Origin of the sequence: Flavobacterium sp. LM4 (assembly GCF_002017935.1) — a bacterium.
Taxonomy (GTDB): domain Bacteria; phylum Bacteroidota; class Bacteroidia; order Flavobacteriales; family Flavobacteriaceae; genus Flavobacterium; species Flavobacterium chungangense.
The window spans coordinates 115,343-173,013 of sequence record NZ_MUFW01000006.1 but is presented as its reverse complement, the minus strand read 5'-3'; the positions used below and the strand labels follow the sequence as shown (position 1 = coordinate 173,013).

Here is a 57,671-nt window from a genome sequence, read left to right as displayed (position 1 = left end):
TTTTAGATTCCCTGCTGTTAGCTCAACTTTGTAAAGCAACGAAGAAGTATAATAAGGTCTTCTGACAGGCTAAAAATTTATAAGGAATGATGCTGAAAGAAAATGAAATTTCCCAAAGAAATGTTCCGGATGCGATAAAATGGGAATCCCAATTAATTCACTAAAAACTATTACTATGAAAAACACAAATACAATAGCGGCCTTTTATGACACTCATCTTAAAGCTGAAAAGGCTGTTAAAAAACTCGAAAAAAGCGGTTATGATATGACCAGACTATCAATTATAGGAACAGATTACCATAGTGAGCAAACCGTAACAGGCTACTACACTGTTGGAGACCGCATGAAAAAATGGGGAAGTTTCGGCGCATTTTGGGGAGGTTTCTGGGGATTACTGTTTGGATCCGCTTTCTTTTTTATTCCCGGTCTTGGTCCCTTACTTGTTGCCGGGCCTCTTGTTTCGGCCATTGTAGGGGCACTTGAAGGTGCAGCCTTACTGGGTGGCAGCAGTGTTATTGCGGCCGCATTAATTAGTCTGGGCATATCAAATCATGACGTTTTAAAATACGAAACAGAGATAAAAGCAGGCAAATTCATGCTCCTGGTGCATGGCAGCAATATCCAAACTGAAAATGCCCGAAAAGTGCTTGGAATCCATATTGCAAAAGAAAACGGTGTGAAAGACCAAGAATCTATTTCTGCTGAAGAAATTGAAGCCGCTGCAATGCAATAAGAAAAGGAAAAATAGTAAAACTTATACCTTAAAAAAATGAAAACTATACATCAATTAGGCATTTACCTAGATCATGCCTCGGCAAATTTAATCGATTTTACCGATAATGATAAAGAAACTGAGACTGTAATCTCTGAATTTGATATTCAGGACAAACATGAAACCCTGCAAAGAAGCGAGAGTGAAATGCACCATAAAGAGCGGGATAAACAAAGAGCATATTTTAAGAAAATTGCAACTCTAGCCATTGGCTATAATGAACTGGTCTTATTTGGTCCCACTAAGGCAAAAACTGAATTACTGCACTTTTTGCAAAAAGATAACAGTTTTGGCAAAATCAAAATAGAAACTGAAGATACCGCTAAAATGAACCTTCAGCAACAAAAGGTCTTTGTTCACGGGCATTTTGAAAAGTTTGCCTTTAAAAATAGTTGAGATGCAAAATATACTTTTTAAAATAAACTGCTATACCTCGCAAAATGGAATTGTCATCAAAGCCATCGCCCTTTATCAAAGTGTTCAGTACTATCTGGGAATTGTATTTACAATCTGATCAATAGGCCTTAGCATTTCCCAATGATTTTTTTTCAATAGGCATTGACTAAATGAATTATAAATTTTTAAATACATACATTATGAAAACCAACGAAGAATTACAAAAAGACGTTCAAAATGCCATCAAATGGGAACCTCTTTTACATGCCGCAGAAATTGGAGTAACCGTAAAAGATGGTGTAGTAACCCTAACGGGCATTGTCGACGGATATTATAAAAAAAAGGAAGCTGAAACCGCAGCCAAAAATGTATCGGGAGTGAAAGCCGTTGTTGAGGAAATAGAAATCAAATACTCCAATACCTTTACCAAAACAGACAATGATATCGCCAATGAAGTCTTAAAAGCCTTAAAGGACAATTGGGCTGTGGCAGAAGATCATGTTAAGGTAAAAGTAGAAGATGGCTGGGTTACACTTGAGGGTGAACTGACCTGGAATTTTCAGAGACAAGATGCCAAAACTGCCATCAGCTTCCTGCCGGGAGTAAAAGGGGTGACCAATGAGATCAAAATCAAATCGGACATCAAAGATGCTATCGAAAAAAAGGATGTCGAAAAAGCACTGGCAAGAAGCTGGTCACTGAACGCTAAAAATATCACGGTGACTGTAAATGGTACCAATGTAAAATTAACAGGTTTTGTTGATTCGATTTATCAAAAAGATCAAGCCGAAAAAATCGTCTGGAAAACTCCAGGGATATGGTCCATTGACAATGATCTTGTTGTGGAATATGATTATGCCATTTTATAAATGCAGAACAAAACAGAGGGCAATGTCCTCTGTTTTTATTTACAAACCTCGGCTCATTGATCTCTAAATTAAAAGTATTACAAGATTGCCAAAACACTTAAAATAAGCTTATGATATCGATAAAAAGAGAAGGGATTATACTGGAGAAAACCGAACTTGTATTTGAAGACGAAGGGGTAATGAATCCGGCTGTTATCAAAAAAGGAGATGCTGTTCATCTTTTTTACCGGGCCGTACGCCATGGTAATTATTCAACTATAGGCTATTGTAAACTAAAGGGACCATTGAATATTGTTCAACGAAACACTGTGCCTCTTATTATTGCTGAATTTGACTACGAAAGTCACGGAATAGAAGACCCCAGAATAGTAAAAATTGAAGGCGTTTATTACCTGACCTATACCGCATTTGATGGTGTAAATGCTTTAGGATGTCTGGCAGTTTCGACAGATTTAATTCATTTTGAAAAAAAAGGGATAATAGTACCCACTATTACTTATAGCCAGTTTAATGAATTGACAAATGCTGAAAATTTAAACAACAGCAAATATTTCAGATACAACCAGCACAACGGAATGGTCGAACAAGATGGCAAAAAAATACTCCTATGGGATAAAAACGTTATTTTCTTTCCCCGAAAAATAAAAGGTAAATTCTGTTTTATGCACCGCATTAAACCCGAAATCCAGATCATTGTTGCTGTTAGTTCACTTACAGATCTAACAAATGCATTCTACGAGGATTACTTCATGAATTTTAATGACCATATTTTACTCTCACCAAAATACGATCATGAATGCAGTTATGTTGGTGGAGGATGTCCGCCGATAGAAACGCCCAAGGGATGGCTTATTATTTATCATGGGGTCAAGGACAGCATTGATGGATATGTATATTCGGCCTGCGCTGCTTTATTGGATCTTGATCATCCGCAGATTGAAATAGCACGCCTGCCCTATCCTCTTTTCAGTCCAAAAAGGGATTGGGAACTGGAAGGAGAGGTCAATAATGTGTGTTTCCCCACAGGAACAGTTGTCTTTGAGGATACTTTATATATCTATTATGGTGCCGCAGATGAACAAATAGCCTGCGTATCGGTTAGCTTATCAGGTTTAATTAATGAATTAATACTTAATACTAAAAAAAATGACAATTAAGACTCCGCTTCTAAACAGTATCAGCCTATGGGCATCAAAAAAAAACACAGCTATTTCAGAGGATAAAAAAGAACATAAAATACCTGAAATTTTATTTATCACCTCATTTCCTGCCCGCGAATGCGGTATTGCAACCTATTCTGAGGACTTAATTGCTGCTTTAAATAATAAGTTTGAGAGTTCTTTTAATATAAAGGTCGCTGCTCTGGAATCCATAAATGACAGCTATAGTTATGGTGATGCTGTGGATCAAATTCTTAAAACGGATTCTGCTGATTCCTACCTGAAGCTCTCTGAATACTGCAATAGCGATGAGGGAACTAAGCTACTTTTAATACAACATGAGTTCGGACTCTTTAAAAATAATGAGACCGATTTGATTAAATTCTTAAGCGCTTCGATAAAACCTGTTTTAATTGTCCTTCATACTGTTTTGCCTCTGCCCAATCAGGAGATGAAACGAAATATTATCGAAATGGATACCTTTATCGACGGTTTTATTGTCATGACTCAAAGATCCGCTGCATTGCTGCAGAACGTTTATGGCATTGACAGGGGAAAAATTTCGGTTATTGCCCATGGAACCCATTTGGTAAAACATGGGGATAAAGAAATATTAAAAGAAAAATACGGACTTGCTGGTAAAAAAGTAATCTCCACTTTCGGACTCTTAAGTTCTGGTAAATCAATTGAAACCACTTTAGATGCATTACCGGTTATCGCGAGCCAAAACCCTTCTATTTTATTTTTGATCATTGGGAAAACTCACCCGTCAGTAGTTAAAGAGGAAGGAGAAAAATATCGGGATTTTCTAAAAAAAAGAGTCGAAATCTTAGGACTGCAAGAGAACGTAAAATTTATTAATGTCTATTTACCATTAGAGGAATTACTCGAATATTTGCAGCTTACAGATATCTATCTTTTTACCTCCAATGACCCGCATCAGGCTGTAAGCGGCACTTTTTCCTATGCGATAAGCTGTGGCTGTCCCATTATATCTACCCCAATTCCACATGCACTTGAAGTACTTCAGGATGGAACCGGAGTTATCATTGAGTTTGGAGATACGATACAATTGGCTGAAGAAGTTCTAAGGCTTTTAAAAAATTTACAGTTTCGTAAAGCTATTTCGGCCAACGGCATCCACAAAATGGCTCCTACGGCATGGGAGAATTCCGCAATTGCACATGCCGGATTATTTAAAAAAATCATAGCCGAAAAAATAGATTTGCATTATAAAATTCCGGAAATAAATCTGAGCCATTTCAAAAATTTAACCACTTCATTTGCCATGATCCAATTTTCAGTAATCAACCATCCTGATATCAATACGGGCTATACTTTAGATGACAACGCACGTGCATTGGTGGCTATCTGCCAGCACTATGAATTGAAAAGGGAGCCTGAGGATTTAGAACTCATTGAAAAATATTATAGTTTTATCAAATTTTGTCTGCAGGAAAATAGGAGTTTTTTGAACTATGTCAACATAGATGAAGAATTTACCAAACAAAACAGTGAAAATCTGGAGGATTCCAACGGAAGAGCAATCTGGTCTCTGGGTTTTATGCTTTCCCTTTCCAGTATTTTTCCTGTCGGATTTACATCAGATGCCGCAAAGACCATGAAGAGAGCTTTACGAAAAGTACATACAATTTATTCCACAAGAGCAATGGCATTTGTCATTAAAGGAGTTTATTATCGTAACAAAAATGCGGTAGATTTTGAAAATATTGCACTTATAAAACTGCTTTCGAATCGATTGGTAAAAATGTACAGACATGAATGCAAATCTAACTGGAAATGGTTTGAAAGCTACCTGACTTATGGCAACAGTATACTGCCCGAAGCGCTTCTTTGTGGCTACTTAGCCACAGGTGAATATCAATATAAGGAAATTGCCAAAGAATCTTTTGATTTTCTTTTATCTCATATTTTTACAGACAATAAGATCAAAGTAATATCCAATAAGGGATGGCTTGACTCAAACAGGCATAAAAAAGAAACCGTAGGCGGAGAACAGCCCATTGATGTTGCCTATACGATTCTTGCCCTTGAGCGATTCAATGGTGTTTTTAAAAATTCATCCTATCTGGAAAAAATGGAAACTGCCTTTAGCTGGTTTTTGGGCAACAATCATTTGGAGAAGATAATCTATAATCCATGCACTGGAGGGTGTTATGATGGTTTGGAAGAAAATTACATTAATCTGAATCAGGGTGCAGAATCCACAGTAAGCTATTTAATGGCCCGTTTAACGATGGAAAAATATGCTGCTAAAAAAGAGGTCCTTCATGAAAATACAAACAAAATCAAGCTTTCAAAGACTATTGCCGTAAACATATAAATCATTATCCAAAAATAGTGGCAGGAAAACAAATCTGATCACTCCGATGATTTAAAGATACTTCACTCCCGAGAGCTCTAATTTTGTATTAAATTCATATACTCGGGGCTTGCCTGTGGGGATATTTACCTTTACAATGTCAAGCGGGTTGATGTTTTCAAGGTACATCATCAGGGATCTTAAACTGTTGCCATGGGCTACGATTAAAACATTTTGACCCATTTTTAATTTTGGTTCTATTTGTGTTTTATAATAAGGAACTACACGGTTGTAAGTATCCAGCAGGCTTTCTCCTCCGGGAGGACATATATCATAACTTCTTCTCCAGATATCCACCTGGGCCAAACCATACTTTAGCGCTGTTTCATCTTTGTTTAGTCCTTGCAAAGTGCCGTACATCCGTTCATTAAAAGCTTTATTTTTCACAATAGGAATCGTCACGTGCATTTCACGCAGGATAATCTGCAGGCTCTCCTGTGCCCTTACAAGCATGGAAGTATAGGCGATATCAAAAACATAACCAATCAGTTTTTGCCCTGCCTGTTTTGCTTGTTCTCTTCCAAGGTCAGTGAGCGGAATATCGAGGATTCCTGTAAAACGGTTCTCTAAATTATAAAGAGATTGTCCATGTCTGACAAAGATTAATAGCGCCATTTTTTTTCTTTAAAACCAGTATCAAAGCTAACGGATAAATAGCCTAAAAAAGTGTTCCAGATCACTTATTACAATGTTGATGATCATTTCTATATTGGCTGCTATAGGTCAAATTTGCTGAACAGATTTAAAAACTAAATCCTCTAAATCCAATCTCTAAAAATTATAATTATGAAAACATTATTTGCACTTATCGCACTGGCTGCTTTAACAGCCACTATTCTTATGGATACTGTAGGGAGAAGAGTCACACCAACTAAAACCAAGTCATAAACCTAACCTATTATTTTATGTGTTTTTCTGCTACAGCAAGTTTTAGTGCCGCAATTGTACTTACAGTTATTGGAGCTGGCGCCATAAAGAAAGTACAGCATCGCTCACAAACTATGTTTGCCTTAATCCCTTTCATATTTGCTATACAGCAATTCTCTGAAGGATTACTATGGTTGTCTATTCCCAATGAAAAGTGGTCTTACCTGCAAACCAGCATCACCTATTTTTATCTGATTATCGCACAAATTATCTGGCCCGTCTGGGTTCCTGTTGCCATACTGCTGTTGGAAAAAGAGCAAACAAGGAAAAACACACAAAGAATACTTGTGGCAATTGGTATGCTTGTTTCGATGTACCTTACTTACTGTTTGTTCCATTTTAATATTAGATCCGAAATTGATTGCTACCATATCGCCTATATCCAGACTTATCCAGAGGAATTTCGGGTAATGGGTGGATTGCTTTATATCATTGCAACAATACTCCCGCCTTTCTTTTCACATATCAGACGCATGTGGTGGTTAGGGGTAATGGTTTTGATATCCTATGTCGTAACAACTGTTTTTTATGAAAGCTATCTGGTATCGGTATGGTGCTTTTTTGCTTCTGTGATCAGTTTATCTGTATACCTGATCATGTCAGAAATAAGAACAAGTCATCGCGAAGAAACATACCACAGAAAAACCATGAAACAGATTTTAAAGAAATCATATGAAAGTAGCCGTATTTAGTACCAAATATTACGAAAGGGAGTTTCTCAACAACTATAATAAAGATAATAAACACCAGCTGACGTTTTTCGAAATGGCGCTAAACACTCAAACCGTGCATCTTGCTACTGATTTTGATGCTGTTTCTATACAACTTAATGATAAAGTAGATGCGGCTGTTATTGCACAATTGTCTAAGTCTAAAATAAGACTTATAGATCTTCGAAGCGCGGGATACGACAATGTTGATGTCAAAGCCGCTTTAAAGAATAAAATTACCATAATGCGGGTTCCTGCTTATTCTCCAGAGGCTATAGCCGAGCATGCCGTAGCCCTTATTTTAACGCTGGACCGTAAAACACACAAGGCCTACAACAGGGTAAGGGAAAATAATTTCTCTTTACAAAATTTAATGGGTTTTAACCTTAATGGAAAAACTATAGGTGTGGTGGGTACTGGGAAAATTGGGGCCGTATTTTGCAATATTATGCTGGGTTTTGGATGTAAAATAGTAGCCTTTGATTTAATCGAATCAAAAGTCCTGATCCGCAAAGGGGTACGTTATATGGCATTTGACAAACTACTTGAAACCTCTGATATCATTTCCATACATTGCCCTCTTACTCCAAAAACAAGGCATCTTTTAGATAAAAAAGCATTCGCAAAAATGAAACCAGGTGTAATGCTCATTAACACCAGCCGTGGTGCATTAATTAAGACTTCAGATGCCATTACCGCTCTTAAAAAAGGCATTCTTGGCTATATGGGAATTGATGTCTATGAGGGCGAGCAAAAAATATTCTTTAAGGACTTATCGGCTGCTGTTATTAAGGATGATTTAATTGAAAGGCTTATGTCATTTAACAATGTGATCATTACACCCCATCAGGCTTTTTTCACGCAGGAAGCCCTGAATGAAATTGCGCGCATAACAATTGGAAATTTCACGGATTTTGAAAATGGCGTTCACTCAGAGAATGAGGTCAAATAATACATTTTGTATTAATAAGTAACTACAATCAGTTTTTAGAATGTCGAAGGTCATTTCTAAAAACGTTGCTTCTGCCCACCTTTACTCCCATAAATCTATTCACAAATGAAAACCAACGATGAACTACAAAGAAAAGTTATAGAAGCCATTAATTGGGAACCCCTTTTATCAGCTGCAGAGATTGGAGTTGAAGCTTTTGACGGAATTGTTACACTGACGGGATCGGTAAACAGCTACGCAAAAAAAGAAGAAGCCGAAGCAGCAGCTAAAAATGTATCGGGCGTAAAAGTCGTAGTAGAAAAAATTGAAGTTGTGCTAAACGAAAAAAATCAAAAATCAGATTTTGAAATTGCTGCCGAAATTATAAACGCTTTCAAATGGCATTGGGATATTCCACATGACAGAGTCCAGGTAAAAGTCGAAAACGGCTGGGTTACACTTACAGGTTCTCTGGAATGGCATTACCAGAAAGAAGAGGCTAAAAAAGCAGTAAGCGTGCTCATTGGCGTCAAGGGGATTATCAATAACATTATGATTATCTCTTTATCCAAAGACCGCATCAACAAAAAAGATATCGAGGATGCTATCGAGCGAAACAAAATTATAGGAAATATAGCTATTACAGTTGAGGTTTTAGACAATTCTGTTACCTTAAAAGGGAATGTAGAATCCTGGTTCCAAAAAAACGAAGCAAGCCGTCTGGCCTGGAAAGCACGTGGTGTACTGGAGGTTAAAAACAACTTACATGTAGAACATGAACAACAGCCCTGAAACATTCCCTTCAAAAAAATTATAAATTATGGAAAAAGTAAATATGGATAGTCTGGTCACCGTACTGGCTGAAATAGAAAATTTGGGATTTACATCTCAATTTGAGGTTAATGGGAAAAGTCTGGTTTCACTCAAAACAGATAAGCATTATTTGCCCGATCAAATACAAATAGCCCACTTCTATCGTTTTGAGGGAGAATCAAATCCTGAGGACAGTTCGATCATGTATGCTATTGAGACCTGTGATGAAGAAAAAGGAACCCTTGTTGACGGTTACGGAACTGCCTCAGATCCTGCAACAGCAGATTTTATTCGTAAAGTAAGTAACATTCATAAATAATAAACCCTACACTAAAGATGAAAAAACTGAACCCATCCATTACGGTCATTTTTGTAATCTCGGTAATTATAATTCTACTGAACCGATACACCCAGTTTCATATTAATGATTATAGGGCACATTTTTTCTTTCTCTTCTTTGCGGTATCCTCAATGGTAATTCTGATTGGACAGTTTTTCAAAAAAATGCAAAGCAATTGGTCTATTATTTCTGTTTTCCTAATCATTGGAATCCTATGCGGGCTCAAAGCATTTTTTACATGGGGCGGAGACTGGAAAACACAAACCATACTTTACAGAAATATCCAAAACAAAGGCAAAACGATCAATTATCAATTACGTGGAGACCGATTTGCATTTGGGTACAAAAAACGAATCGTAGGGATTTATCACCTGGCGCCTTTTATGGAGTGGACAACAGATGTAGACACGCTTTATCTGGATAAAACAAAATGGGAAGAGATAAATCTGCAGGTCAATGAAATGAAACTCAAATAGAAAAATAGTAACCTAAAACTGCTGTAATGGAATTTATAGATTATTATAAAGTTCTCGAGATATCCAAAACGGCAAGCAAAGCCGATATTAAGAAGGCCTACCGAAAACTGGCCAGGAAATACCATCCAGACCTGAATCCGAATGACAAGCAGGCTGAAAAGAAATTTAAAGAAATCAACGAGGCCAATGAGGTGCTGGGTAACGAGGAAAACCGTAAAAAATATGATAACTACGGGAAAGACTGGAAGCAGGCCGAAGAGTTTGAAAAATCAGGTTATAATCCAAATGATCGGCAAAGTTCTGCAAGACAATATCAGGAGGATAATTCCGAAGGAGATTTTTCACAGTTCTTTCAATCGATGTACGGCAATGGCAATTCGCAGCGAAGAAACACGTCTAAATTTAGGGGAGAAGATCTAAATGCAGAAATGCAGCTAACCTTAAAAGAGGCTTATTCTACCCATAAACAGACCATCACTGTCAACCATAAAAATATACGAATTACCATTCCTGCCGGAGTTGAGAATGGACAGACCATAAGAATTCCAGGACATGGAAGCACGGGTTTTAATGCAGGCCCAAATGGTGATTTATTTATTACTTTTTCCATAAATGATAATGCTGATTTTAAGCGGGAAGGCAATAATTTGTATACCAATACCGAATTAGATCTTTTTACCGCTGTTCTGGGAGGTGAAATTACTATCAATACCTTCGATACAAAAGTAAAACTCAAAGTACCCGCGGGAACACAAACCGGGACAAGGATAAAATTAAAAGGGAAAGGTTTTCCTATGTATAAAAATGAAAATCATTTTGGAGATTTATACATCACTTATATTCTCAAAATACCTGTAAACCTTACAGAGAAACAAAAAGAACTCTTTCTTGAACTTTCTAAATTAAGTACCTTTGAATGAGCCAAAATAAATATTGTAGTTTTAAAAATAAATTACCATGAAAAAATTACTCGTTACCACAGACTTCTCCAATATATCAAGAGCAGGGATAAGATTTGCCATCCAATTTGCTTCTCAGACTCCCTGTGAACTCCTATTCTATAGCGTAAATACAAAACAGCTTGAAGATAATATTGACAATTATTATAAAAAAACTACGCAAACATATAAACTAAAAAAATTCATACTATCCATTTACAAAACAACCAAAAAAGAAGTTGGAAAGGCAGAATTTGTAACCGAGAACCATAACCACGTGGAAAAGGCCATTATAGCTTATGCACAAAAATGGAATGCTGATTATATTTGCATCAATACATCAGGTCCCGGGATATTTAATCAATTGATAGGCACTACCGCTTCAAAATTGATTACCACTTCCCCTACTCCAATTATTGTGGTACCCTACACGTATCGCATGAAACCCATCAATCTTTTATTGTATGCCTCAGATCTTGCTAAACTAGGTGTTGAACTGCCCTTTGTTAAAAAATTCGCAGCTCTGTTTGCTGCAGCTATTGCAGTGTATCATTACGATGAGTTATTAGATCAGGGTGATTTCAAGGAAGATTTTAATAAAATAGCCCAAAACTACAAGTCGGATAAAGTCTCTTTTAATTTTAAAAAATTAAATATTGAATATTCCTTACTCAACCATTTGGAAATAGATATCAGAACAATAAGACCCTCAATCGTTGTCATGTTTACCAAACAAAACCGTGACTGGTTTGAACGTCACTTTCTTTCGAGTAAAACCAAGGAATTTGGTTTTGACACTCATACTCCTATACTTGTTTTTAGAAAGTAAAAAAACACTTTAATAATGAATACAAACAAATTCAATACAGCTGGATTAACCACTGCACAAGTACTTACGGCTAGGAAAAAACATGGACAGAACATATCTTCCTATAAAAAAAAGAACCGTTATACCGCTGCGATGATCCGAATGATCAAGGAACCGATGATGATTCTTTTGTTCGTTGCATCAAGTATTTATTTTATTAGCGGAAAAACGGCTGATGGTTTCTTTTTAACCTCAGCAATAGTTTTGATTGCAGCAATTTCGTCTTACCAGAATGCCCGAAGCCGAAATGCTTTGGAACTTTTAAAAAACTTTACCAAACCCAAATGCAAAGTCATAAGAAATGGCGATGCTGTAGAAATAAAAACAGAGGAAATTGTTATTGGTGACAGTCTTTTGGTAGAAGAGGGCGTTTTAATTGCTGCCGATGGAATCATTTTAAAGTCTAATGATTTTTCTGTAAATGAATCGATCCTTACCGGAGAATCCATGGCTGTCAATAAAGACAAAGAAGCGAAAGAAAATGTTATTTATCAAGGAACGACTGTTGTAGGCGGCCTCGCCATTGCAACGGTCACTGCCATTGGCAGCGAAACCAAACTGGGTAAAATAGGCAAAAGCCTTGAGGGAATAAAAGAAGAGAAAACACCTCTGGAGGTTCAGATTGGTAATTTTGTAAAAAAAATGGCTATTGCCGGAGCCATCGTTTTTTTGATTGTATGGGGAATCAACTATTTTCATTCCTTCAAGATATTCGACAGTTTACTAAAAGCCCTTACCCTGGCTATGAGCATCCTGCCGGAAGAAATCCCGATCGCTTTTACCACCTTTATGGCCATTGGCGCCTGGCGGATGATGAAAGAAGGGATCATTGTCAAACAAATGAAAACCGTCGAAACATTAGGGAGTGCCACTGTGATTTGTATTGACAAGACAGGCACTATTACCGAAAACAAAATGAACCTGGCTAAGATTTTTTCTTTAAAATCAGAGAAAATTACCGATTTGGAGGGCACTTTATCTGAGGATGAAAAAAAGTTAATTACCCTATCCATGTGGGCAAGCGAACCCATTGCGTTTGACCCGATGGAAATTGCCCTTCATGAAACGTATACAAAAATTACTGAAAAAGATCAGAGACCTGATTTCAAACTGGTACATGAGTATCCTTTGTCAGGAAAACCGCCCATGATGACGCACGTTTTTGAAAATAAATCAGGTAAAAAAATCATTGCCGCTAAGGGAGGCGCAGAAGCATTAATGGAAATATCTGCACTTACTGCCGATCAGAAAAAAATAATTATAAAAGCAATTCAGGAACTATCACACGAAGGTTACCGTGTTCTGGCAGTGGGTGAAACACATGAGACTTCTGAGCATTATCCTAAAACGCAACAGGAATTTAAATTCGAATTTATTGGACTATTAGCCTTTTATGATCCTCCAAAAAAGAATATCAAACTCGTTTTACAGCATTTTTATAAAGCAGGAATAGACGTAAAGATTATTACCGGTGACAATACCCTGACTACTTCATCCATCGCAAAGCAGATCGGTTTTAAGGGATATGATAAAAGCATTTCCGGAGATGAACTTATGAAACTTACCAAGAAAGAACTCAAAAAATGCGTAAGGGATACTACTTTATTTACCCGAATGTTTCCTGAGGCTAAACTCAAAATAATAGATGCCCTGAAATCAAATAAGGAAATTGTGGCCATGACCGGTGATGGCGTAAATGACGGGCCGGCCCTAAAAGCCGCTCATATCGGAATTGCAATGGGCAAAAAAGGAACTGAAATTGCCAAGCAGGCAGCTTCACTTATCCTCATCAATGATGATCTCTCAAAAATGGTGCACGCCATAGCGATGGGAAGAAAGATTTATGCCAACATCAAAAAATCAATTCAGTTTATTATTTCGATTCATATACCGATCATATTTACGGTTTTTATACCACTGGCACTGGGCTGGCGATATCCAAATATATTTTCTCCTATTCATATTATTTTTTTAGAATTGGTGATGGGGCCCACCTGCTCGATTGTGTATGAAAATGAGCCAATGGAAAAAAATACCATGGCACAGCAGCCACGACCTTTCACTTCAACATTTTTCAATTGGAGGGAACTCTCCACCAGCATTATTCAGGGATTGGTAATCACTATTGGTACATTATTTACTTATCAATACTCTATCTATAACGGTTATGACGAACAGCATACGCGTACTATGGTTTTTATTGTACTGGTAACGGCTAATATCTTTTTAACATTAATGAACCGCTCTTTTTATTATTCCATTTTTACCACTTTGCGCTACAAAAATAATTTGGTTCCATTAATTATAAGTATTACTATTTTCATCACCGGAATGCTTCTTTACATTAAACCTTTTGCAGCATTCTTTTCATTTGAACGTCTTGATCTACTTTCACTGTGCATGGCGATTGGAGTAGGTTTTCTGTCTGTTATCTGGTATGAATTAGTAAAAGTATGGAAACGAAATTTTAAAGAATTTAAACCATGACCCTGTCACTCAATTCAATTATAAAAAAGCTGCTTGTACTATTTTTAATTTTTACAGGACTCTATTTTGCTAAAGATCTGCTGATGCCTCTTTGCATCGGTGGTATTTTAGCTACCTTATTTCTGCCTTTGTGCAAATGGTTGGAAAGCAAAAAAATGACCAGAAGTATTGCCATATTCCTTTGTCTTCTAACCTTCATATCGGTAATTTTTATTCTGATTGCTGTTTTAGGCTTAAAAATTTCGGAACTTTTAGCAGATTTAGCTATTATTAAGCAACAGGCCATTGAATCGGGAACTCATCTGCAGAAATACATTTTCAATCATTTAAACATTTCAATTGACGAGCAATTTGAAATCCTAAAAAATGAACAACCCTCCTACTCTAATATCCTGCAGGCTATTTTCGGGTCTTTCGCTTATTGTTTCACGACCTTTATTCTGGTGATGGCCTATTTTGTTTTTTTACTGCTTTACAGAGATCATATCAAAAGTTTTCTATTGAAAATTACACCCGAAGCGCAAAAGTCAGAAATGAAAAATATACTCTACAGCGCTGCACATATTTCCTATCAATATTTAATAGGCCTCTCCAAGATGATTGGTCTTCTTTGGATTATGTATGGCATTGCCTTTAGCATCATAGGAATTGAAAATGCGATTTTCTTTGCGGTATTATGTGGTTTGCTTGAAATCATTCCCTATATAGGCAATATTACAGGAACTGCTCTGACCGTTATTTTTGCTGCCATAAGTGGTGTACACCCTCTAATGCTTGCCGGAATTGTATTGAGTTATGGGATCATACAACTTGTTCAAACCTGGTTCTTTGAACCTTTGATTATGGGACCGCAAGTAAAAATAAATCCTCTTTTTACTATTATTACATTGGTGCTTGGAGAATTGCTCTGGGGAATACCTGGACTTGTTTTGGCAATTCCACTTACGGCACTGCTCAAGATTATCTGTGATCATATACCCACCTTAAAACCATACGGATTTTTAATTGGTACCATAAAGCCTGTAGTTCCATGATAAAATTATTTGCTTTTAAATTTTATCAGGTGCCTGTACTTCCTTTCGAGTAAAACAGCATTAAAGCGAATGCTATCATACAAAAGTCCTAAAAGCAAAGCAAAAACCCCTATGAGTAAAACATGCAATCCCATATTGGAATAAAAAATGCCGCCAATAATGCCGCCAAAAAAGAAAAAACTAATAATGGTCATTCGCAATTTTATCGATACATACAGTTTTTTTCGAAAGAGTTCTTCGGGATAAAAAAACAATTGCGATAACTCGATTCCAAGATCTGTAAAAAGCCCTGTTAAGTGTGTTGTTCGCACTGTGGCGCTGGAAATTTTTGTTACCAGAGAATTTTGCAGCCCCATGGCAAAGAGTAATGTATAGGCTATAAAATCAGGGTTATGTATAATTAAATTGCCTCCAAAAACTGCGATACCAAATAAAATAGCACTTTCAATTGCTGTTGGAATTACATAACTGTATTTTTCATTTCTTCGCAAAAGAAACTCTACAAGCAGACTGGAGAAGAAAGAGCCCAGGAAAAAGAAAAAAATATATAAAAAGTATATAAAGCCCTGTCTAAAATTAAGTTTGAAAATCTCATCTACAAAAAAAGCAAAATGTCCTGTAACATTGGTCGTGAGTTTTTGAACCGCCAGAAAACCAGCGACATTTACAAGTCCGGCCACAAACGATAGTAAAGAAGCTATTTTAAGATTATGCCTTATGTTTCTTTTATTTCCCTGATGTTTGAACATTGTTATTGGTATTCTGTAATTATTGATCTATAATATTCTTTTAGGAATGTTTTGGTTGTATTGTATTGCTGTGACTTTAAACTTTGCATAACTGAAATCTCCTGTTTTCAATTTCCAGACTGCTTCTGCTGAAAAAGGAATTTTCACACCATTTATCTCTTTATAATTGGCCATTCTGCAAAGCCATGGTTCTCTCTTTTGATCGGTCATGAACCGAAGGGTTTCAATGGAAAGAATTTCACCCAAAACATTGAATGTAACGATAAAATCAAATGAGATTTCTTTGTATCGGAATGATAATTTCGCAGAATTTTCATCTATTTCGGTCCATGTTATATTCTCTGAAGGAAGTAAATTTGTTGGAAACCAAACGCTTTCGGCTATCCAGCGCTGCATTTCGCCTTCATTAATTTCGCTGCCTTTGCCGTCAACCACTGTAAAAAGATTGAATAATGAAACTTTTAAATTTCCTTTGCCGTCGATGAAACTATCCCTTGCTGTAAAGATCAGCGTTGAGCCCTTCCATATAAATTGCGGTTTTTGAACAGAAAAATATTGCTTGCCCGTGATATTGATGAACCCACTTTTAAAGTTGGTTTTGAATAAACCCTTATGCCTTAATCTAACTGAACTTATATACGGCATTCCGTCTTTTAATACATATTTAAAATAACGCTGTACTGGTATGGACAAGCCATCTAACTGACTCGAGGTATAAATTTTATCAGATACATTCAATGCATTTGCATATAATGCTTTCACCTGTTTTTTAAATTTTAAATACATTGTTATTTTTCCCAGAAGTATCACCAGCAGTAATACACCAATAATGATTAGTAAAAGTATCATTGTTTGCAATTTTTGTTAGGTTGGCAGGTGAAGGTTTTTGCGTAATTATTTCTTGTATGCGGCAATAACGCAACAATAAGCATCACAATGGCATAGAGCATATAAAACATCTGCAGCCAACCAACACCCTGTACAAAAAAGGTTTCCACCTGTATCCAAATAATGAGCGCAAAAGCGATATAAATACTATAAGTCCAGGCCCAGTACATGTCTTTAAAAAGATTGAAATGTTCTGCAAACGCGATAAAAGGTCTCTTAATTAAAGCCACTGCAATGAGAAGTGGTAAAAAACCTAAAACGACAAACAGAATAATACCGGGAATCAGAAAATCAGGGAATGGTGAGTTTTCTAAAATAGATAACGGCAATCCTCCAAGTAGTTTTCCCGATGGTGAAATAATTAATGCACCACCTCCAATCATAGCGGTAATTCCCAAAAATGAGAGAAGTGCATGATGTATTTTTTGACCTTCTTTTTTCATCACGCTATTGGGTTTAACGGTTTATTATAATTACTGCTATTATGAGCCAAACAGAGCTAAATTGGCAATATGATATGAAATTCCGCGCCAATATTTTCTTGGGCTTTAGAAAAAATAATTCCCTTATGATTTTCTACAATTTTTTTTCCTATCGACAGCCCAATCCCTGTGCCAATATATACTTCATTATTGTGAAGCCTTTGAAAAATAGTAAAAATCTTATTTTCATATTGCTGATTAAAGCCTATGCCGTTATCTTTAATAATGATTTCGCAATAAGCTAAACCTGCATCCAGATCGCTATAAGTTTTAACTTGTTTTAAAGTCAGATTTTTGGAACTTATCTCTATTTTAGAAATTGAATCGTCTTTTTTGTAAAACTTAACAGCGTTACTGATTAAATTATAAAAAAGCTGATTCATTTGCAGCGGAATAGCTTTGATAACGGGCAAATGACCGACTTTTATTTTAAAATTGCGTTCCTGAATCAGCAGCTCAAAATCAATTAAAATATTGTCGATAACTACATTCAAATCAGTTGCTGTAAATTGCGTGTCTGGATTAGCCAGATAGGAATACGCCAGCAAATCTTTAATAAGTGTATTCATCCTAATGGATGATTGGCTTATTTTTTCCAGCAGTAAAAGAGCCGGATCAGAAATTTTTTCCTCCATTCCTAAGAGCCTGCTGATAAACATTAATATTTTACGAAGCGGTTCCTGCAGGTCATGACTGGCCACATAAGCATATTCCTGTAATTGATCATTGGCAGTATGAAGATTTTTAACAAATTCCTGCAGTTCTTTATTGGCTGTGAGCAGATCTACCGTTCGCTCCTGAACTTTAACCTCTAAGCCCTCAGTTAATATCTTCAAGCTCTTTTCAATGTTCCTGCGTTCTGTAATATCTTCAATAGCGAGCAGGATTAATTGTTTTTTACTGTCTTCGTAAGTGACTTGTCTGGCATTTAGAAGCAGGATACTTTCCCCGTATGGCAAAAGATTGGCTAACATCTCGTAATCATCAAGCTGCGTTTTTTGCTGAAGTACTTTTTCCAGCATGGAGCGCATTTGAATATCATCGAAAAGATGATTTTGGATTTCATATATAGGCCTGCCTGACGCTTCTTCTTTAGTGATATTATATTTTTTAGAAAATGCCCTGTTGATGTTTTTTATAATAAGTCTGTTATCCAGAACCACGATCGGCTCCCTTAGTGTGGCTACAATAGCTTCGGTATAATTTTTTGCTGTACTAATTTCCTGTTGTTTACGTAAAAGCTCCTGATTGATCTGCGATAGTTCCTCATTGCTGGACTGCAGTTCTTCTTTGGAAGTTTCCAGTTCTTCATTCAGGCTTTGCAGTTCCTCGCTTCCGCTCAGTAATTCTTCATTGGCGCTCTGCAGTTCTTCGTTGGATGCTTCCTGTTCTTCACTGATGGCATTTACATCATTATGTATTTTTTCCAATTCTTTTTCAAGCTGTGCAATCCTTTTTAAATTGATATCATTTCGGATTTCTTCAGCCGTCATATTGTTTGGGAATATTTCTGACTGGATCGTGTTGCTTTTATAAAACACTATTAGAAAGTGGGGCTCTGAAGTATCAGGCAGTGGCTGTACCTCAATTGTAACTTCGTTTATAATTTCTTTATTTTTAACCTGTATACCTTCTTTTTTTACAAGAGATCCAGTTTCTTTAGATTTGTGCAGGGTATTCCGTAGTTCAAAAGCCAATCCTTCGCGAACCATTTTGAGTAAACTAAAGGTGGGTTTGCCCTGAGAAAATTTGATAAATTCAGTAATATCTCCAATAATATGTAAAATATCCACCTGTTCATTTACGATGACACTAGCTGGTCTGTAATTGGAAAGCAAAATTGATTCTGCGCTTTTTATAAAATCCTCTTTTACGATTTCTTTTTTTGGAAGTTGTGATTTAAAACTTTTCAATTTGTCGGCGCCTCCAGTTCCCCAGCGAGAATACGCTGATCTTGCTGAAACCTCTTTTCTTGTATAAATTTTTCCCCCTTTATCAAAGGACTGAAAAAGTTCATCGGCGGGAATGGCAGTTTCTGATTTTCCTAAAAGTAAAAAACCATTTTCTTTTAAGGCATAATGAAAAGTACTCAAAGATTTTTTCTGTAAAAATGCATCCATATAAATAAAAACATTGCGGCAGGTAATTAAATCCATTCTGGCAAAAGGAGGATCTGTTAGAAAATTATGAACGGCAAAAACACATAAATCCCTAATTTGTCTCTTAATAGTATAACCGTTGGTATTGGATGTAAAATATTTGGAAAGCATAGCATCAGAAACATTACGCATTTGAGATTTTCTGTAAAAACCAGCCCTTGCCTTTGCAATAGCAACTTCTGAAATATCCGAGGCAAAAATCTGGATTTCTTTTCCCTGGAGATTTTCTCCCAAAAATTCATGAAGTGCAATCCCCAGAGTGTACGCTTCTTCACCGGTAGAACATCCTGCAATCCAAATACGTACTGCATTACCTTCCGGCACCCTGCCTACTATTAAAGGAAAAACTTTTTCCTTCATGATCTGAAAAATTTTAACATCCCTGAAAAACTCCGTTACCGGTATAAGCAGATCATTAAATAAATCTTCAGAGGCCAGTTTATCACCTCTCAAAACTTTAAGGTAATCCCTAAGATTAATGATTTTCTTTAATGCCATCCTTCTGGCAATACGTCGGCGTATGGTCGTTTGTTTGTAATAGGCAAAATCTACCCCGCTGTGATGATGCAGAATTTTAATAATTTCATGAAATATTGCTTCATCATTAAGCCCATTATCTTCGCCATTAATCGCTTTTGCTTTACAAAGCTCAATTAATTTCTCAACAATTTTTACTGGTGATAAAACATAATCGACAACTCCGGCATTAATTGCATTTTGCGGCATTTCATTGTAAGACGCATCAATATCCTGGGCAAAAGTCAGTCCTCCATGTTCTTTGATCGATCTCAGGCCAATAGTCCCGTCAGATCCATTTCCAGAGAGCAGTACACCGCAGGCCAGATTAAGATGAACCTCGGCCAATGAATTAAAAAATATATCTATTGCCTGATTTTTTGTGTCCTTAACTCGCGGACTCAGTTTTAGTACTCCATCAAAAGAGGTAAGTATTTTGTTTTGCGGAATAACATAAATAGTATTGGGAGCCAAATGTATATCATCAGTAATTTCAATAATCGGTATTCTGGCTACACGGGAAAGCAGCTCAGTAAGTATACTGTCATGCGATGGGTGTAAGTGCTGTACAATGACATAGGCCATCTGAGAGTCATCTGGAATAGCATCTATAAACTGGGTAAAAGCCTCAAGCCCTCCTGCCGAAGCTCCAATGCCGACAATGGGAAAGTCCTGGCGTGTAGCCTTGGGCAGAATATTTTTTTTATGATGCATGACTTGTAATTTAATTTTGTTGTAAAGATTTTGCCCTCAAAGAATAGGCATTTAAGTACAGAATTATTTCAATCCTAAAGCGCAATAATAAAGGATTCAAATTTCGAATGTTTCAACCTTTCTTTCCAATCCATTTGAATTACCTTTTTTACTAATTTCTTCAAATCATTAAAATCAGTTGGTTTAACGACATAGGCATTGGCACCCAGTCCAAAGGTCTTTTTAACCCCGTCTTCAGAGATACTGAAGTGGAATATATGGCGATTACCGGAATATGCTTAAATAAAATATCATCCCTAATTTGCTGCAAGGTTTCGAAACCTGACATTACGGGCATATTTAGATCTAAAAAAATGATATCAGGGATAAAAGAGTGCTGTCATAAAGACGCTTTAAAAGCTCCAAACCATTTTTACAAAATTCAACCGGAAAATTAAGATCAATATCCTGAACTGCATCAGCAAAAAATCCCTGTCATCCTGATCGTCATCAGTGAGTAAAACACGTGTATTAGCTTTTTGATCCATTAATTCTATAAATGTACGCTTTAATAAACGTTAAGTGCTTTATTATTATTTAAACATTAAAAATCAGTCTAGTTCTACAAAAAGTTCATTATTGACTTGCCATACTCCCTTTGTATCCCAGGCAATCCTTTCTGCTTCTTCCTTCTGAAAAATAGAACTGACAATGCCACTGAGAAATATCGTTTTGCCATCAACCCTGACTTTAATATTACCGATATCAAGTATCCAGCTGCGCTTAAGGGCATTCTCTATAATCTCTTTCTCTATCTCATTGTCTATTTCAGCTTGAATCTTAATCTTATCAATCACTCCCCTTACACCATCGAGATAACGAATGGCTTTATCTGCAGTCTGCCTCTGGAAATTCCAATGCAAAACACCCTCAAGGGTAACCCATCCCTCTTTGACTGTCACTTTTAATGTGTGATTAGGTATAACCCATTTTTCGCTTAGTGCTTTTATAACTGAACTGGTTAGATCTTTGTCATTTCTAATTGCCGAATCAGAAAGATCTACTACTACATCATCTACAACTGTCTTAATCCCTGATATGTTCTTAATAGCGTGTTCAGCTTCTTTTTTTTGATTATAATTATCTACAGTTCCTGCCAGAGTTACAATCCCATCCTGCACACTAACCTGTATCTTACTAGATTGTAAAATAGGTTCCCATTTTATAGCTTCCATGACTTCTTTGCATAAAACATCATTACTTTTTTTCATTAGATTTTTCATTAGTGTTTTTCAAGATTAAGCATCTGTATACTAATTTTTAAAAGTATACTAATGACTATATCAATAAGCAAAATTGAGACAAACAGGACCATAAAAAAATGATTCCTGTCAATACAAAAAGTGACAAGAAACATTTAATATATTGAAGTGATATCCAAATTATACTATTATGATCAATAAGTTTAAATTGGAATTTATGATTAAATATTATTGCAATTATGAACTGAAATCATTACTTAGTTGTATTTATAACTTGTACCTTGGTAGGTGCTTTTTCCATAGAAATAAATGAATTTATTAAAAGAAGAATAATAGCGATAAGAATGGCAAAAGTTGTTAAGCCCACGCCCTGCATGTACCTTTTACTAGCTTTTAACGTCGCCCGATTATTTTTGATGTAAGAGACCTTGTTTGCTTCAATCTCATAAAGCAGGATCTCCTCATATGACTTCTTTAGTAACGCCTCATACTTTGTTACAGATAAAGCCTGATCCAATGTTTTGCTTCTGAAAATACTAAGCATTAAAAGTATAGAACTGATAAAACAGACAATTGGGATAATCGTAATTAACTGGATACTTTCATTGGCTCCTTCTAAACTATTTAAAAAAAAAGGAATAAACAATACTGTAAAACCAATAATGGTACCTGCATATGAATGCTGCTGACGATACGAATCGACTTGTTTTTCAATAACTTCTTTAGAATTTAGGGCAAGAAATTCTAAATATCTGAGGTCTTTTTCCATTATAAAGTAATCTAAAGTTTTTAAAGTCTGCAAAAAATCCTGTTCGAAAGTTATTTTTCTAACAGGATTTTAATCTGGTGCTTAATGTTTGTTCCAGTATCTCTTTCTTTTCATTAAATTCCTTTATATCAATCTTTCCGCTGGCATAACTTTTTTTCAAAATATCAAGTAGTGTATCTTTTAAATTTCTCTGTCCAGGTATATTATAAGGAACAGCAAATATCCAAAACAAAAGTACTAACTATATAATCTAGCATATAAAATTCATTCCCCAAGAATAGTTTTCGTAGTGCATAATGTATTTGTTTTATAAATTATAGATTAATTACATTTTTTTTATAGAATCTCTTTTCTTTGAGTAATTCATACGTTACTATTTTTTAGTTTTACACATCCAAATTTCAACATGGTCCTTAGTAAGATAAAGTTTCAGACTTATTACAAATAATTTAAATTATTACACAAATCTCATTGATAAGTATGGCTTTAGAAATGACTGCTGTCACTGCTTAAAATGATTCTTATCACTATTCATTTATCTGCGCCTTATAGATGCTGACCCGGTTCTGAAAAAAAGTATACCTTTCGTGTTTTATTCTACCGCAGCAACGCAAAATACAATTGAAGAAGCTTACACGACACTTAGTATTCAAGGTTTTTTCAGAAAAGAAGATGGTTATCATAAAACAAAATCAATGATTAATACTATACTTGAGTACTGGAAAAGCTGCGTTCACCCAAGTACCTAAATATTAATTTATTTTCAGTTCTTTCACTTGTTTATAAATTTCAATTTTCCCTATTACATCAAAATCCAAATTATAGTCAATAATAAATTCATAATTTTCATCCATTAGCGTAATGTTCATCGCTTGATAAATTTGATTATTGAGTTCTTTATTTTTTGATAAAATAAGATAGGACGGCAAGGAGTTTTGAGAAAAATCATTTGTGCCAAGGAGATCAAACCCTTCTTTTTTAGTTTCCTCAACAAAATAATAACCCGGAAAATTAAGCCTTTTTTGATTAATAAACTCTTTAAATTCCTCAAGATCAGATATATTAAAAGAAAGTCCTGCAAATTTAAATTAGTGAATTTGTGAAGTTTGAACCATTTAATATTTACAATTAATTTCTTAGAATCAAGGTCGTATTTAAAATAAGTCAGCTGCGTATTTATCGTATACATGATTTGACTTTATAAAATAAAATTATTTATCATTTTCAATACTTAAATTATTTGACCTGATTTCACTGTGTCTGATTTCTCCACCAGTCACACCTGTCTGCGCTGCAAAATATAAAACTACCAAACTCAAGATAATTGCAAGATATAAAGTAAATGGCGCATATGTTTTTTTCTTCCAATTACTCCACAAAGCCAATATAGAAACGACACCTAAAACATAAGATAATATTGCAAAAACTTCTGCCTTTTCTTCATGTTCATGTATCAAACTTTTGGAGATACCCTCAATATGTTCCATTACTTTTTCAGCACCTTCACCAGTAGACAGGGCAGGAATTGTAAAAAGTGCTCCTAATATGAAAATACAGTAAGCAGCTCTTTTTAAAATTTCAGATTTGAGAATAAATCCTCCGATTATAATCAATAAACCAATAAATGGAACAATAATCGGAAAGTGATTGAGCAGTAAGTGATAGTGTGCCTGATTCATAATAGATGTTTATTTAAAAATTTTACATTAATAGTGATAACTTACTTTAATTTAATACTTAAAAAAATCTTCAACGACATTTAGAATCATGCTATTAACTATCCTTTGAAAACTTAAAGTATTTTAAAGTAATTTTCTTTGGAATTATAAACTATCAAAATGAATGTTATTGATTAAAGAGATGCTGTCGGATACTCTTAAAAACATAGATAAAAAAAATGACCGGTTAAACAATCAAAAAATTAAAACCCAGAGTTCAAAATAAATATAGTAGATAGTAACCGTAATCATCAACTGTTGCTTTTAACTTCATTACATCTTTATATATTATCAGATTTTTTTTAATGCATCTTCTAACTTATATTTCTCCTGAAAATAATCTTCTTTTAATGAGTCAATTGTATGCTGTAGAGCTGGATCATATTTTTCAATATGAATTGCAAACCCTCTAATATATTTTACTTTTTTCTTCAATTCATCAAGATGCTGTTGAGCTTCACCAATACATGAATTAATGTACTCGCGCTCATCTGGTGGATGAGATTCCACTTCCGTTCTCTTCTGCTGAATAGTCTGTTGTGCCAAAGCCATTATACTGTCTGATTCCCTATTCATTAAAAACCACTTTCTAACCATCCTGTCACTGATACCAGAGATTTCAGATGAATCTGTCTCGATACCATTTTCATTTGAACCTGTCCAATCCTTTTGCTGGCAAGAGTATAAAAGTATAGCCGTGACAACAAGCATACTTAACTTTTTTTTCATTTGTTTATTTGTTTAGTTATTTCTGTAAACATAGTGTTGAAATGCTATTTATAGCCGAAGATTTTAGGTTCATCATAAAATTAATTATAAGGCCCAAACCTTGCAAAGACTTGAAAACATACAGGATTATTTCCTAAATAAAATTAGATTAAAAAGACGTCTACGAAAATGATATTTATCAAATTAATATGTGATATACAACATATAATCCCCAACAGGAAATCCAAACCAAATTTACAAAGCCAATGAAAGACAGATACTAGATATAGTACGCCAATCTTTTCAAATCCTCCATAAAATTTATAGAAATTTGTCCTGGTCCTGTCACTATAAAAAGTAAAATCCTGAAAAATTTAGATTTTTCAGGATTTTTTTTGCTCAAATTCATTTACAGATAACATATCGCTTTGTATTAAATGCTTTTTGATGATCTACTAGAGTGATATAAGTATTCCTGCTGGCTGTTATCCCTCTATTTATTTCGATTATGATTATACTTCAATACTTCTGATTCGATTTCCTGTATTGTTTTCTTTTTCCCTTTAGAAATCCAGTCTAAAAGTTCTTCTTCAAAAAAATACAGCTTTTTACCATATTTATAGCACGGAATTTTTCTCTGCCTTACAAGAGCGTAAATTGTAGGCTTTGCTTTCCCTATTAGCCGGCTTGCTTCTTCAATGCCAATAGGAATACTTTTTTCTTTCGATTCATACACCTGTACATTCTGAATCATAAGTTTAATCTCGGCAATTTCTTTCACTAAGTGTGCTACTGCTTTGGGCAGGTTCTCAAAAGAGATTTCGTTTGTGTCCATAGCTATCGTTTTTAACAGTTATGATGCAAATGAAAAAAGTGTTTCTGCTGTGTCCTTCTTCACAGCAAAAACACTTGAAAAACACAGTGCTTTATAGTTATTGGCATTTAAAAATCGGTAAAATCTTCCATAATCTTTATAAGCCCTTTCTGTTCATCATCTTTGAGATGCGTTTTAATGCTTTTCTCTTCAACATCTTTTAAAGCGTCAGCAAAAGTCAGCTTTAAAAATCGTGCGGCTCCGTCCTGTCTGGTGACTTTAAAACAATTCCAGATATTCCAGCCAAAATGATACAGATCGAGATTGGACAGATCTTTAACTTTTACCGGTTTAATCTTTTCAAAATTTATGCCTTCAGCATATATGATTATATTCCTGCCCAATTGCTTCAAATCATCATCCGGCAAGTACAGTGCGAACTCCTGCTGTGCATAACGGATGGCAGTATCAATTCTGGCCTGTTTTTGATTTTTGATTGTATTTTGCTGCTGCTCCCTTAACTGCTGAATATCGATGGCTGCATTTTTATTTTCAGGCATTTCGGGCTTAATTAAAGCATCCTGTGGCTCCTTTTCTATTTTTTCAAGGTCTTCACCTGGAATCCGGCTTTCAGGTGATTCATTTTTTTTGCCTTCAAAAAACGATTCAGTAATCTCTCAGCCAAATCGTTAAGAAATAAACTTAGAATTGCAAACATTAAAATTCCAAATCCAGTACTAATCCAGAAAAAAAACCCGGCTGTATATTCATCAGCACCTTTTTCCAGCAGCACCATTCTTCCGATTATGCCAACAAAAACGCAGACTAAAAAAACAGACAGGTAAACTGTGATATATTCAAAGTATTTAATTTTCATTGCGCTTATTTCTTTAAAGATTCCAATTGTATTGCCTGCGAAGCTCTGTTTTTCTTCTCATCTATTACTTTAGCGTAGATTTCAGTAGTTTTTACGTTGGTATGCCCCAGCATTTTGCTGACCGTATAAATGTCTGTCCCGCTCAACAGCTGCAGTGTTGCAAATGTATGGCGGAAGCAGTGGAAGGTAATATTTTTTTTAATCCCTGCCGATTCAACCCATTTTTTCAGAGGGCGTGAAATCCACGACGGGTCAGGCAGATCCTCAAAGACAAGCTGTCCGGGAAGCCTCGGTTCTCCGCAGAGATCTAAAGCCTGCTGGGAAATAGGCATGTATTCCACACCCTTTGTCTTTTTCTGCGTGAAATGCAGCTTAGCCCTGCCGTCTTCCAGACTTATCTCTTTCCAGCGGAGTTTCTGAATGTCGGAATGCCTCAGACCTGTAAGCGCCGAGAAAAGCGCGGCTCTTTTAAGGACATCTTTTTCGCAGGGCGTTTGGGCCAATGCATTCAATTCTTCAATGGTAAGATATTCGCGTCTTGATTCCTGCTCAGGTATGCCTCTTATTTTTGAAGATAAATCAACGGTTAAATATCCATCAATAAAAGCCTGTTTCAAAGCGGCTTTAAATATGGAAAAATACGTTCCCGCAGTGTTGCGGGAAATGGTTCCTTTTTTGCCTCCTCCGAGCGGCGCAGCCAGCAGAAACAGTTTAAAATCTTCAGCCATTCTGCTGTCAATCTGGGAAAATATAAGACTGCCTTTGGAATAGCTTTTTAAAAATTCTCTGGTCCGCTGCCAATTGATCTGAATAGATTTTGAACTTCGGGCGTGTCTTTTAGCCGCCGTAGCAGCAATGTATTTAATAAAATCCTCTTTCCCTTTTTCTTTCTGCTGAGCCAATAGGTTCTCAGCATCACTGTACAGATCTGTATTATCGTATTCTTTCTGCCGGATTTTACGCACTGCGTCAGCATAGAGCATTATTTCACGGTCGCTCTCGCTTCTGCACATTATAATTCCGTTATCGCTGCGTCTGGGTTTGTAGGATTTTATGCCCTCTGCATCTGTGCGGGCAGTTCTTTTCTTGTCCCACTCCACTGTTGTTATGGATCTGTTTAAATATTCTCGGATTCTTTGGGGCGTTTTCTTTCCGGAAACCTCAACAGGATAGCTTTCTATGTAGACATACCATTCCTTTCGGTCTTCTGCTTTTCGAAGACGCACGGTCACCTTGGTTTTTGCTAATTGTTTCATATAAAATCATTTCCGTTATACAAATTATCAATTTCCGTTTTGGGGGCATATACATGCTTTCCGATCTGTCTGGTTGGGATTGAATATTTCCTGATATGATTGTAGACAGAACCTTCTGATATCTGAAATCTCTGAGCTATTTCACCGATGGAATAGCAGTCTTCTTTTTCAAGGCTGTATAATTTTTTTTTCGGTGCGCTTTCAGGCTGCGGCAGGCTGCGGGCAGGGCCGAACATCCCTTCCATGACGCTGCGGTCTATCCTTACAAGGCGGGTTCCGAGATTAACCGACGGAATTTTTCCTTGTTCGACAAGTCTGTAGAGGGTTCTTTTGGCAATGCCAAAAAGCATGCAAGCTTCAGGAACAGAAATAAAAGCCCTGCTCTGGGGTATTTTATCTGCCAGCGCCTTGACCTGATCTTCAATTTTAAGCCGCCTCATCTTCTGTTTGTATGCTTTTTTACTGCATATATGTGAGCAGTAAACAGAAGCTACGGTTTTAGGAAGAAATTCCTCCCCGCAGTTAAGACATTGTTTATTTATTCGTTTCATCATCTTTGTCTCCCATTAAGGTAACATAAGAAGACATAAGTGCCACTTTGTCTCCTTTTAAGTGCCGGTACAAATATGGTACATATATATGGCAAAAAATGATTAAAAAACAGCAGAAATTAAAAATAATAAAAAAGAAAAACCGCTGTAAACGAAATGTTTACAGCGGTTTAACACTTATTATTAACTGATATTAATCAGTACTTATTTGACTTCTTCGAATTCAACGTCTTCAACATTATCTCCTTGAGACTGATCTTGTTGTGGAGCAGCTTGTTGACCTTCACCACCTTGAGCGTACATTGCTTCTGTAGCTGTTTTCCAGGCTGCATTTACATTGTCTAATCCTTTTTGGATTGCGTCAAGATCCTGAGACTGGTGAGCCATTCTCAATTCAGTTAAAGCATATTCGATAGCTGTTTTTTGCTCGTCTGTCAATTTATCTGCTAACTCTTTCAATTGAGATTCAGTTTGGAAGATAGTACTGTCAGCTTCGTTTAATTTCTCAGCTCTTTCTTTTGCAATTCTGTCAGCGTCAGCGTTAGCTTCAGCATCTTTTTTCATTTTTTCGATTTCTTCAGCTGTTAGTCCAGAAGAAGCTTCGATACGGATATCATGAGATTTTCCAGTTCCTTTATCAGTTGCAGAAACTTTGATGATACCATTAGCATCAATATCGAAAGTTACTTCGATTTGAGGAACTCCTCTTGGTGCTGGTGGAATACCATCTAAGTGGAAACGACCGATAGTTTTGTTATCAACTGCCATTGCTCTTTCTCCTTGTAATACGTGGATTTCAACAGATGGTTGAGAATCAGCAGCAGTAGAGAATACTTGAGATTTTTTAGTTGGGATAGTTGTGTTAGACTCGATTAATTTAGTCAATACACCACCCATAGTTTCGATACCTAAAGATAAAGGAGTAACGTCAAGTAACAATACATCTTTTACATCTCCAGATAAAACTCCACCTTGAATAGCAGCTCCAATAGCAACAACCTCATCAGGGTTAACACCTTTAGATGCTTTTTTACCGAAGAATTTTTCAACTTCATCAGCGATTCTTGGCATACGAGTAGAACCTCCTACAAGGATTACTTCGTCAATATCAGATGTAGATAAACCTGCATCTTTTAATGCTTTAGCAACTGGCTCCATAGAACGTTTTACTAAAGTATCAGATAATTGCTCAAATTTAGCTCTAGATAATTTTTTCACTAAGTGTTTTGGTCCAGAAGCAGTAGCAGTTACATATGGTAAGTTGATTTCTGTTTCAGCAGAAGATGATAATTCAATCTTAGCTTTCTCAGCAGCTTCTTTTAAACGTTGTAATGACATTGGATCTAAACGTAAATCAATACCTTCTTCAGATTTGAATTCGTCAGCTAACCAGTCAATAATAACCTGGTCAAAATCATCACCACCTAAGTGAGTATCACCATTTGTAGATAATACTTCAAATACACCGTCACCTAATTCAAGAACAGAGATATCAAAAGTACCTCCACCTAAATCGTAAACAGCAATTTTTTGATCAGTTCCTTTTTTATCTAATCCGTAAGCAAGTGCAGCAGCAGTTGGCTCGTTGATGATACGCATAACTTTAAGACCAGCAATTTCTCCAGCTTCTTTAGTAGCCTGACGTTGTGCATCATTAAAGTAAGCAGGAACAGTAATAACCGCTTCAGTTACAGTTTGACCTAAATAGTCTTCAGCAGTTTTTTTCATTTTTTGAAGTGTCATTGCAGACAACTCCTGAGCAGTGTATAAACGTCCATCAATATCCACACGTGGCGTATTGTTGTCACCTTTTACAACACTGTAAGGAACTCTTTTTGCCTCTTCCTGAGTTTCAGCAAAAGTGTGTCCCATAAAACGTTTAATAGAAGCAATCGTTTTTGTAGGATTCGTTACTGCTTGTCTTTTTGCAGGATCACCTACCTTAATTTCTCCACCTTCAACAAAAGCGATGATAGATGGTGTAGTTCTTTTTCCTTCTGCGTTAGGAATAACAACTGCTTCGTTACCTTCCATTACAGAAACACAAGAGTTCGTCGTACCTAAGTCAATTCCGATTATTTTACCCATTTTTTATATATTTAATTTTGATATACATTTTAATAACTCAGGTGGCATAAGTCAATCTTTGTGCCAATATAAAAAACCAAAGTAAATTGTCAGTTTACTATTGACACGCAAAAAAAAATCTGACAACATGGCATTTTCAAAACCTGACAAGTCTGGCACACGTCTATATTTCATGTCAATATTAAGGAGCCAAGTAGCTGATTCCTGCTATACTCTGTATTTTTTTATAATGAACCCCATCACAATAAAGAATGCTACTTCGAACGAAGTGCACTGAACTTCAATTAAAATAAAATTTAGGTTTAGAATTACTTGATGATCGAAATATAACGAATCCGAACAGGTCAGATAAATATAAAGCTAAGAATCTTGGAGTTTATTTTAACTTCCCTTAATTAATATAGAATCAATTCTTCAAAAAAACAATTCCAAAAATTAGCCTTTTTAAGACAAACTTTTTTTCTTTTATTCGTAATTTCGATTTTTCAAATTATTTAAATTACAATTAAAAATGGCTTCATTTATAAAAGAAATATCCTTTCGCTGGTCCGATCTTGATCCTAATTTTCATGTCCGTCACAGTGCTTATTACGATTTTGGTGCTCAGCATCGTATCGAAATCCTAAACGAATTAGGTTTAACTTTAAGAGTAATGCAGGAACAAAGTTTTGGACCTGTTTTATTTAGGGAAGAATGTGTTTTTAGAAAAGAATTAAAACTTTCGGATAAAATTTTCATCCATACCAAAACGTCCAAAATGAAGGCTGATGCTTCACGCTGGTCTATCATCCACGAATTCCGAAGAGAAGATGATACACTTTGTACTACTATTACTGTTGATGGTGCCTGGATGGATACAAAACTTAGAAAATTAGCTTCTCCAACACCTGAAATTGCTGTCGAAGCATTGAGTATTTTCCCAAAAAGTGATGATTTTGTCGGGTTGTAAATAAACCGGATTCCTTAAAATTATAAAACCGTTACAAATTAATGTAACGGTTTTATTTTATAACAAATATTCTGTTTTTATTCTGCTACAATTTTGTAATTGCCATTTAAATTTTCTCCTGAAACGTTTAGGATATAAAGTCCTGCTACTTTTTTATTGGATATATTCAAAATAAAAGTTCCATTCCCGTCTGACGCAATCTTTTCTTTAAGAATGATTTTCCCGTTCACATCACTTAAAGTTGCAGTTACAAAAGACAAATTACTATCCGGAATATGGATAAAAATCTTCTCTTTTACCGGATTAGGATATACAACAACATTACTTTTACTTTGATTGAATTTATTGGTATTCAAAAATGTTTGATTGAATAAAGCTGTAACTTCTGCAGCAGTTAAAGCATAATTAAACATTTTAAGTTCATCAAATAATCCTTTGTACGGTGCCGGAGTAGTATTGGCATACAATTCAAGTGCCCCAATATTACCAATTACCAAATCTGTTGCTTCTCCAATACCCACTGCTGTTCCTGTTGCATCGGTTTTTTCATTTGTAAAAACTCCATTGGTGTATATCTTTAATTTTGATGTGGCAACATCTCTCATAATAATCACATTGACCCAATTTCCAGTAAAATAGCTCGTAGCTGCCAATGATGATACAAGTTCTGTTTTTGTTTTATCATCATCTATGGCAAAACGCAATTGATTGCTCTTAATTTCTACATTAAATCTTCTGCCTGTCGCACCTGTTGTTGTATTTTTTGTCATTGAACCTTTGCATAATATATAAGAACTTAATGTTGAACCAGCAGGTATTAAACTAGCATCGGCCTTCATCCAAAATGAAACCGTAAAAGAATTTTTATCAAATAATATCTGATCCTGATTTGGGATACTTACCATAAGTTTATTTGGCAACAATGTTGCAAAATCTATAGCTTTGTTCTCTTTTCCTGCTACACGAACAGTCCCATTATCGAAAGCTGCGTCTAACTGACCATCATTTGCATAGTTTGTAATATCAGTAATTTGCTGACCTTCTCCTGCAGTTTCCTTAAACGGCCAATGACCAACAAGTTCTGGTGTGAGGGCACGGAAATTCCATACATCGCCAGTTATTGTTCCTTTAGCATTAGAAGCATCAATTCTCCAATAGTACGTTATTGCCGGACTTAATCCTGTGAGTTGATATACTGGAGCAGTAACATAAGATACATCGCCCAATTTTATTAAGTTTAAAGGATCTGTACCAAAGTAAACACCATAAGTTGTTGTGTTTGTACTTCCGCTCCATTTCAACGTTAAATTACCGCCTGACAACTGAATGTTAGTAAGTCCTGTACCCGGATTAGGTGCTGAGGCTTTTGTCGGTGCCGACGGAATAGGTGGTGTCGTTACCGTTCCTGTTTCGTATACAGATGATTCTGTAGTATTTTTTGCTTTAACGCGATAATAATATTGGGTATTTGGATCCAAACCAGTGTCATTATAACTTGTAACGTTTGCTCCAAGGGTAGCGATAACATTATAATCTGTACCATTCACTGAACGCTCCACGATATAATTATCCTCATTAGTAGCTGCATCAATCCAATTTATTTTTAAAGAACTTGATGGTGGAACTTCAGTAGAAACCACATTAGTAAAATTCACATTTGACGGTGGAAGAACAAAATCTGCAGGTGTTGTGTTTGTTAATCCGTTAATATACACTTCAATATTCAGATAAGGAGCGTTTGTTGTACTTACTAATAAGGCATCAGCCGTATTTTTGTCTAATCCGTTAGCATCTTCCCAGGTATCAGGCATTCCATCATTATCGGTGTCCAAAGGAGCAGGAGCGCCATAAACATGTCCTGCTCCACCGTTGATGAAACCAAACTTACTTGTCAAATCGCTTTGTACATACACATAAGTAGCCGTTGTCCCTTTAGACACTAAATCTGAAATCATTAAATTCTCCACCTGATCACGTCTTGGATACGAAGCACCAACATTCGCTACAATTTTATTATAAGCATCCACAGCAGACAATGTTGGGTTTTTCATCGGGTAATCATACGGTGCTGACAAAAGAGTGGCTAAATCTCCCGTAGGATATCCTGTTAAGTCGTAAGGAACTAACGTACCATTTAGCACCCCATCCTTATTATTGTCAAAATAATTTCCTGCACCATATAAAGAGAAATTATCATTCCCTCGGTTAAAAGGTGATGAAACCGTATTACTTGTATTTGGTCCACCAATAAAATAGTTATTGATAATATTAACATCTGACCCCCCGGCAGAATCTCCGCCCATAATGTAGGCATCACCGGATTCAGTATGTCCATAAGTATTTCCGTAGTTCCCCCAGTTGTAGACAACGTTGTTTACAAACTCATTGATCCCTTTTACTTTATTGTTCCGGGTTTTGTTACATATATATAAATTACCTATTAAACTTATTTTACCCCCAGCCGGAGGCTGCATCAATCCTCCCGCTGAATGATTGTGACGGTGCATTCCCTGTCCAATAATAGAATTCTGAATCGTTATGTTATCCGGGCTTACACCTTTGCTATCCCAGTTAACAGAAAACACTTCGTCTGTACCCCAGGTAAAACTCATATGGTCCAAAATTATATTTGCCCCATTTGAGATACCCGATGCATCCTGATTTTGAGTAGTCGCCCCAAAACGAATACGAACATAACGGGCAATCGTATTACTTGCTCCGGTAAATGACACCTTAGCCCCCAACAACACAATTCCCTCTCCTGTAGCTGTTTGTCCGGCAATAGTTGTGTTTTTTGCTATTGCAATCGAAGAGGCTACGTTAATAATACCTCCTACTTTAAAAATTACAAATCTTCCTTCCTGACTAACGGCATCACGAAATGATCCCGGTCCGCTGTCATTTAAATTCGTTACTAAATAAATCTGTGGATTTGCAGCTCCTCTCGCTCCTGTGGTAAATCGTCCAAAACCGGTAGCTTCCGGAAATGCTAATGTCTGGGCATTCAAATCACCATAAAAAGTGATTAACCCGCAAATCATAAAAACTTTAAGCATATGCCTAAATGTTAAAGTACTTTTTTTGGTCATAATTGGTTAAAATTGGTTAAATAGTTATAACCAATTTAGTTATAAGCTAATAAGATACTGTCCTGCCCCATCCTGCATCCTTTTAACGTTTCATTAATAGCCGTGAGGTAATTCCTTTAATATTATGAAACTATTTTTGATAGCTGTAAAACTTCGTAAATTAGCTTTTTAATGTCTAATTCAGAATTAAATCGTATGATCGACTTCACAAAAGACTTCAGAATAGCTGTCTTCATAGCTATAATAGCCATCACAACCATTATTTTAGGTGCGATAACAGAAAAAGTACTACGCTACTTTTTATATCAAAAGTTGAACAATAAAGAATACGATCCAACGGGTTTTAAATTTTTGAAACATTTAATTATTACGGTGATTTACATTTTAGGATTTGCTTTTGCTTTAATCTAAATTCCCGAATTTAAGATTATAGGACATTCTTTTTTGGCAGGTGCCTGCGTTATTTCTTTAGTAGCAGGTCTTGCTTCTCAACAGGCTTTAAGTAATATTGTAAGCGGTATTTTTCTGGTCATTTTCAAACCCTTTAAAATTAATGACAAAATCACTATTGATAAATTTGTCGATACGGTCGAAGATATCAATTTAAGGCAGGTTGTTCTGAAAGATGCAGAGAACAATCGAATCATCATTCCGAATTCCGTCATTAGTAATCAGATTATCATAAATACCAATATGCACGACACCAAATGCTGTAAAATAATCGAAATTGGGATTGGATATGAATCTGATATTGACAAAGCATTACAAATAATGAAAGATGAAATTGCCAAACATCCTCTTTTTATTGACACCAGAATTCCAGAGAATAAAAAGCAGAAACAACTTTTAGTAATTGCAAGAGTTGTGGCTTTGGCTGATTCAAGCGTAACCCTGAAAGCATGGGGCTGGGCAAAAAATTCTACAGATGGTTTTGTAATGTAGTGTAATTTATTGCAAAGCATAAAAAAACGTTTTGACCAAGCTGAAATAGATATTCCTTATCCACAAAGAGTCGTTACAATAAAAACAGATCAAAGTCAGCCTCATTCCTAAAGCAGCATTAAATATCGTATCTCTAATAGGCTCATTTTATATTATTCCCACTTTCTGATAATTTTAAGATTATAATTTTTGCCTTTCAAATGCATAGCGGTAAATTTATAATTCTCAAATAAATTCGCTTTCAAATGAAAACCATAAAACTTTTATTATTGCTGCTCCCTCTTATTTGCTTTTCGCAGGAAGAAAAGATAAAACAGCTGGATATTAATTTAACAAATTACGAATATCCTTTTCCTGTAAAGTTTTTTGAACTGAACAATCAGCGTCAGTTTTTAAAAATGGCTTATATGGACATAACCCCTTCCAACTACAACCATAAAAATATTGTTTTACTGCACGGAAAAAATTTCAACGGAGCGTATTGGGAAACCACTATCAAAGCCCTTACAAAAGAAGGTTTCAGGGTTATCGTTCCTGATCAGATTGGTTTTGGAAAATCATCAAAACCGAATAATTTTCAATACACATTTCAGCAGTTTGCTGAGAATACCAAAAAACTTTTAGAACATTTAGGAATTGAAAAAACAGCTGTTTTAGGACATTCTATGGGCGGAATGCTGGCTACAAGGTTTGCACTGATGTATCCTGAAACTGAAGAAAAATTAATCCTTGAAAATCCAATCGGTTTAGAAGACTGGAAATTAGTTGTTCCATACAAACCTGTCGATTGGTGGTACGAAAGCGAATTAAAACAAAATTACGAAGCCATCAAAAAATACCAAATGGAAAATTATTATGATGGAAAATGGAATACTGATTTTCAAAAATGGGCTGAACTCGGCGCCGGCTGGACAACAGCATCCAATTATAGTATTGTAGCATGGAATTCGGCATTGATGTACGATATGATTTTTACCCAGCCTGTTTTATACGAATTTAAAAATATCAAAAGTCCAACACTATTAATCATTGGAACAAGGGATAAAACCGCTTTAGGAAAACCACTTGTTTCGGAAGAAGTAAGAAAAACAATGGGCAATTATGCCGAATTGGGCAAAAAAACACAAAAAGCAATTCCCAATTGTAAACTTGTAGAAATTGCAGATACCGGACATTTGCCACATATTGAATCTTTTGATGCATTTATAAAACCATTAATCGTATTTTTGAAGCAATAAAAGTTAACCTTAAATCAAATTTTATGTTTACAATAGAACAAATAAAAGAGGTGCATGCCAAAGTAAAAAGCGGTGCCGATTTTCCAAATTATATACAGGATTTAATTATTTTGGGCGTAAAAGGATATGATACCTTTGTAAACGACGGCCATGTGGAATATTATGGTGTAAATAATTATTCTGTAATTTCAGAAGAAAAATACCCTGAAATAAAAGTTGAAGATACAGCCAGCAAAGAGCGTTTTATAGAATTTCTGGTAGCACATCAAGACGGTCAGACCGATTATATTACATTTTGCAATCACTCCGGACAGTGCGGAATCGCAAAATGGCGTGTTGATATTATTGAGATGACCTGCACTTATTTTGACAAATCAGGTGCTGAAATTTTAATTGAAAAAATTCCGGGTTAATTTTTAGAACGAAATCAGATGCCGCAAAATTGGTCTCCTATAATCAGTCCCGAAATATTACTTCAGCTAAAAAATTCATCCGTAATTATTTTGGTTGATGCAAGAGCCGGACTAAATGCTGAAGAAAATTACAAAAACGAACATCTAAAAGGTGCCCGTTACGTCGATTTAAACAAAGATTTAGCTACTGCCGACTGCAATCCTGCAAATGGTGGGAGACATCCTTTACCTACATTGGATAAATTTGTAGAAGTACTTTCAAAACTTGGCATTACATCGCAAAGTCACGTTATTATTTATGATGATAAAAACGGTTCAAACGCTGCTTCCAGATTTTGGTGGATGCTAAAAGCTGTTGGCCATGAAAAAGTACAGGTTTTAAACGGAGGTTTACTGGCTGCAATACAAGCAGGTTTTCCTGTAAGTTCAGAAACAGAAAGTTTTGAGAAAGCTGAAAAATATCCGGTTACAAACTGGGAGCTCTCTTTAAGCAACATCAAAGAGGTAGATAAAGCCCGCAACAATCCTGAAAATATCGTTATTGATGTAAGAGACAAAAACCGTTTTGAAGGTCTTACAGAACCACTTGATTTGATTGCAGGTCATATTCCGGGTGCGGTTAATGTTCCATTTAGCGAAAACTTAGACGAAAATGGTTTTTATCTTTCTGCTGAAAAACTGGCAAAAAAATACACTGAAATTTTAGGAAATGTAAAACCCGAAAATGTAATCGTTCATTGCGGTTCAGGGGTTACAGCCTGCCACACTCTGCTAGCTATGGATTATGCCGGAATTCCAATTCCACAGCTTTACGTAGGTTCCTGGAGCGAATGGTCACGAAATAATCTGCCAATGAACACTAAAAAATAATATCCTTTCAAGAAATACATAATGCATCAAAAACAACATTGGGACATTCTTTTAACCAATCAGGTAAATAAAAAAAAGTTCATAGACTCCCTCCTATCCGGCGAAGCCAAAGAAGAATTAGCCGTTTTTAACAACCAAAAAGGGATTTTATTCTCTGATATTTCAATTGAAAAATTTATTGAAAGAGAATACCAATACGAATCTGTTGAAGCTTCACCTGAATCTCACAGGCAATTGAGGACTTTTTCTTCGGGCGAACGCAAAAAGGAGTTCTTAAAATACTGTATCAGCCAAAATCCGGATTTTATCATTTTCGATAATCCTTTCGACCATTTAGATCAGGCTTCGCGTCTGGCTTTGGCTCTTTCTTTAGAAAAACTTACGGATACCATATCTATTATTCAGCTTGTAAATCGTACGGTTGATCTAATGGATTTTGTGGTGAATAAAGTCCAGATCAAAGACAATTCGTTTACTTTATACCCTATTTCAAAAACCGAAAACCATTTTAAAACCTTAAATACAGCTGCAATTCCAAAGGCTCATGATCCGGGTACTTTTCACGAAAGTGAATTAATAAAAATGGATCATGTTTCAGTAAGTTATGAAGATCGAAAAATTCTGGACAACATTTCATGGACCATCAAACAAGGCGAATTCTGGCAGTTAATTGGCCCGAACGGTTCCGGAAAAAGCACTATCTTATCCTTAATTACAGGTGATAACCCGAAAGGATATGGTCAGGATTTATTTTTATTCGGAAGAAAAAAAGGAAGTGGTGAAAGCGTTTGGGAAATCAAAAAGCAAATCGGTATTTATACCACCGCCATGATGGATCTGTTTCAGAAAAGTCACACCCTGGAAGAAATGATCCTATCCGGTTTTTTCGATTCTATAGGATTGTATATTCAACCGACAACTTTACAAAAACAAATCGTTGCACAATGGCTGGAAGTAATTGAAATGAGTCATTTAAAAAAGAAACGTTTTATAGATCTTTCAATCGGACAGCAAAGAGTAGCACTAATTGTTCGTGCTGTTTTAAAACATCCGCCTTTATTAATTCTGGACGAACCTGTGGAAGGTCTGGACGACGAAAACGTAGATTTGGTGATTCAGTTAATCAATACTATCAAACAGCAAACCAATGTAGCTATTTTGTACGTTTCACACAGAATCGAATCAGGTCTTGCTCCTACTTCAGTTTTTGAACTTTTTCCTTCAGAAACGGGATCGGTTGGAAGAATTAAATAGCATTTTAAAAACAAAGAAACTTAAACTTTTATATGGTTACAAGGCTCTGCTTTTTTACAACCTGGCAGCTACTTTTGGAAGTTCGAAAAAACAAAACAACCTTTTTTAAATCGCTTTAAAAAAGGTTGTTTTTATTCTTAAATAGTTTATAGTGCAACTACTTTTAGCTGTCGCTTTTTTTCTCTTTTATTTTGATTTTCAATTCTTTTGTAATCTGTTTTACAAATTTCTCTTTGTCTTTCATGGCTTCTTTAATTGTTGCTTTTAGGTCAACTGGCATTTCGTAATATTTATCCGCCCAAATATAAACTTCCATAATTATAGGTAATAAGTCAATTCCTTTTGGGGTCAGTTTGTACAAAAATTTTGCTTTACTGTCCGGGTGAGCTGATTTTTCAATAATACCATTTTCTTCAAGCCCTTTCAGTCTTGATGCTAAAATATTGGTAGCAATACCCTCAGCCGATTTTAAGAAATCATTATAAGTGCACTTATTTCCAAACATCAAATCTCTGATAATGAGCAAAGACCACTTATCTCCAAACACGTCAAGTGAGCAGCTCAATGGGCATTCTGATCTTTTTTTATTCAATTCCATAAAATATTTTTAAATTTTAACTTGCATTTTAAAAGTTGTTTATATATTTGCACTTGCATTTAGCAAGCAAATTTACGGATAAAATTAAAATAAATAATAATGAAAAAAAATATTTTAGTAACGGGTGCAAGTTCAGGCTTTGGTTTACTTATCGCAAACGAGTTACACAAAAACGGTTATAATGTAATTGGTACAAGTCGGAATCCTGAAAAGTATATAGGTAAGGTTCCTTTTCAAATGATAGCATTAGACCTTGATTCAGAACAATCGATAAATAGTTTTTCGGAAAGAATTTTTAAGAAAATAGGTCAATTGGATATTCTTATCAATAATGCCGGCTTTTTAGTCTCAGGTATTGCAGAAGAAACACCTGTTGAGTTGGGCAGGCAGCAATTGGAAACTAACTTTTGGGGAACTATTAAAGTAACTAATGCTGTATTACCCCATTTTAGAAAACAAAAATTCGGTAAAATAATTACTGTTGGTTCAATTATAGGGCTTGTTTCATTTCCTAATGCAGCATACTATGCGGCTTCAAAACACGCATTGGAAGGTTATTTCAAATCATTAAGATACGAATTGAACGAGTTTAATATTAGTGTTGCCATGATTGAACCGGCTGCTTTTAAAACAAGCATTTTAGATAATTCCACAACAACATTAAATAAAATTGAAGATTACAATACGTTAAGAAATAAGATTGAAAAATTCACAGAAAACTTGGTAGATCAGGCCGAAGATCCTGCGATGGTTGCAGAAAAAGTACTCAAAGTTGTTCAAACAGACAAGCCGAAATTTAGAAATATTGTGGGCAAAGGGACTTCTTCCCTAATAAACCTGCAACATTTTGCTTATGGAGTTTTAGAAAAAAATGTTCTCAAACAATTAAACAAAGCCTAAAAAGAAAAAAAAATGAAAGCATTCATAGTAAAAAAATACGGCAAAAAAGAAAAATTACATTTGTCAGATTGGGCAGTACCAAGTGTAAATGAAAATGATGTATTGGTACAAGTTCATTCTGCAGGTGTTAATTTATTAGATTCACTTATTAGAAATGGTGATTTTAAACTGTTCTTACCCTACAAGCCACCCTTTATCAATGGTCACGATGTAGCTGGTGTTGTAACCAAAATAGGTTCCAGAGTCAGCAAGTTTAAGGTTGGCGACGAAATATATTCTCGTCCGTCAGATTATAGGGTTGGTACTTTCGCTGAATACATTTCTATTAATGAAAATGATGTTGCCTTAAAACCCAAAAACCTTTCAATGGAGGAAGCAGGTTCTATTCCTCTGGTTGGTTTAACTGCCTGGCAGTCTCTAGTTGAAATAGGAAAAATACAAAAAGGGCAAAAAGTTTTCATTCAGGCTGGTTCGGGTGGTGTTGGCACATTTGCTATTCAGTTAGCAAAGCATTTAGGGGCTTTTGTTGCCACAACTACAAGCGCAAAAAATATTGAATTAGTAAAATCTCTTGGTGCCGATCTTATTATTGATTACAAAACGGAAGATTTTGAAACAAAACTGAAAGATTATGATCTTGTTTTACACAGTAACAGAGATTCAAAAATTTTAGAAAAATCATTACGAATTTTAAAGTCTGGCGGACAGCTTGTTTCACTAGTAGGCCCTCCAACGCCTGAATTTGCCACAACAATTGGTTTGCCCTGGTATTTAAAATTAGTAACGAAACTGATTAGTCTGGGAGTAAAGAAAAAAGCAAAAAAATTAAACACCAATTTTGTATTTCTGTTTATGAGAGCAGAAGGCAGACAGTTAAGCGAAATAACAAAACTGATTGAAACTGGGATTATAAAACCTGTTATTGATAAAGTCTTTTCATTCGAACAGACTAACGAAGCATTGTCTTATGTTGAAACAGGGAGATCCAGAGGAAAAGTAGTAATTAAGGTTAAGTAATTTTTGTATGTACAGCTCGGTAAAATTTCAGCTACAATATTATAACTATTGTAAAAACTAATTCTCTAAGACCTTAAAACATTTTATTTATTAATCCCAAATAAAAATGCCCCATAAATATTAAATTATTTTGAGGCATTTTTTCTAATTTTTATCTTCTAATAAAGGTACAAATCTAAACTCTCCAAATTCATGTTTTTCGAATTGGGTTTCATTTTTTCGAATCAGCAAAGTCATAATCTGAACGTCTTCACCAAGCGGAATTACCAGTCTTCCTCCTATTTTTAATTGTGCCATTAAAGGTTGTGGAATAAACGGGGCACCTGCTGTAACAATAATGCTGTCAAACGGAGCATAATTTGGAAGACCTTTGTAACCATCTCCAAACGAAAGATGTTTAGGTCTGATATTTAATTTAGGAAATAAATTGGAGGTACTTTTAAACAGCTCTTTCTGTCTTTCAACACTGTACACTTTTGCACCCAGCATAAACAAAACAGCAGTCTGATAGCCCGAGCCAGTACCAATTTCGAGAATTTTATGATCTTTTTTTACTTCCAGCAGCTGCGATTGAAAAGCAACCGTGTAGGGCTGCGAAATAGTCTGCCCTGCTCCTATAGGAAAAGCCTTATCCTGATAAGCATAATCTTCAAAACTCGAATTTAAAAAAAGGTGTCTCGGGATTTTTTTTATCGCATCTAAAACCGCTCTGTCAGTAATCCCTTTTTGTTCTAAAGTGCTTACTAATTGATTGCGAAGTCCTTGATGTTTGGCAGTATCTTTCAAAATGGGTAGGTTTTATTTTTGCAAAAATAAGAAACTAAAAAGGAAATCAAATATTGATTTTTAATTATTAAATTAATAAAGTTGAAGGTCAAAAGTCGGAAGCCGTTACTCATAAATTTACAATTCACAATTCACAATTAGCTAAATTCATTTTCACTTTCGACAAATAAATTCTATTTTTGTTTAAAATACATTCTCATGTTAAAAGTAGGAGTTTTAGGTGCGGGTCACTTAGGTAAAATACATTTACGCTTATTACAACAATCTGACAAATACGAATTAGTTGGATTTTACGATGAAAATCAGGAAAATGCCGAAAGAATTTCAAAAGAATTTGGCTATAAAAACTTCAATACAATTGCAAAATTAATCCACGCCGTGGATGTAATCGATATTGTAACTCCAACCCTTTCGCACTATAAATGTGCCAAAGTAGCCATCAAATCAGGAAAACACATCTTCATAGAAAAACCAATTGCCAACACTGTTGATGAGGCCGAAGAAATTATCGCTTTGGCAAAAGAATACTATGTAAAAGGACAGGTTGGTCACGTAGAGCGATTTAACCCTGCGTTTATCGCTACCAAAAACATGATCGAAAATCCGATGTTCATTGAAACGCATCGTTTGGCCGAATTTAATCCTCGTGGTACGGATGTACCTGTAGTTTTGGATTTAATGATACATGATATTGATGCGATTTTGAGTGTGGTTAATTCAAAAGTTAAAAATATCAATGCCAGTGGTGTTTCGGTAATCAGTGAAACTCCGGACATTGCCAATGCACGAATTGAATTCGAAAATGGCTGTGTTGCTAATTTAACTGCAAGCCGAATTTCGATGAAAAACATGCGTAAAACACGTTTTTTTCAAAAAGACGCCTATATTTCAGTAGACTTTTTAGAGAAAAAATGTGAAGTTGTCCGTATGAAAGACGCTCCTGAAGTTCCGGGAGATTTTGATATGATTCTTCAAAATGCCGAAGGAGTAAAAAAACAAATTTATTTTACAAATCCGGACGTAGAACAAAACAACGCCATTTTAGACGAATTAAATTCGTTTGCCGATGCCATCAATACTGATACAACTCCGGTTGTAACATTAGAACAGGCTACAGATGCATTAAGAGTTGCCTATCAGATTATTGATTGTTTCGATAAATAATAAAAAAACAAACTTATTATCTATAAGGTTTAAAGCAGGCTTCAAAGCCGCTTTAAACCTTAACTTTTAAAATTCAAATACCAGATTAGATGAAAACTATAGCTGTAATTGGTGCAGGAACAATGGGTAACGGAATTGCACATACTTTTGCGCAAAGCGGTTTTATTGTAAAACTGATTGATGTTTCTGAAAAATCATTAGACAAAGGAATGGCAACAATTGCGGCAAACCTTGAGCGTATGTTATCTAAAGGAACAATCACGCAGGAAGATGTTGCCAGAACCATTACGAATATCATTACGTATACTGATATTAAGGACGGTGTTGTCGGAGTTGATTTAGTAGTCGAAGCAGCAACTGAAAATGTAGAATTAAAACTGAATATTTTCAAACAATTAAACGAAGCCTGTTCGCATAACACTATTTTAGCAACAAACACCTCTTCGATTTCAATTACGCAAATTGGTGCTGTTGTTGCACATCCTGAACGTGTTATCGGAATGCATTTTATGAATCCGGTACCGATTATGAAATTGGTCGAAATTATTCGCGGATACAATACCAGCGATGAAGTCACCAAAATAATCATGAATTTATCTGAAAAACTGGGGAAAGTTCCAGTCGAAGTAAACGATTATCCGGGATTTGTTGCCAACAGAATTTTAATGCCTATGCTAAACGAGGCAATTGAAACGTTATACAACAAAGTAGCCGGAGTTTATGAAATCGATACCGTGATGAAATTAGGAATGGGAAATCCAATGGGACCGCTTCAATTAGCTGATTTTATTGGTCTTGATGTTTGTCTTGCCATTTTAAATGTAATGTACGACGGCTTCAAAAACCCCAAATATGCTCCTTGCCCGTTATTAGTGAATATGGTTAGAGCCGGGAAACTGGGAGTAAAATCCGGAGAAGGTTTTTATGATTACAGCGAAAGTAAAAAGGCAGAGAAGATTTCGAAGCAGTTTATATAAGTAATGAAAAATCTATTTTTATTTATCGTTCATTTTGCAACAATGGTTTGTTTTTCTCAAAACGTAAAAATAGATTCAATTAAACAATTTACAACAAATGAAATTGATAGTATTTGTAAAAAAAATGGTAGAGATATCATTTCAGAAGGGAGAATAAGCACATCAATTGAAAGTAAAATCAAAAGGAATCAAACAAAGATTCTAAATGGAAGCGGAGGATTCTCATATAAACTTTATGTAAATCATTTTAATAAAGAAAACTATGATAAATTATCAAAGATTGAAAAAAGGAAATATGATTTTGATAAATATAGCGATTTAATAAAAGGAGATTATCACCAGGCTATTCATTATGAAAATTCATATTCAGAAAATATTTACGGCGAGTTTTACTATTTTAAAACCTCGCTTTTTTATGTAAAAATTAAAGTAATCAGAACTGAAAATAATAAAGAAGATATTTCAGAAACATTTAACCTTAGCCTTTCTGAATTAAATGATGCAAAAGTTTTAAAAAACATATTTTTAATGGACCTTAAAGGTTTTGTAAATGAAAAAAATAATGAACTAATCAAGATTTATAATCGAAAATGAATTCAATAAAGCAAAATCTGCTAGAAATAAAGTCGACGCTTCCTGAGCACGTAACTCTGGTTGCGGTTTCAAAAACAAAACCTGTTTCAGATTTAATGCAGGCTTACGAAGCCGGTCAGCGTATTTTTGGAGAAAACAAAATTCAGGAAATGGCCGATAAATATGAACAAATGCCAAAAGACATTCAATGGCATATGATTGGCCATGTGCAAACCAATAAGGTGAAATTTATGGCGCCTTTTGTAAGTTTGATTCATGGCGTTGACAGTTTGAAATTATTACAGGAAATCAACAAACAGGCTTTAAAAAACAATCGGGTTATTGATTGCCTGCTTCAGATATATATTGCCGAAGAAGAAACAAAATTTGGTCTTGACAAAAAAGAACTGACCGCATTATTGTCTTCTTCTGAATTTAAAGAAATGAAAAACATTCGAATTCTCGGATTAATGGGAATGGCTACTTTTACAAAAAACCAAAACCAAATCAAAAAAGAATTCCTTCATTTAAAATCGATTTTTGATTCGCTTCAAAACAAAGATGCACAATGCCGGGACACACAGCAATGTATTTCAACAGCAGCACATTTTTCAACAATTTCAATGGGAATGTCAGGCGATTACCAACTTGCTATTGAATGCGGAAGCACAATGGTTAGAATTGGCAGTAGTATTTTTGGAGGACGCTAAAGCTTCAATATCAAAAATCAATGGCAAAAATCAATTACAATTAAAATGGCAATTTTAAAATATAAAATGTAGAAAATATTCAATTTTGATGATCGACTGATTCGTTTTGCAAGAGAATGTATTTTCTTTACGAGACAATTAGAAAGAATCTTTGAAAATGAATATTATAAAAACCAGTTAATCAGATCATCCGGAAGTGCTTCTTTAAATTTTGGAGAAGCCCAGGGAACCATAACAGATAAAGATTTTATTTTTAAAGTTTCATTAGTTGTAAAAGAGTTTAAAGAATCCAGAAATTCTTTAAAAATATTAGACTATATAAAAGAAGGTGATAACGACAAAAGAAATAAACTTCTAAAAGAAGTAGAACAACTTATTGCAATTTCATCAAAAATGATAATAAATAAAAAGTAATTTTTTCAATAACAATAACAATGGCAATGACAATTTCAATAAAGAATTTCAATTTTAAAACATTGATTTTTGACATTGAAATTGATATTGATTTTTGATATTGCCATTGATTTTTGACATTTGAAAATGTACGCAATACTAGACATAGAAACCACCGGAGGCCAATTCAATGAAGAGGGAATTACCGAAATCGCCATTTATAAATTTGATGGCCATGAAGTCGTTGACCAATTCATTAGCCTTGTCAATCCCGAAATTCCGATTCAGCCTTTTGTGGCTAAATTAACCGGAATCAATAATGCTATGCTGAGTTCTGCACCTAAATTTTTTGAAGTCGCGAAACGAATCATCGAAATTACTTCTGATTGTATTATTGTAGCACACAACGCCTCTTTTGACTATCGAATCCTCCGTACCGAATTCAGACGTTTAGGCTATAATTTTGAATCTAAAACACTTTGTACTGTTGAACTTGCTAAAAAATTAATTCCGGAACAGCCTTCTTACAGTTTAGGAAAATTAGTCCGTTCTCTCGGAATTCCAATAGCCGACAGACATCGTGCAAGCGGAGATGCTATTGCCACGACCAAGTTATTCAAAATATTACTGGAAAAAGATCTGGAAAAAACTATCCTCAAAGATTTTGTAAAATTTGAAATCGAAAAAGGAATTTCACCAAAACTTCAGGATTTAGTAAACCAGATGCCTTCTAAAACAGGCGTTTATTACGTTCATAACGAAGGTGGACATTTAATTTATATCGGTAAGAGTCTCAATATCCGAAAAAGAGTCAATCAGCATTTTACCGGAGTTACAACCAAAAGTAAACGAATACAAGCAGAAGTTTTTACTATAACTTATGAGGAAACAGGAAGTGAATTAATTGCTTTGCTAAAAGAAAGCGAAGAAGTAAAAATAAACCGTCCAAGACACAATCGCTCACAAAAAAAGAGTTTTTTTCCATTCGCCATTTATGTTGAAAAAGATTCAAACGGCTATCTGAATATAAACCTCGGAAAAGCCGACGGCCGCAAAAAAGAAATCACATCATTTGCTTCTTTGCAGGAAGGTAAAAATGCACTTTTCAAGTTCACCGCGAAATATCATTTGTGCCAAAAACTGACCGGTTTATATCAGACCAAGAAAGAATGTTTTCAATACAAAATCAAAGAATGTGATGGTGCCTGTATTGGCGAAATCACTACTGAAATTTACAATTTAAGGGTTCAGCAGTTTATTTCTGAAAATAGTTTTGAAAACAAAAGCATGATTTTAATAGACAGAGGCCGAAATGTAAACGAAAGAAGTGCTATTTTAGTCGAAAACGGAATCTATAAAGGCTACGCTTATTACGATTTGAATTATCAGATTACCAATATCGAAATCCTGAACAAAATCCTGATTCCGATGCAGCACAATCGCGACGTAAAAAACATTATTCAGCAATACATCCGAAAAAGCAAATCGTTGAAAATACTTCATTTTTAGTAAAACAAAACTTTCATTATCTTTAAGGATATGAAAAACAAAAAATCACAATACGAAATCTTCAGGGAAAAAGTCAAAATCATTCTGTATGGTACTAATACCATTTTAGGAAGAATGTTCGATTTAGTTCTTTTAGGTTTGATTTTATTGAGCGTTCTGCTAATAATGCTCGACACAGTTCAGGGCATCAGTTCCAAATATCATTACCAATTATGGATCTGCGAATGGATAATCACCATCTTTTTCACAATTGAATATGCTCTAAGGATCATTTCCATTCAAAAACCCATCAAATACATTTTCAGTTTCTACGGAATCATCGATTTACTCGCTGTTTTACCTATGTATTTATCGATATTTTTCCCCGGTGCAAGCATTTTATCAATCGTAAGAGCTTTACGCTTCCTTCGATTATTCAAAATTCTCCAGCTCCCTCAAATTTCACATCAGTCATTTCAGTTGAAAGAAGCAATTGAAGCCAGTAAGGAAAAGATTCTGGTTTTTATCTATTTTGTCCTTATCAGCACAGTAATAATTGGTACCATAATGTATCTTGTCGAAGGAAAAGATTCCGGGTTTACGAGTATTCCAATGGGGATCTACTGGACAATTGTAACACTGACAACCGTTGGTTACGGAGATATTTCTCCTCAAACTCCATTAGGACAGTTTATAGCGGCGCTGGTCATGATTTTGGGTTACGGAATCATAGCAGTTCCAACCGGAATCGTAACTGCCGAATTTGCTAAAAAAAGTCTCAGAAACAATACCGTCTCTACAAAAACCTCTTGTCAGATCTGCGGTTCACAGCTTCATTTTGACAATGCTAAATTCTGTCACGAGTGCGGAACCGAATTACATCATTAATTTATGAAGCTATTCCGGCTGTACATTGCAACTCCTCCTTATCTTTGTTGTTTTTTAAGTCATAAAAGCAGCTTCTAAAGTCGCTTCTTTTACGCCGCAAAAACTAACAAATATAAGTCCGGGGTTTCCATTTCCATCCGGGCTAAAAAACATATGAAATACCTAATTACCATTGTCGGACCAACAGCCATAGGCAAAACAGCCTTAAGCATTGCATTGGCAAAACATTTTAATTGCGAAATAATATCCTGTGACAGCCGTCAGTTTTTTAAAGAAATGAGCATCGGTACAGCCGTTCCAAATCAGGATGAACTTGCAGCAGCAACACATCACTTCATTCAAAATAAATCGATATTAGAGAATTATACTGTTGGTGATTACGAAAAAGAAGCTTTAGCAAAAATCGAAGAATTGTTTCAAAATAATGATTTCGCAATTCTGATCGGCGGTTCCGGATTGTATGTTGATGCCATATTAAAAGGCTTTGACGAGTTTCCCGAAATCAACCCCGAAGTACGCTCAGAAGTCAATTCAAACTACGAAAAACTCGGAATCGAATATCTTCAGGAACAATTGAAAAACCTGGATCCTGATTATTTTCAAAAAATTACTTTAGAAAATCCACAGACACTTCAAAACCCTCAAAGAATGATGCGTTTCACAGAAGTTTGCATAGGAACTCAAAAACCATATTCATCCTTTTTGAACCAGAAGAAAAACAACCGAAACTTCACTCCCATCCTAATTGGTTTAGAAGCGGACAGAGAAATAATTTATAACCGGATCAACCAGCGTGTTGCTATTATGATGAACGAAGGTTTACTTGAAGAAGCAAAAGCCTTATATCCTAATAAAGCGTTAAATGCGCTTCAAACGGTCGGTTATAGAGAATTATTCAGTTATTTTGACGGAGAATTCACTTTGCCGTTTGCCATTGAGGAAATTAAAAAAAATACCCGAAGATTTTCCAAAAGACAATTAACGTGGTTCAAACGAAATGAAAACACGAAATGGTTCGATTATGCTGCGCCAAAAAGCGAAATCATAACATATATTGAATCTAAGATCTAAAATTCTAATAATCTAAGAAGTCTAAATTAATGCCAATATCACCAAACTTCACATCCATTCTAAGCAAAGACTGGGAAATCAATTTCACACAATGTACCCCAAACGGCTCTTTAAAATATACAGATCTCTGTAATATTTTACAATTGACAGCGGCGGCACATTCTGAAGTTGGCGGTATCAGCTTTTCTGATATGCAGGAGTTTCATCAGGCATGGGTTTTGAGCAGAATGCGCGTTGAGATTTCAGATTTGCCAAAATCCGGAGATATTGTAACTGTAACGACCTGGATTAACAGCCTGGAAAACTCACGATCTGTACGTGGGCTGGAAATGTACGTCAACGGAAAAAAAATAGTGGGCTGCGAAACGTATTGGGCCGTTTTTAACACACAATTACGCCGTCCTGAGGCCTTGGCATTACCTTATGAACATTTTAAATTATTCCCTGAAAAAAGAGCCACAACAGAAGGTTTTTCAAAAATTAATATCAATCACGAAAAAGAAGCCATATTCGAAAAAATAGTTTATTTATCGGATCTCGATATTGTAAACCACGTTAATAACGTAAAATATCTGGAATGGTGTCTCGACCATGTGAATCCCAAAAGAATTCTGAAGCAGGAAGTAAAAAGCTTTGAAATGAATTTCATGAAAGAGCTATCATTAAAAGATACTGTAATAATTCACGAAAGCGATATTGAAGAGAGCTCGGCTACTACTTTTAGTATCACCAAAGGAGAAAAAACATGTTATGCCTTACAGTTAAACTGGAAAAAATAAGCCTTTTTAACATCCACAAAAAAACAAAAAGCTGGTTTCAATTAAGAAACCAGCTTTTTTATATGTATCAAAATGTGATTTTACATCTCACATTTCACAAAAATCATTTTACCCATTTAGATAAAAACACTCAACACAAAGTAAACCAATCCTGCTAAAAGAGCCGAAATAGGAATCGTTAATACCCATGCCCAGATCAAACTTACGGTTACTCCCCATCTAACAGCAGATACACGTTTCGTTAATCCAACCCCGATAATAGATCCTGTAATGGTATGCGTTGTACTTACCGGAATTTTTAAATGCTCTGTAAAGTAAAGTGTCAAAGCACCTGCAGTTTCAGCAGCCACACCTTCAAACGAACTTACTTTTGTGATTTTAGATCCCATCGTTTTTACAATTTTCCAGCCACCGCTCAAAGTTCCTGCAGCAATTGCAGAATAACACGCCAGCGGAATCCAGCCTGGCATTACACCTTTTATTCCCTTGTCATCATTAGGCAAAACAACATCTAACCATGAATCCATGTGAACTCCCGGATTTGTATTGATATAAACTGCAACAGCAGCTGCAATAATACCCATAACTTTTTGAGAATCGTTTCCTCCGTGACCTAAACTGAATGCCGCTGAAGAAAGTAATTGCATCTTTTTCAAAGCTGCATCAGCCTGATGAAGATTTAAACTGCTAAATATCAAACAAAAAGCACTTACCGTTAAGATGATAAAAGCAACTAAAAACCATTTAATATTATGCCCATCAAAGACTACACTCCAGAAATGTGATTCAAAACGAGGCTTTCCTTCTGCTTTTATAACTTCATAGGGAACCATTTGAGCATAAACAAACCAAATTGTTGCAATCATTAAAGCTATAGTAAATATTTTAGGACCAATATTTTTACGGGAAGCGTTTAACAACCAAATTGATATTAAATAAGAGGCTAACGCTCCTAATAAAGGTGCTAATACAATAAAAGCAATAATAATGATAACACCCGAAGGCATTCCGCCATCCTTTCCAGCCTTATACCAGCTTACGATTTCGTACCAGTAATGTGTTGTTCCGTCTTCTCCGGCATAACCTGAAAAACCATGAACTGCAATTGCATGCGCTATAGCTGCTCCTGCAAAACCTCCAATCAAAGTATGGGATGAACTGGAAGGAATTCCTAACCACCAGGTCAATAAGTTCCAACAGATTGCCGCAATAACACCTGCTAAAATAACTACCAGGTTAATTTCCATCGTGTGCGCTGTCTTGGCAACAGTATCCGCAACTCCAAATCCGAAAACCCAGTACGCCAGAAAGTTAAAAAATGCTGCCCAAAGAACGGCCTGAAAAGGCGTCAAAACCTTTGTTGCAACAACAGTCGCTATAGCATTTGCCGCATCATGAAAACCGTTGATGTAATCAAAAATTAAAGCTAATACTATAATAATTATAAGTAGCGTCATAAATTATAACTTCAGAATGAAAAATTGAATTAAGAATGTTTTACAGAAATAGATTCCAGTATGTTGGCAACACTCTTACATTTGTCTGTTGCTGATTCTAAAACAGATAACACTTCTTTATATTTAATAATATTTTTAGCGTCTGTTTCGTTTTCAAAAATTTCAAAAACTGCTTTGTTATATACGTTATCCGACTTGTTTTCCAGTTTATTGATTCTGACACAAGCATCTTTAATTACTTTGAAATTCTTTAAGTTTCTCAACTCTTTTACCGCACTGTCAATGTTTTGACATGCTTCAAGGTTGATTTCTGTCATTTTTCTGATAGATTTTGTAATCTTATCAACCTGATACAATCTCATTCTGCTGGCTGCACCGTGCAAATAATCGGCAACGTTATCAATCGAAGTGATCAATGTGTGAATATCCTCTCTGTCAAACGGAGTAATGAAGTTTCTACTCAATTCAAGATTGGTTTGACGTGTAATGTCTTCTCCTTTTTGCTCTAATTCATCAATTTTCTGAAAAAGAACTTCTCTTTCTTTCAATGGAAGATTTACAGCTTCGTGTAAGTTAGAAGCTAATTCAATTAAATTGCTTGAAGCCTCTTCAAAAAGTGGAAAGAATTTTTTGTCTTTCGGCACTAAAAATTGGAAAATACTGTTTATTGACATTTTTATATTTTTGATAGTGCAAAATTACTTCATTATCGCTCTGTAATGTTAAGCCATTGTTAACAAATCATTTTCAATTTGAAAACTATTCAGGAACGAAACTGTCTTTTCAATATCATAATGTAAAATCCTGTCTTCCTTAACCAAAGGCACAATTTCTCTGTAACTGCTTAAGAACATTTCGATAAAATCGCTTGATTTTAATGGTTCTCTGTATGCAATAGCCTGCGAAGCATTTAACAATTCTATTGCCAGAATACGTTCTAAATTATCCATAACTTTTAACGCTTTTGTAGCTCCGTTTGCTCCCATACTTACATGATCTTCCTGCCCGTTGCTCGAAACAATACTATCAACACTTGAAGGTGTTGCCAGCTGTTTGTTCTGACTTGCAATACTTGCTGCTGTGTATTGTGGAATCATCAATCCTGAATTCAGGCCCGGATTATCAACCAAAAATGCCGGAAGATTGCGTAAACCCGAAATTAACTGATACGTTCTTCTTTCAGAAATGCTTCCCAATTCTGCCAAAGCAATTGCTATAAAATCCAATGCCAATGCCAAAGGCTGTCCGTGGAAATTTCCTCCTGAAATGATCTGATCGGATTCTATAAATATATTTGGATTATCTGTAACAGAGTTAATTTCAGTTTTGAATACTTTTCGAACATAATCAATCGCATCTTTTGAAGCTCCATGAACCTGAGGCATACAACGGAAAGAATATGGATCCTGGACGTGCTTTTTCTGCTGTGTGATAATTTCGCTTCCTTCTAAAAATTCATTAACTCGCTGTGCCGTTACAATCTGACCTTTATGAGGACGTATAAAATGTATCAGTTCATTAAAAGGTTCTATCCTTCCATCAAAAGCTTCCAGAGAAATCGTTCCAATCAAATCTGCCAGATACGAATATTTATAGGCTTTAATCAAAATATGAACTCCGTAAGCCCCCATAAACTGTGTTCCGTTCAATAAAGCCAGCCCTTCTTTGGATTGTAAAATAATCGGTTCCCAGTTAAAATGTTTCAAAACTTCGGCAGAAATCCTTCTTTTTCCTTCAAAATAAACTTCACCCTCTCCTATCAAAGGCAAAGATAAATGCGCCAAAGGAGCTAAATCTCCTGAAGCTCCGAGTGAACCCTGTGTATAGATAACCGGAAGAATATCATTATTATAAAAATCAACCAGACGATTTAATGTCTGCAGCTGAATCCCTGAATGTCCGTAGCTCAAGGACTGAATTTTAAGAAGCAGCATTAATTTTACAATTTCAGCCGGCACTTCTTCTCCGGTTCCGCAAGCATGTGATTTTACAAGGTTTTCCTGAAGTTTGGACAAGTTTTCATTCGAAATTTTCACACTGTAAAGCGATCCAAAACCAGTATTAATACCATAAATAGGTTCAGAATGGGAAGCCATTTTTTTATCCAGATAATCACGGCATTTCTGCACATTTACTTTTGCTTCTTCAGATAATTCTAATGCCTTATCGTGACTTAAAATTTCCTGCAAAGTCTCTAAAGTTATGGTTTCAGTACTAATATAATGGATTTCCCTCATGGTGATTTCAAATTAAAACATCAAAATTCAACAAATCAACATTAAAAAGCAACAATTTATCACAATAATTAAAATTTCTAATCAAGTGATTTTTAAAATTATTTATTTCACAATCCTAACTTATAAATACAAATACCGCTTTTAGTGCAAATCCAGTTAAAAACAAATTCTTTGATCAGATGAATTTTAATCTTAAATATATCAAAAACCCAACTTAGAGCGTGTAATTTTAACAAATACTCAATATTGATTTTTTATCATTTGTTTTATTAAAATATTCGCAAAAAAACAATTTAGCTTTTTAACTTTTATAAAAAACTGTACTTTTGAAAAATCAAAAATGAAACGTAACAGCACAAAATATCAATCTACAATGACAACTCAATCAGAAGTTGCAATTGCTGCTACTATTATTTCTACTACAACAACTACAACCCCTTAGGGGTATACATTTTTACATATAATCCTGTTTATCTATACTTTTTTCCTGAAAGAAGAAAGACTTTGGATACATAAAAATATTTGCATAAAAGAAAAAAACATCAAAATGAAAGTATTAAAATTTGGCGGAACTTCGGTTGCCAATGCACAAAATATAAAACTCGTTCTCGAAATTGTTAAACAAAAAGCTGAAAAGGACAAACTCGTTGTTGTTGTTTCGGCATTAAGCAAAGTAACCGATTTGCTACATCTGGCAGCAGCAAAAGCAGCTGAAAATGATGAAACCTTCAGGGATATCGTTGCTGAAATCGAGAAAAAACACTTAGATACTTTAAAAGAACTGATTCCGGTAAGCGAACAAAGCAGTTTGCTGAGCCACGTAAAAAGAATCATCAATCATTTAGAAACTTTACTGGATGGCTGTTTCCTTTTGGGCGAATTATCCCCAAGAACTGCAGATACTATTTTGAGTTTTGGCGAATTACTTTCTTCATATATCATTGCTCAGGCCTATCAGCAAATTAGCAAAGATGCAGTTTATAAAGACAGCCGTGAATTAATCAAAACGAATAATGACTTTAGCAAAGCGGTTGTAAATTTTGAAGTTTCAAATGTTTTGATTCAGGAATATTTTGCAGAGAATCAATCCCGAATTACTATTTTGCCTGGCTTTATTGCTCAGACTCTTAATGGCATCACATCAACTTTAGGACGTGGCGGTTCTGATTATACTGCTGCTATCATTGCCGGAGCAATCAATGCTGAACAGCTTGAAATCTGGACAGACGTAAACGGAATGTTTACTGCCAATCCAAAAATTGTAAAACAGGCACAGCCAATTGCAAATATTTCGTATCAGGAAGCGATGGAATTGTCTCATTTTGGTGCCAAAGTATTATATCCGCCAACAATTCAGCCGGTTTTAAGAAAAAACATTCCAATTCTTATCAAAAATACATTTGAACCGGAAGCAGAGGGTACTTTGATTTCTAATCAGATTTCAGAACAAACTACTCCTGTAAAAGGAATCAGCCATATTGACCATATTTCGTTACTGACGCTTGAAGGCCCGGGAATGATTGGGGTTTCAGGTTCATCAAAACGTTTGTTTGAAGTATTGTCACACGAAAAAATCAACGTTATATTTATTACTCAGGCTTCTTCTGAGCACTCTATATGTATCGGAATCCTGAATTCGGATGCTGAAAATGCCGAAGAAGCGATCAACAAAGCTTTTGAAGTTGAGATTTTACAAAACAAAATCGACCCTTGCATTGTCGAAAAAGACCTTTGCATTATTGCTTTAGTGGGCGAAAACATGAAAAATCATCAAGGTCTGAGCGGAAGAATGTTCAGTACTTTAGGAAAAAATAACGTAAATATCCGTGCTATTGCTCAGGGAGCTTCTGAAAGAAATATTTCTGCCGTAATCAACGAAAGAGATGTTAAGAAAGCACTGAACACCTTACACGAAAACTTCTTTGAAGAGAACACCAAGCAGTTGAATTTATTCGTAATGGGTGTTGGAAATGTGGGTGAGAAATTCATCGAGCAGATTCACTCTCAAAAGAAATTCTTAAAAGAGGTTCTAAAAATCAATGTTCGCGTAATTGCTTTGTCGAACTCCAGGAAAATGTTTTTTGACGAAGACGGAATTTCTTTAAAAGACTGGCAGTCAACTTTAGATAAAGGTGAAGCTGCTATTCCGACAGAATTCATCGCACGTGCCAAAGAACTGAATTTAAGAAACAGCATTTTCGTAGATATTACAGCAAATGCAAGCGTTTCTGAGATGTATGAGAAATTCTTAAAAGAAAGCATTGCCGTTGTAACCTGTAACAAAATTGCCTGTTCATCTGCTTACGACAATTATAAAAAACTGAAAAGTTTATCTCGCCAGTATAACGCTCCGTTTTTATTTGAAACGAATGTTGGTGCGGGATTACCAATTATCGATACTGTTAAAAACTTAATCGCTTCAGGTGATAAAGTGCATAAAATTCAGGCTGTTTTATCCGGAAGTCTGAACTTTATTTTCAACAATTTTGATGAGAATAATTCTTTTCATGATGTTGTTAAAGAAGCCGGTGTTCAGGGATTCACAGAACCGGATCCAAAAATCGACTTAAGCGGAATCGACGTAGCGCGTAAAATCCTGATTTTAATTCGCGAAAGCGGTTACGAAATGGATATTGACGCTATTGCAAATGAATCGTTTTTACCAGCTGAATGCTTAGCAACAACAAACAACGATGACTTTTTTGCATCGTTAATCAAACACGCTTCTCATTTTGAAAATATTTATAAAGAAGCTTTAGCTAAAGATTCAAGACTGAAATACGTAGCGCAGTTCGAAAACGGAAAAGCAAGCGTTGGTCTTCAGTTCATTCCAAAAGATCATCCTTTCTATAATTTGGAAGGAAAAGACAATATCGTGCTTTTCTACACAGATCGTTACGTAGACCAGCCTTTATTAATCAAAGGAGCCGGTGCCGGTGCAGCCGTAACCGCTTCAGGAATTTTTGCAGATGTAATTCGCATAGGAAACGTGTAAAAGATGCTAAGATACTGAGTCGCTAAGATTCTAAGTTTTTTTTTCTTAACTAAACTTAAAATCTCAGAAACTTAGCCACTTAGAAACTTAAAAATAAAAAGTTGCAAAAGAAACTTAGAGACTCAGAATCTTAGCAACTTAGAAACTTAAAAAAAATGGAAATAAAACTATTTTGCCCGGCAACTATCGCAAACCTCTCCTGCGGATTTGACGTATTGGGACTTTGCTTAGACAATGCAGGCGATGAAA

General features: G+C 35.4%; 57 protein-coding genes (1 of these 57 cut by a window edge). 35 read left to right on the top strand and 22 right to left on the bottom strand.

The genetic code is table 11. From position 1 onward, the window contains the following. Positions 1 to 139 precede the first annotated feature (139 nt). From BXU10_RS23590 to BXU10_RS23570, 5 genes are all read left to right on the top strand, one after another. On the top strand, positions 140 to 733 hold the full coding sequence (locus tag BXU10_RS23590; RefSeq protein WP_223255552.1) for a general stress protein: 594 nt from the start codon (positions 140 to 142) through the stop codon (positions 731 to 733). Positions 734 to 769: 36 nt separating this feature from the next. Continuing rightward, positions 770 to 1,168, top strand: coding sequence for a hypothetical protein (locus tag BXU10_RS23585; protein WP_078229884.1), 399 nt, complete (start codon positions 770 to 772; stop codon positions 1,166 to 1,168). Positions 1,169 to 1,368: 200 nt separating this feature from the next. After that, positions 1,369 to 2,037, top strand: coding sequence for a BON domain-containing protein (locus BXU10_RS23580; RefSeq protein WP_078229914.1), 669 nt, complete (start codon positions 1,369 to 1,371; stop codon positions 2,035 to 2,037). 110 nt (positions 2,038 to 2,147) lie between these two features. Then, positions 2,148 to 3,194 carry a pesticidal protein Cry7Aa gene (locus BXU10_RS23575; RefSeq protein WP_078229883.1) on the top strand — a complete coding sequence of 349 codons (1,047 nt, stop codon included), beginning with the start codon at positions 2,148 to 2,150 and terminating at the stop codon, positions 3,192 to 3,194. Further along, a complete protein-coding gene (locus tag BXU10_RS23570; protein WP_078229882.1) occupies positions 3,184 to 5,541 on the top strand; it encodes a glycosyltransferase in 2,358 nt (785 codons plus the stop codon). The genes BXU10_RS23575 and BXU10_RS23570 overlap by 11 nt, the downstream gene beginning before the upstream one ends. A gap of 51 nt (positions 5,542 to 5,592) precedes the next feature. Here the strand turns inward: BXU10_RS23570 and BXU10_RS23565 are convergent, their stop codons facing one another. Continuing rightward, positions 5,593 to 6,195, bottom strand: a complete 603-nt coding sequence (locus BXU10_RS23565; RefSeq protein WP_078229881.1) for a 2,3-diphosphoglycerate-dependent phosphoglycerate mutase — start codon at positions 6,193 to 6,195, stop codon at positions 5,593 to 5,595. Between the two features lie 290 nt (positions 6,196 to 6,485). On the opposite strand from BXU10_RS23565, the gene BXU10_RS23560 reads away from it, so the two are divergent. From BXU10_RS23560 to BXU10_RS23520, 9 genes are all read left to right on the top strand, one after another. Next, positions 6,486 to 7,199: a DUF6629 family protein gene (locus BXU10_RS23560; RefSeq protein ID WP_078229880.1), complete on the top strand. Its 714-nt coding sequence runs from the start codon at positions 6,486 to 6,488 to the stop codon at positions 7,197 to 7,199. Beyond that, on the top strand, positions 7,180 to 8,169 hold the full coding sequence (locus tag BXU10_RS23555; RefSeq protein ID WP_078229879.1) for a 2-hydroxyacid dehydrogenase: 990 nt from the start codon (positions 7,180 to 7,182) through the stop codon (positions 8,167 to 8,169). The genes BXU10_RS23560 and BXU10_RS23555 overlap by 20 nt, the downstream gene beginning before the upstream one ends. Before the next feature lie 105 nt (positions 8,170 to 8,274). Continuing rightward, on the top strand, positions 8,275 to 8,940 hold the full coding sequence (locus tag BXU10_RS23550) for a BON domain-containing protein (RefSeq protein ID WP_078229878.1): 666 nt from the start codon (positions 8,275 to 8,277) through the stop codon (positions 8,938 to 8,940). Between the two features lie 28 nt (positions 8,941 to 8,968). After that, positions 8,969 to 9,280 (top strand): hypothetical protein, encoded by a 312-nt coding sequence (locus tag BXU10_RS23545; RefSeq protein WP_078229877.1) that lies wholly within the window; start codon positions 8,969 to 8,971, stop codon positions 9,278 to 9,280. 17 nt (positions 9,281 to 9,297) lie between these two features. Further along, complete coding sequence (locus tag BXU10_RS23540; RefSeq protein ID WP_145953340.1) at positions 9,298 to 9,777, top strand: hypothetical protein; 480 nt, start codon at positions 9,298 to 9,300, stop codon at positions 9,775 to 9,777. 26 nt (positions 9,778 to 9,803) lie between these two features. Continuing rightward, a complete protein-coding gene (locus tag BXU10_RS23535) occupies positions 9,804 to 10,697 on the top strand; it encodes a DnaJ C-terminal domain-containing protein (protein ID WP_078229875.1) in 894 nt (297 codons plus the stop codon). 37 nt (positions 10,698 to 10,734) lie between these two features. Next, a complete protein-coding gene (locus BXU10_RS23530; protein WP_078229874.1) occupies positions 10,735 to 11,544 on the top strand; it encodes a universal stress protein in 810 nt (269 codons plus the stop codon). A 15-nt stretch (positions 11,545 to 11,559) separates the two neighbouring features. Beyond that, the gene (locus tag BXU10_RS23525; RefSeq protein WP_078229873.1) at positions 11,560 to 14,070 is read left to right on the top strand and encodes a cation-translocating P-type ATPase; all 2,511 of its coding nucleotides are present in this window, start codon (positions 11,560 to 11,562) and stop codon (positions 14,068 to 14,070) included. Continuing rightward, entirely contained in the window at positions 14,067 to 15,104 is a 1,038-nt protein-coding gene (locus tag BXU10_RS23520; protein ID WP_078229872.1) for an AI-2E family transporter, read from the top strand. The genes BXU10_RS23525 and BXU10_RS23520 overlap by 4 nt, the downstream gene beginning before the upstream one ends. Before the next feature lie 5 nt (positions 15,105 to 15,109). Here BXU10_RS23520 and BXU10_RS23515 read toward each other — a convergent pair whose 3' ends face one another. From BXU10_RS23515 to BXU10_RS23485, 7 genes are all read right to left on the bottom strand, one after another. Further along, positions 15,110 to 15,853 (bottom strand): YoaK family protein, encoded by a 744-nt coding sequence (locus tag BXU10_RS23515; RefSeq protein WP_078229871.1) that lies wholly within the window; start codon positions 15,851 to 15,853, stop codon positions 15,110 to 15,112. Between the two features lie 27 nt (positions 15,854 to 15,880). Continuing rightward, positions 15,881 to 16,702 carry a DUF6544 family protein gene (locus BXU10_RS23510; protein ID WP_078229870.1) on the bottom strand — a complete coding sequence of 274 codons (822 nt, stop codon included), beginning with the start codon at positions 16,700 to 16,702 and terminating at the stop codon, positions 15,881 to 15,883. Further along, positions 16,699 to 17,184, bottom strand: coding sequence for a hypothetical protein (locus BXU10_RS23505; RefSeq protein WP_078229869.1), 486 nt, complete (start codon positions 17,182 to 17,184; stop codon positions 16,699 to 16,701). The genes BXU10_RS23510 and BXU10_RS23505 overlap by 4 nt, the downstream gene beginning before the upstream one ends. A 56-nt stretch (positions 17,185 to 17,240) precedes the next feature. After that, complete coding sequence (locus BXU10_RS23500; protein ID WP_078229868.1) at positions 17,241 to 20,612, bottom strand: CheR family methyltransferase; 3,372 nt, start codon at positions 20,610 to 20,612, stop codon at positions 17,241 to 17,243. Between the two features lie 160 nt (positions 20,613 to 20,772). After that, positions 20,773 to 20,967, bottom strand: coding sequence for a hypothetical protein (locus BXU10_RS25830; protein WP_223255561.1), 195 nt, complete (start codon positions 20,965 to 20,967; stop codon positions 20,773 to 20,775). A 235-nt stretch (positions 20,968 to 21,202) separates the two neighbouring features. After that, entirely contained in the window at positions 21,203 to 21,862 is a 660-nt protein-coding gene (locus tag BXU10_RS23490) for a BON domain-containing protein (protein ID WP_189328121.1), read from the bottom strand. Positions 21,863 to 22,106: 244 nt separating this feature from the next. Continuing rightward, on the bottom strand, positions 22,107 to 22,622 hold the full coding sequence (locus BXU10_RS23485) for a hypothetical protein (protein ID WP_078229865.1): 516 nt from the start codon (positions 22,620 to 22,622) through the stop codon (positions 22,107 to 22,109). 587 nt (positions 22,623 to 23,209) lie between these two features. Here BXU10_RS23485 and BXU10_RS25100 point away from each other — a divergent pair. Further along, positions 23,210 to 23,371, top strand: coding sequence for a hypothetical protein (locus tag BXU10_RS25100; protein WP_189328120.1), 162 nt, complete (start codon positions 23,210 to 23,212; stop codon positions 23,369 to 23,371). Positions 23,372 to 23,833: 462 nt separating this feature from the next. On the opposite strand, the gene BXU10_RS23475 is transcribed toward BXU10_RS25100, so the two are convergent. The 8 genes from BXU10_RS23475 to dnaK form a co-directional block, all read right to left on the bottom strand. Then, the gene (locus tag BXU10_RS23475) at positions 23,834 to 24,301 is read right to left on the bottom strand and encodes a hypothetical protein (protein WP_078229864.1); all 468 of its coding nucleotides are present in this window, start codon (positions 24,299 to 24,301) and stop codon (positions 23,834 to 23,836) included. A 330-nt stretch (positions 24,302 to 24,631) separates the two neighbouring features. Further along, entirely contained in the window at positions 24,632 to 25,069 is a 438-nt protein-coding gene (locus BXU10_RS23470) for a hypothetical protein (RefSeq protein ID WP_078229863.1), read from the bottom strand. 472 nt (positions 25,070 to 25,541) lie between these two features. Beyond that, positions 25,542 to 25,883, bottom strand: a complete 342-nt coding sequence (locus BXU10_RS23465) for a helix-turn-helix domain-containing protein (protein WP_078229862.1) — start codon at positions 25,881 to 25,883, stop codon at positions 25,542 to 25,544. A gap of 107 nt (positions 25,884 to 25,990) precedes the next feature. Next, positions 25,991 to 26,422: a hypothetical protein gene (locus BXU10_RS25460; RefSeq protein ID WP_223255551.1), complete on the bottom strand. Its 432-nt coding sequence runs from the start codon at positions 26,420 to 26,422 to the stop codon at positions 25,991 to 25,993. Between the two features lie 35 nt (positions 26,423 to 26,457). Continuing rightward, entirely contained in the window at positions 26,458 to 26,739 is a 282-nt protein-coding gene (locus BXU10_RS25455; RefSeq protein ID WP_223255550.1) for a hypothetical protein, read from the bottom strand. A 5-nt stretch (positions 26,740 to 26,744) separates the two neighbouring features. Further along, complete coding sequence (locus BXU10_RS23455; RefSeq protein ID WP_078229861.1) at positions 26,745 to 27,995, bottom strand: site-specific integrase; 1,251 nt, start codon at positions 27,993 to 27,995, stop codon at positions 26,745 to 26,747. Then, positions 27,992 to 28,549, bottom strand: a complete 558-nt coding sequence (locus tag BXU10_RS23450; protein ID WP_223255549.1) for a helix-turn-helix domain-containing protein — start codon at positions 28,547 to 28,549, stop codon at positions 27,992 to 27,994. The genes BXU10_RS23455 and BXU10_RS23450 overlap by 4 nt, the downstream gene beginning before the upstream one ends. A 201-nt stretch (positions 28,550 to 28,750) precedes the next feature. Continuing rightward, positions 28,751 to 30,634 carry a molecular chaperone DnaK gene (gene dnaK / locus BXU10_RS23445; RefSeq protein ID WP_078229859.1) on the bottom strand — a complete coding sequence of 628 codons (1,884 nt, stop codon included), beginning with the start codon at positions 30,632 to 30,634 and terminating at the stop codon, positions 28,751 to 28,753. A gap of 511 nt (positions 30,635 to 31,145) precedes the next feature. Here dnaK and BXU10_RS23440 point away from each other — a divergent pair. After that, entirely contained in the window at positions 31,146 to 31,583 is a 438-nt protein-coding gene (locus BXU10_RS23440) for a thioesterase family protein (protein WP_078229858.1), read from the top strand. Between the two features lie 77 nt (positions 31,584 to 31,660). On the opposite strand, the gene BXU10_RS23435 is transcribed toward BXU10_RS23440, so the two are convergent. Then, positions 31,661 to 34,639 carry a LamG-like jellyroll fold domain-containing protein gene (locus BXU10_RS23435; protein WP_223255548.1) on the bottom strand — a complete coding sequence of 993 codons (2,979 nt, stop codon included), beginning with the start codon at positions 34,637 to 34,639 and terminating at the stop codon, positions 31,661 to 31,663. Positions 34,640 to 34,843: 204 nt separating this feature from the next. Here BXU10_RS23435 and BXU10_RS25450 point away from each other — a divergent pair, with 204 nt between their 5' ends. From BXU10_RS25450 to BXU10_RS23410, 6 genes are all read left to right on the top strand, one after another. Then, on the top strand, positions 34,844 to 35,083 hold the full coding sequence (locus tag BXU10_RS25450) for a hypothetical protein (RefSeq protein ID WP_223255547.1): 240 nt from the start codon (positions 34,844 to 34,846) through the stop codon (positions 35,081 to 35,083). Between the two features lie 33 nt (positions 35,084 to 35,116). Continuing rightward, the gene (locus BXU10_RS25445) at positions 35,117 to 35,614 is read left to right on the top strand and encodes a mechanosensitive ion channel family protein (protein WP_223255546.1); all 498 of its coding nucleotides are present in this window, start codon (positions 35,117 to 35,119) and stop codon (positions 35,612 to 35,614) included. A gap of 245 nt (positions 35,615 to 35,859) precedes the next feature. Beyond that, entirely contained in the window at positions 35,860 to 36,852 is a 993-nt protein-coding gene (locus BXU10_RS23425; RefSeq protein WP_078229857.1) for an alpha/beta fold hydrolase, read from the top strand. A gap of 23 nt (positions 36,853 to 36,875) precedes the next feature. Next, positions 36,876 to 37,265: a DUF1398 domain-containing protein gene (locus BXU10_RS23420; RefSeq protein WP_078229856.1), complete on the top strand. Its 390-nt coding sequence runs from the start codon at positions 36,876 to 36,878 to the stop codon at positions 37,263 to 37,265. An 18-nt stretch (positions 37,266 to 37,283) separates the two neighbouring features. Continuing rightward, complete coding sequence (locus BXU10_RS23415) at positions 37,284 to 38,135, top strand: sulfurtransferase (protein WP_078229855.1); 852 nt, start codon at positions 37,284 to 37,286, stop codon at positions 38,133 to 38,135. A gap of 21 nt (positions 38,136 to 38,156) precedes the next feature. Continuing rightward, complete coding sequence (locus BXU10_RS23410) at positions 38,157 to 39,389, top strand: ATP-binding cassette domain-containing protein (protein WP_078229854.1); 1,233 nt, start codon at positions 38,157 to 38,159, stop codon at positions 39,387 to 39,389. A gap of 163 nt (positions 39,390 to 39,552) precedes the next feature. Here the strand turns inward: BXU10_RS23410 and BXU10_RS23405 are convergent, their stop codons facing one another. Then, positions 39,553 to 39,987, bottom strand: coding sequence for a helix-turn-helix domain-containing protein (locus BXU10_RS23405; protein ID WP_078229853.1), 435 nt, complete (start codon positions 39,985 to 39,987; stop codon positions 39,553 to 39,555). Positions 39,988 to 40,086: 99 nt separating this feature from the next. On the opposite strand from BXU10_RS23405, the gene BXU10_RS23400 reads away from it, so the two are divergent. Beyond that, positions 40,087 to 40,887, top strand: a complete 801-nt coding sequence (locus tag BXU10_RS23400; RefSeq protein ID WP_078229852.1) for an SDR family oxidoreductase — start codon at positions 40,087 to 40,089, stop codon at positions 40,885 to 40,887. Between the two features lie 12 nt (positions 40,888 to 40,899). After that, positions 40,900 to 41,904: an NADP-dependent oxidoreductase gene (locus tag BXU10_RS23395; RefSeq protein WP_078229851.1), complete on the top strand. Its 1,005-nt coding sequence runs from the start codon at positions 40,900 to 40,902 to the stop codon at positions 41,902 to 41,904. 144 nt (positions 41,905 to 42,048) lie between these two features. On the opposite strand, the gene BXU10_RS23390 is transcribed toward BXU10_RS23395, so the two are convergent. After that, positions 42,049 to 42,690: a protein-L-isoaspartate(D-aspartate) O-methyltransferase gene (locus BXU10_RS23390; protein WP_031455417.1), complete on the bottom strand. Its 642-nt coding sequence runs from the start codon at positions 42,688 to 42,690 to the stop codon at positions 42,049 to 42,051. Positions 42,691 to 42,888: 198 nt separating this feature from the next. Between BXU10_RS23390 and BXU10_RS23385 the strand changes: the two genes are divergently transcribed. From BXU10_RS23385 to BXU10_RS23345, 9 genes are all read left to right on the top strand, one after another. Beyond that, entirely contained in the window at positions 42,889 to 43,854 is a 966-nt protein-coding gene (locus BXU10_RS23385) for a Gfo/Idh/MocA family protein (RefSeq protein WP_078229850.1), read from the top strand. 89 nt (positions 43,855 to 43,943) lie between these two features. After that, a complete protein-coding gene (locus BXU10_RS23380) occupies positions 43,944 to 44,831 on the top strand; it encodes a 3-hydroxyacyl-CoA dehydrogenase family protein (protein ID WP_078229849.1) in 888 nt (295 codons plus the stop codon). A 3-nt stretch (positions 44,832 to 44,834) separates the two neighbouring features. Beyond that, entirely contained in the window at positions 44,835 to 45,425 is a 591-nt protein-coding gene (locus BXU10_RS23375; RefSeq protein WP_123922086.1) for a hypothetical protein, read from the top strand. After that, complete coding sequence (locus BXU10_RS23370) at positions 45,422 to 46,114, top strand: YggS family pyridoxal phosphate-dependent enzyme (RefSeq protein ID WP_078229847.1); 693 nt, start codon at positions 45,422 to 45,424, stop codon at positions 46,112 to 46,114. Before BXU10_RS23375 ends, BXU10_RS23370 begins: the two co-directional genes overlap by 4 nt. Before the next feature lie 75 nt (positions 46,115 to 46,189). Then, complete coding sequence (locus tag BXU10_RS23365; RefSeq protein WP_123922093.1) at positions 46,190 to 46,528, top strand: four helix bundle protein; 339 nt, start codon at positions 46,190 to 46,192, stop codon at positions 46,526 to 46,528. A gap of 126 nt (positions 46,529 to 46,654) precedes the next feature. Beyond that, positions 46,655 to 48,016, top strand: a complete 1,362-nt coding sequence (locus BXU10_RS23360; RefSeq protein ID WP_078229846.1) for an exonuclease domain-containing protein — start codon at positions 46,655 to 46,657, stop codon at positions 48,014 to 48,016. Positions 48,017 to 48,046: 30 nt separating this feature from the next. Beyond that, positions 48,047 to 48,883 carry an ion transporter gene (locus tag BXU10_RS23355; protein WP_078229845.1) on the top strand — a complete coding sequence of 279 codons (837 nt, stop codon included), beginning with the start codon at positions 48,047 to 48,049 and terminating at the stop codon, positions 48,881 to 48,883. Between the two features lie 153 nt (positions 48,884 to 49,036). After that, positions 49,037 to 49,954, top strand: coding sequence for a tRNA (adenosine(37)-N6)-dimethylallyltransferase MiaA (gene miaA / locus BXU10_RS23350; protein WP_078229844.1), 918 nt, complete (start codon positions 49,037 to 49,039; stop codon positions 49,952 to 49,954). A gap of 29 nt (positions 49,955 to 49,983) precedes the next feature. Beyond that, a complete protein-coding gene (locus tag BXU10_RS23345; RefSeq protein WP_078229843.1) occupies positions 49,984 to 50,733 on the top strand; it encodes an acyl-[acyl-carrier-protein] thioesterase in 750 nt (249 codons plus the stop codon). A 116-nt stretch (positions 50,734 to 50,849) separates the two neighbouring features. Here the strand turns inward: BXU10_RS23345 and BXU10_RS23340 are convergent, their stop codons facing one another. Genes BXU10_RS23340 through hutH form a run of 3 tightly spaced genes read right to left on the bottom strand, consistent with a single transcriptional unit; the run spans position 50,850 to position 54,427 of the window. Then, the gene (locus tag BXU10_RS23340; RefSeq protein WP_078229842.1) at positions 50,850 to 52,190 is read right to left on the bottom strand and encodes an inorganic phosphate transporter; all 1,341 of its coding nucleotides are present in this window, start codon (positions 52,188 to 52,190) and stop codon (positions 50,850 to 50,852) included. A gap of 29 nt (positions 52,191 to 52,219) precedes the next feature. Continuing rightward, entirely contained in the window at positions 52,220 to 52,864 is a 645-nt protein-coding gene (locus BXU10_RS23335; protein ID WP_078229841.1) for a DUF47 domain-containing protein, read from the bottom strand. 48 nt (positions 52,865 to 52,912) lie between these two features. Continuing rightward, positions 52,913 to 54,427, bottom strand: a complete 1,515-nt coding sequence (gene hutH, locus BXU10_RS23330; protein WP_078229840.1) for a histidine ammonia-lyase — start codon at positions 54,425 to 54,427, stop codon at positions 52,913 to 52,915. A 547-nt stretch (positions 54,428 to 54,974) separates the two neighbouring features. On the opposite strand from hutH, the gene thrA reads away from it, so the two are divergent. Together thrA and BXU10_RS23320 are read left to right on the top strand one after the other, a co-directional pair. Then, positions 54,975 to 57,422 carry a bifunctional aspartate kinase/homoserine dehydrogenase I gene (thrA, locus tag BXU10_RS23325; protein ID WP_078229839.1) on the top strand — a complete coding sequence of 816 codons (2,448 nt, stop codon included), beginning with the start codon at positions 54,975 to 54,977 and terminating at the stop codon, positions 57,420 to 57,422. Positions 57,423 to 57,577: 155 nt separating this feature from the next. After that, positions 57,578 to 57,671, top strand: partial view of a homoserine kinase gene (locus tag BXU10_RS23320; protein WP_078229838.1) — the start only. Its footprint extends 827 nt past the window's final position; 94 of the gene's 921 nt are visible here — the first part of the coding sequence; its start codon is at positions 57,578 to 57,580; its stop codon lies off the right edge, out of view.

Coding starts and splice junctions, on each gene's coding strand:
- BXU10_RS23590 (WP_223255552.1), top strand. CDS start 140: ATGGGAATCCCAATTAATTCACTAAAAACTATTACTATGAAAAACACA.
- BXU10_RS23585 (WP_078229884.1), top strand. CDS start 770: ATGAAAACTATACATCAATTAGGCATTTACCTAGATCATGCCTCGGCA.
- BXU10_RS23580 (WP_078229914.1), top strand. CDS start 1,369: ATGAAAACCAACGAAGAATTACAAAAAGACGTTCAAAATGCCATCAAA.
- BXU10_RS23575 (WP_078229883.1), top strand. CDS start 2,148: ATGATATCGATAAAAAGAGAAGGGATTATACTGGAGAAAACCGAACTT.
- BXU10_RS23570 (WP_078229882.1), top strand. CDS start 3,184: ATGACAATTAAGACTCCGCTTCTAAACAGTATCAGCCTATGGGCATCA.
- BXU10_RS23565 (WP_078229881.1), bottom strand. CDS start 6,195: ATGGCGCTATTAATCTTTGTCAGACATGGACAATCTCTTTATAATTTA.
- BXU10_RS23560 (WP_078229880.1), top strand. CDS start 6,486: ATGTGTTTTTCTGCTACAGCAAGTTTTAGTGCCGCAATTGTACTTACA.
- BXU10_RS23555 (WP_078229879.1), top strand. CDS start 7,180: ATGAAAGTAGCCGTATTTAGTACCAAATATTACGAAAGGGAGTTTCTC.
- BXU10_RS23550 (WP_078229878.1), top strand. CDS start 8,275: ATGAAAACCAACGATGAACTACAAAGAAAAGTTATAGAAGCCATTAAT.
- BXU10_RS23545 (WP_078229877.1), top strand. CDS start 8,969: ATGGAAAAAGTAAATATGGATAGTCTGGTCACCGTACTGGCTGAAATA.
- BXU10_RS23540 (WP_145953340.1), top strand. CDS start 9,298: ATGAAAAAACTGAACCCATCCATTACGGTCATTTTTGTAATCTCGGTA.
- BXU10_RS23535 (WP_078229875.1), top strand. CDS start 9,804: ATGGAATTTATAGATTATTATAAAGTTCTCGAGATATCCAAAACGGCA.
- BXU10_RS23530 (WP_078229874.1), top strand. CDS start 10,735: ATGAAAAAATTACTCGTTACCACAGACTTCTCCAATATATCAAGAGCA.
- BXU10_RS23525 (WP_078229873.1), top strand. CDS start 11,560: ATGAATACAAACAAATTCAATACAGCTGGATTAACCACTGCACAAGTA.
- BXU10_RS23520 (WP_078229872.1), top strand. CDS start 14,067: ATGACCCTGTCACTCAATTCAATTATAAAAAAGCTGCTTGTACTATTT.
- BXU10_RS23515 (WP_078229871.1), bottom strand. CDS start 15,853: ATGTTCAAACATCAGGGAAATAAAAGAAACATAAGGCATAATCTTAAA.
- BXU10_RS23510 (WP_078229870.1), bottom strand. CDS start 16,702: ATGATACTTTTACTAATCATTATTGGTGTATTACTGCTGGTGATACTT.
- BXU10_RS23505 (WP_078229869.1), bottom strand. CDS start 17,184: ATGAAAAAAGAAGGTCAAAAAATACATCATGCACTTCTCTCATTTTTG.
- BXU10_RS23500 (WP_078229868.1), bottom strand. CDS start 20,612: ATGCATCATAAAAAAAATATTCTGCCCAAGGCTACACGCCAGGACTTT.
- BXU10_RS23490 (WP_189328121.1), bottom strand. CDS start 21,862: ATGAAAAAAAGTAATGATGTTTTATGCAAAGAAGTCATGGAAGCTATA.
- BXU10_RS23485 (WP_078229865.1), bottom strand. CDS start 22,622: ATGGAAAAAGACCTCAGATATTTAGAATTTCTTGCCCTAAATTCTAAA.
- BXU10_RS23475 (WP_078229864.1), bottom strand. CDS start 24,301: ATGAATCAGGCACACTATCACTTACTGCTCAATCACTTTCCGATTATT.
- BXU10_RS23470 (WP_078229863.1), bottom strand. CDS start 25,069: ATGAAAAAAAAGTTAAGTATGCTTGTTGTCACGGCTATACTTTTATAC.
- BXU10_RS23465 (WP_078229862.1), bottom strand. CDS start 25,883: ATGGACACAAACGAAATCTCTTTTGAGAACCTGCCCAAAGCAGTAGCA.
- BXU10_RS25460 (WP_223255551.1), bottom strand. CDS start 26,422: ATGCCTGAAAATAAAAATGCAGCCATCGATATTCAGCAGTTAAGGGAG.
- BXU10_RS25455 (WP_223255550.1), bottom strand. CDS start 26,739: ATGAAAATTAAATACTTTGAATATATCACAGTTTACCTGTCTGTTTTT.
- BXU10_RS23455 (WP_078229861.1), bottom strand. CDS start 27,995: ATGAAACAATTAGCAAAAACCAAGGTGACCGTGCGTCTTCGAAAAGCA.
- BXU10_RS23450 (WP_223255549.1), bottom strand. CDS start 28,549: ATGATGAAACGAATAAATAAACAATGTCTTAACTGCGGGGAGGAATTT.
- dnaK (WP_078229859.1), bottom strand. CDS start 30,634: ATGGGTAAAATAATCGGAATTGACTTAGGTACGACGAACTCTTGTGTT.
- BXU10_RS23440 (WP_078229858.1), top strand. CDS start 31,146: ATGGCTTCATTTATAAAAGAAATATCCTTTCGCTGGTCCGATCTTGAT.
- BXU10_RS23435 (WP_223255548.1), bottom strand. CDS start 34,639: ATGCTTAAAGTTTTTATGATTTGCGGGTTAATCACTTTTTATGGTGAT.
- BXU10_RS25450 (WP_223255547.1), top strand. CDS start 34,844: ATGTCTAATTCAGAATTAAATCGTATGATCGACTTCACAAAAGACTTC.
- BXU10_RS23425 (WP_078229857.1), top strand. CDS start 35,860: ATGAAAACCATAAAACTTTTATTATTGCTGCTCCCTCTTATTTGCTTT.
- BXU10_RS23420 (WP_078229856.1), top strand. CDS start 36,876: ATGTTTACAATAGAACAAATAAAAGAGGTGCATGCCAAAGTAAAAAGC.
- BXU10_RS23415 (WP_078229855.1), top strand. CDS start 37,284: ATGCCGCAAAATTGGTCTCCTATAATCAGTCCCGAAATATTACTTCAG.
- BXU10_RS23410 (WP_078229854.1), top strand. CDS start 38,157: ATGCATCAAAAACAACATTGGGACATTCTTTTAACCAATCAGGTAAAT.
- BXU10_RS23405 (WP_078229853.1), bottom strand. CDS start 39,987: ATGGAATTGAATAAAAAAAGATCAGAATGCCCATTGAGCTGCTCACTT.
- BXU10_RS23400 (WP_078229852.1), top strand. CDS start 40,087: ATGAAAAAAAATATTTTAGTAACGGGTGCAAGTTCAGGCTTTGGTTTA.
- BXU10_RS23395 (WP_078229851.1), top strand. CDS start 40,900: ATGAAAGCATTCATAGTAAAAAAATACGGCAAAAAAGAAAAATTACAT.
- BXU10_RS23385 (WP_078229850.1), top strand. CDS start 42,889: ATGTTAAAAGTAGGAGTTTTAGGTGCGGGTCACTTAGGTAAAATACAT.
- BXU10_RS23380 (WP_078229849.1), top strand. CDS start 43,944: ATGAAAACTATAGCTGTAATTGGTGCAGGAACAATGGGTAACGGAATT.
- BXU10_RS23375 (WP_123922086.1), top strand. CDS start 44,835: ATGAAAAATCTATTTTTATTTATCGTTCATTTTGCAACAATGGTTTGT.
- BXU10_RS23370 (WP_078229847.1), top strand. CDS start 45,422: ATGAATTCAATAAAGCAAAATCTGCTAGAAATAAAGTCGACGCTTCCT.
- BXU10_RS23360 (WP_078229846.1), top strand. CDS start 46,655: ATGTACGCAATACTAGACATAGAAACCACCGGAGGCCAATTCAATGAA.
- BXU10_RS23355 (WP_078229845.1), top strand. CDS start 48,047: ATGAAAAACAAAAAATCACAATACGAAATCTTCAGGGAAAAAGTCAAA.
- miaA (WP_078229844.1), top strand. CDS start 49,037: ATGAAATACCTAATTACCATTGTCGGACCAACAGCCATAGGCAAAACA.
- BXU10_RS23345 (WP_078229843.1), top strand. CDS start 49,984: ATGCCAATATCACCAAACTTCACATCCATTCTAAGCAAAGACTGGGAA.
- BXU10_RS23340 (WP_078229842.1), bottom strand. CDS start 52,190: ATGACGCTACTTATAATTATTATAGTATTAGCTTTAATTTTTGATTAC.
- BXU10_RS23335 (WP_078229841.1), bottom strand. CDS start 52,864: ATGTCAATAAACAGTATTTTCCAATTTTTAGTGCCGAAAGACAAAAAA.
- hutH (WP_078229840.1), bottom strand. CDS start 54,427: ATGAGGGAAATCCATTATATTAGTACTGAAACCATAACTTTAGAGACT.
- thrA (WP_078229839.1), top strand. CDS start 54,975: ATGAAAGTATTAAAATTTGGCGGAACTTCGGTTGCCAATGCACAAAAT.